The organism is Brenneria sp. g21c3 (assembly GCF_040240345.1).
Lineage (GTDB): Bacteria > Pseudomonadota > Gammaproteobacteria > Enterobacterales > Enterobacteriaceae > Brenneria.
Genome location: NZ_JBEIAB010000008.1, coordinates 1 through 57,671 on the forward strand (window position 1 = coordinate 1; position 57,671 = coordinate 57,671).

General features: G+C 53.9%; 52 protein-coding genes, 1 rRNA gene and 1 pseudogene. 43 read left to right on the forward strand and 11 right to left on the reverse strand.

Annotated features, from left to right (window positions below; translation table 11 throughout):
• The 8 genes from ABRZ28_RS13450 to ABRZ28_RS13485 all read right to left on the reverse strand — a co-directional run.
• Positions 1 to 96 (reverse strand): 16S ribosomal RNA (locus ABRZ28_RS13450); the annotation flags it as partial.
• 434 nt (positions 97 to 530) lie between these two features.
• Complete coding sequence (gene rbsR / locus ABRZ28_RS13455; RefSeq protein ID WP_330520516.1) at positions 531 to 1,526, reverse strand: ribose operon transcriptional repressor RbsR; 996 nt, start codon at positions 1,524 to 1,526, stop codon at positions 531 to 533.
• 3 nt (positions 1,527 to 1,529) lie between these two features.
• Positions 1,530 to 2,456, reverse strand: a complete 927-nt coding sequence (rbsK, locus tag ABRZ28_RS13460; protein ID WP_330520621.1) for a ribokinase — start codon at positions 2,454 to 2,456, stop codon at positions 1,530 to 1,532.
• A gap of 66 nt (positions 2,457 to 2,522) precedes the next feature.
• Positions 2,523 to 3,419: a ribose ABC transporter substrate-binding protein RbsB gene (gene rbsB / locus ABRZ28_RS13465; RefSeq protein ID WP_319606143.1), complete on the reverse strand. Its 897-nt coding sequence runs from the start codon at positions 3,417 to 3,419 to the stop codon at positions 2,523 to 2,525.
• 25 nt (positions 3,420 to 3,444) lie between these two features.
• Positions 3,445 to 4,413 (reverse strand): ribose ABC transporter permease, encoded by a 969-nt coding sequence (gene rbsC / locus ABRZ28_RS13470; protein ID WP_330520517.1) that lies wholly within the window; start codon positions 4,411 to 4,413, stop codon positions 3,445 to 3,447.
• Between the two features lie 7 nt (positions 4,414 to 4,420).
• On the reverse strand, positions 4,421 to 5,926 hold the full coding sequence (rbsA, locus tag ABRZ28_RS13475) for a ribose ABC transporter ATP-binding protein RbsA (protein ID WP_319606145.1): 1,506 nt from the start codon (positions 5,924 to 5,926) through the stop codon (positions 4,421 to 4,423).
• Between the two features lie 7 nt (positions 5,927 to 5,933).
• Positions 5,934 to 6,353, reverse strand: a complete 420-nt coding sequence (gene rbsD / locus ABRZ28_RS13480) for a D-ribose pyranase (protein WP_330520518.1) — start codon at positions 6,351 to 6,353, stop codon at positions 5,934 to 5,936.
• A 242-nt stretch (positions 6,354 to 6,595) separates the two neighbouring features.
• Entirely contained in the window at positions 6,596 to 7,000 is a 405-nt protein-coding gene (locus ABRZ28_RS13485) for a YgiW/YdeI family stress tolerance OB fold protein (protein ID WP_319606147.1), read from the reverse strand.
• 224 nt (positions 7,001 to 7,224) lie between these two features.
• On the opposite strand from ABRZ28_RS13485, the gene qseB reads away from it, so the two are divergent.
• Positions 7,225 to 7,887 carry a quorum sensing response regulator transcription factor QseB gene (qseB, locus tag ABRZ28_RS13490; protein WP_319606148.1) on the forward strand — a complete coding sequence of 221 codons (663 nt, stop codon included), beginning with the start codon at positions 7,225 to 7,227 and terminating at the stop codon, positions 7,885 to 7,887.
• Positions 7,884 to 9,233 carry a quorum sensing histidine kinase QseC gene (gene qseC / locus ABRZ28_RS13495; RefSeq protein WP_330520519.1) on the forward strand — a complete coding sequence of 450 codons (1,350 nt, stop codon included), beginning with the start codon at positions 7,884 to 7,886 and terminating at the stop codon, positions 9,231 to 9,233. Before qseB ends, qseC begins: the two co-directional genes overlap by 4 nt.
• Positions 9,234 to 9,299: 66 nt before the next feature.
• Here the strand turns inward: qseC and kup are convergent, their stop codons facing one another.
• Positions 9,300 to 11,168 (reverse strand): low affinity potassium transporter Kup, encoded by a 1,869-nt coding sequence (gene kup / locus ABRZ28_RS13500; protein ID WP_330520520.1) that lies wholly within the window; start codon positions 11,166 to 11,168, stop codon positions 9,300 to 9,302.
• A gap of 262 nt (positions 11,169 to 11,430) precedes the next feature.
• Between kup and ravA the strand changes: the two genes are divergently transcribed.
• From ravA to glmS, 17 genes are all read left to right on the forward strand, one after another.
• Entirely contained in the window at positions 11,431 to 12,927 is a 1,497-nt protein-coding gene (ravA, locus tag ABRZ28_RS13505) for an ATPase RavA (RefSeq protein WP_330520521.1), read from the forward strand.
• A 6-nt stretch (positions 12,928 to 12,933) separates the two neighbouring features.
• Positions 12,934 to 14,403 (forward strand): ATPase RavA stimulator ViaA, encoded by a 1,470-nt coding sequence (gene viaA / locus ABRZ28_RS13510; RefSeq protein WP_319606152.1) that lies wholly within the window; start codon positions 12,934 to 12,936, stop codon positions 14,401 to 14,403.
• 136 nt (positions 14,404 to 14,539) lie between these two features.
• Positions 14,540 to 15,022: a transcriptional regulator AsnC gene (asnC, locus tag ABRZ28_RS13515; protein WP_319606153.1), complete on the forward strand. Its 483-nt coding sequence runs from the start codon at positions 14,540 to 14,542 to the stop codon at positions 15,020 to 15,022.
• A 90-nt stretch (positions 15,023 to 15,112) separates the two neighbouring features.
• The gene (gene mioC, locus ABRZ28_RS13520) at positions 15,113 to 15,556 is read left to right on the forward strand and encodes an FMN-binding protein MioC (protein WP_319606154.1); all 444 of its coding nucleotides are present in this window, start codon (positions 15,113 to 15,115) and stop codon (positions 15,554 to 15,556) included.
• Between the two features lie 391 nt (positions 15,557 to 15,947).
• Entirely contained in the window at positions 15,948 to 17,837 is a 1,890-nt protein-coding gene (mnmG, locus tag ABRZ28_RS13525; RefSeq protein WP_330520522.1) for a tRNA uridine-5-carboxymethylaminomethyl(34) synthesis enzyme MnmG, read from the forward strand.
• A 156-nt stretch (positions 17,838 to 17,993) separates the two neighbouring features.
• Positions 17,994 to 18,614 carry a 16S rRNA (guanine(527)-N(7))-methyltransferase RsmG gene (gene rsmG / locus ABRZ28_RS13530; RefSeq protein WP_319606156.1) on the forward strand — a complete coding sequence of 207 codons (621 nt, stop codon included), beginning with the start codon at positions 17,994 to 17,996 and terminating at the stop codon, positions 18,612 to 18,614.
• Positions 18,615 to 19,238: 624 nt separating this feature from the next.
• Complete coding sequence (gene atpI, locus ABRZ28_RS13535; RefSeq protein ID WP_319606157.1) at positions 19,239 to 19,622, forward strand: F0F1 ATP synthase subunit I; 384 nt, start codon at positions 19,239 to 19,241, stop codon at positions 19,620 to 19,622.
• Positions 19,623 to 19,645: 23 nt separating this feature from the next.
• Entirely contained in the window at positions 19,646 to 20,449 is an 804-nt protein-coding gene (atpB, locus tag ABRZ28_RS13540) for a F0F1 ATP synthase subunit A (RefSeq protein WP_319606158.1), read from the forward strand.
• 49 nt (positions 20,450 to 20,498) lie between these two features.
• Complete coding sequence (atpE, locus tag ABRZ28_RS13545) at positions 20,499 to 20,738, forward strand: F0F1 ATP synthase subunit C (protein WP_005976545.1); 240 nt, start codon at positions 20,499 to 20,501, stop codon at positions 20,736 to 20,738.
• Positions 20,739 to 20,803: 65 nt separating this feature from the next.
• Positions 20,804 to 21,274 (forward strand): F0F1 ATP synthase subunit B, encoded by a 471-nt coding sequence (gene atpF, locus ABRZ28_RS13550; protein WP_319606159.1) that lies wholly within the window; start codon positions 20,804 to 20,806, stop codon positions 21,272 to 21,274.
• Between the two features lie 14 nt (positions 21,275 to 21,288).
• Positions 21,289 to 21,822, forward strand: coding sequence for a F0F1 ATP synthase subunit delta (gene atpH, locus ABRZ28_RS13555; protein ID WP_319606160.1), 534 nt, complete (start codon positions 21,289 to 21,291; stop codon positions 21,820 to 21,822).
• A 12-nt stretch (positions 21,823 to 21,834) separates the two neighbouring features.
• Positions 21,835 to 23,376, forward strand: coding sequence for a F0F1 ATP synthase subunit alpha (gene atpA / locus ABRZ28_RS13560; protein ID WP_319606161.1), 1,542 nt, complete (start codon positions 21,835 to 21,837; stop codon positions 23,374 to 23,376).
• Between the two features lie 52 nt (positions 23,377 to 23,428).
• A complete protein-coding gene (atpG, locus tag ABRZ28_RS13565; protein ID WP_319606162.1) occupies positions 23,429 to 24,292 on the forward strand; it encodes a F0F1 ATP synthase subunit gamma in 864 nt (287 codons plus the stop codon).
• A gap of 47 nt (positions 24,293 to 24,339) precedes the next feature.
• Complete coding sequence (gene atpD / locus ABRZ28_RS13570; RefSeq protein WP_319606163.1) at positions 24,340 to 25,722, forward strand: F0F1 ATP synthase subunit beta; 1,383 nt, start codon at positions 24,340 to 24,342, stop codon at positions 25,720 to 25,722.
• 28 nt (positions 25,723 to 25,750) lie between these two features.
• Positions 25,751 to 26,164 carry a F0F1 ATP synthase subunit epsilon gene (locus ABRZ28_RS13575; RefSeq protein WP_319606212.1) on the forward strand — a complete coding sequence of 138 codons (414 nt, stop codon included), beginning with the start codon at positions 25,751 to 25,753 and terminating at the stop codon, positions 26,162 to 26,164.
• Positions 26,165 to 26,383: 219 nt separating this feature from the next.
• The gene (gene glmU, locus ABRZ28_RS13580; RefSeq protein ID WP_330520531.1) at positions 26,384 to 27,754 is read left to right on the forward strand and encodes a bifunctional UDP-N-acetylglucosamine diphosphorylase/glucosamine-1-phosphate N-acetyltransferase GlmU; all 1,371 of its coding nucleotides are present in this window, start codon (positions 26,384 to 26,386) and stop codon (positions 27,752 to 27,754) included.
• Positions 27,755 to 27,944: 190 nt separating this feature from the next.
• On the forward strand, positions 27,945 to 29,774 hold the full coding sequence (gene glmS, locus ABRZ28_RS13585; protein ID WP_319606165.1) for a glutamine--fructose-6-phosphate transaminase (isomerizing): 1,830 nt from the start codon (positions 27,945 to 27,947) through the stop codon (positions 29,772 to 29,774).
• 70 nt (positions 29,775 to 29,844) lie between these two features.
• On the opposite strand, the gene ABRZ28_RS13590 is transcribed toward glmS, so the two are convergent.
• Positions 29,845 to 30,552, reverse strand: coding sequence for a DUF3592 domain-containing protein (locus ABRZ28_RS13590; protein WP_330520533.1), 708 nt, complete (start codon positions 30,550 to 30,552; stop codon positions 29,845 to 29,847).
• 243 nt (positions 30,553 to 30,795) lie between these two features.
• On the opposite strand from ABRZ28_RS13590, the gene ABRZ28_RS13595 reads away from it, so the two are divergent.
• From ABRZ28_RS13595 to ABRZ28_RS13615, 5 genes are all read left to right on the forward strand, one after another.
• Entirely contained in the window at positions 30,796 to 32,232 is a 1,437-nt protein-coding gene (locus ABRZ28_RS13595) for a DUF4026 domain-containing protein (RefSeq protein WP_319606167.1), read from the forward strand.
• Positions 32,233 to 32,787: 555 nt separating this feature from the next.
• Complete coding sequence (locus tag ABRZ28_RS13600) at positions 32,788 to 33,495, forward strand: amino acid ABC transporter ATP-binding protein (protein WP_330520535.1); 708 nt, start codon at positions 32,788 to 32,790, stop codon at positions 33,493 to 33,495.
• Positions 33,496 to 33,516: 21 nt separating this feature from the next.
• Positions 33,517 to 34,305: an ABC transporter substrate-binding protein gene (locus ABRZ28_RS13605; protein ID WP_330520536.1), complete on the forward strand. Its 789-nt coding sequence runs from the start codon at positions 33,517 to 33,519 to the stop codon at positions 34,303 to 34,305.
• Positions 34,306 to 34,314: 9 nt separating this feature from the next.
• Entirely contained in the window at positions 34,315 to 34,962 is a 648-nt protein-coding gene (locus tag ABRZ28_RS13610) for an amino acid ABC transporter permease (protein ID WP_330520537.1), read from the forward strand.
• 64 nt (positions 34,963 to 35,026) lie between these two features.
• Positions 35,027 to 35,581: a CD3072 family TudS-related putative desulfidase gene (locus ABRZ28_RS13615; RefSeq protein WP_330520538.1), complete on the forward strand. Its 555-nt coding sequence runs from the start codon at positions 35,027 to 35,029 to the stop codon at positions 35,579 to 35,581.
• Positions 35,582 to 35,666: 85 nt separating this feature from the next.
• On the opposite strand, the gene ABRZ28_RS13620 is transcribed toward ABRZ28_RS13615, so the two are convergent.
• Positions 35,667 to 36,458 carry a MipA/OmpV family protein gene (locus ABRZ28_RS13620; protein WP_330520539.1) on the reverse strand — a complete coding sequence of 264 codons (792 nt, stop codon included), beginning with the start codon at positions 36,456 to 36,458 and terminating at the stop codon, positions 35,667 to 35,669.
• 125 nt (positions 36,459 to 36,583) lie between these two features.
• Here ABRZ28_RS13620 and ABRZ28_RS13625 point away from each other — a divergent pair, with 125 nt between their 5' ends.
• The 19 genes and pseudogenes from ABRZ28_RS13625 to ABRZ28_RS13715 all read left to right on the forward strand — a co-directional run bounded on the left by ABRZ28_RS13625 (position 36,584) and on the right by ABRZ28_RS13715 (position 57,265).
• On the forward strand, positions 36,584 to 37,279 hold the full coding sequence (locus ABRZ28_RS13625; RefSeq protein WP_330520540.1) for a response regulator: 696 nt from the start codon (positions 36,584 to 36,586) through the stop codon (positions 37,277 to 37,279).
• Positions 37,276 to 38,460, forward strand: a complete 1,185-nt coding sequence (locus tag ABRZ28_RS13630; RefSeq protein WP_319606185.1) for a sensor histidine kinase — start codon at positions 37,276 to 37,278, stop codon at positions 38,458 to 38,460. The genes ABRZ28_RS13625 and ABRZ28_RS13630 overlap by 4 nt, the downstream gene beginning before the upstream one ends.
• A 93-nt stretch (positions 38,461 to 38,553) precedes the next feature.
• The gene (locus ABRZ28_RS13635) at positions 38,554 to 39,696 is read left to right on the forward strand and encodes an efflux RND transporter periplasmic adaptor subunit (RefSeq protein WP_319606186.1); all 1,143 of its coding nucleotides are present in this window, start codon (positions 38,554 to 38,556) and stop codon (positions 39,694 to 39,696) included.
• Positions 39,693 to 42,782 (forward strand): efflux RND transporter permease subunit, encoded by a 3,090-nt coding sequence (locus ABRZ28_RS13640; protein ID WP_330520541.1) that lies wholly within the window; start codon positions 39,693 to 39,695, stop codon positions 42,780 to 42,782. Before ABRZ28_RS13635 ends, ABRZ28_RS13640 begins: the two co-directional genes overlap by 4 nt.
• A 202-nt stretch (positions 42,783 to 42,984) precedes the next feature.
• Positions 42,985 to 44,025, forward strand: coding sequence for a phosphate ABC transporter substrate-binding protein PstS (pstS, locus tag ABRZ28_RS13645; protein ID WP_319606188.1), 1,041 nt, complete (start codon positions 42,985 to 42,987; stop codon positions 44,023 to 44,025).
• Positions 44,026 to 44,210: 185 nt separating this feature from the next.
• Positions 44,211 to 45,170: a phosphate ABC transporter permease PstC gene (pstC, locus tag ABRZ28_RS13650; RefSeq protein WP_319606189.1), complete on the forward strand. Its 960-nt coding sequence runs from the start codon at positions 44,211 to 44,213 to the stop codon at positions 45,168 to 45,170.
• Complete coding sequence (pstA, locus tag ABRZ28_RS13655) at positions 45,170 to 46,060, forward strand: phosphate ABC transporter permease PstA (RefSeq protein WP_319606190.1); 891 nt, start codon at positions 45,170 to 45,172, stop codon at positions 46,058 to 46,060. Before pstC ends, pstA begins: the two co-directional genes overlap by 1 nt.
• 51 nt (positions 46,061 to 46,111) lie before the next feature.
• A complete protein-coding gene (gene pstB, locus ABRZ28_RS13660) occupies positions 46,112 to 46,888 on the forward strand; it encodes a phosphate ABC transporter ATP-binding protein PstB (RefSeq protein WP_319606191.1) in 777 nt (258 codons plus the stop codon).
• Positions 46,889 to 46,902: 14 nt separating this feature from the next.
• Positions 46,903 to 47,634, forward strand: coding sequence for a phosphate signaling complex protein PhoU (gene phoU, locus ABRZ28_RS13665; RefSeq protein ID WP_319606192.1), 732 nt, complete (start codon positions 46,903 to 46,905; stop codon positions 47,632 to 47,634).
• Positions 47,635 to 47,895: 261 nt separating this feature from the next.
• A pseudogene (locus tag ABRZ28_RS13670) lies at positions 47,896 to 48,235 on the forward strand (type II toxin-antitoxin system RelE/ParE family toxin).
• Positions 48,232 to 48,570, forward strand: a complete 339-nt coding sequence (locus tag ABRZ28_RS13675) for a helix-turn-helix domain-containing protein (protein ID WP_330520542.1) — start codon at positions 48,232 to 48,234, stop codon at positions 48,568 to 48,570. The pseudogene ABRZ28_RS13670 and the gene ABRZ28_RS13675 overlap by 4 nt, the downstream one beginning before the upstream one ends.
• Positions 48,571 to 48,846: 276 nt before the next feature.
• A complete protein-coding gene (locus ABRZ28_RS13680) occupies positions 48,847 to 50,376 on the forward strand; it encodes an ABC transporter substrate-binding protein (protein WP_330520543.1) in 1,530 nt (509 codons plus the stop codon).
• A 66-nt stretch (positions 50,377 to 50,442) separates the two neighbouring features.
• Positions 50,443 to 51,360 carry an ABC transporter permease gene (locus tag ABRZ28_RS13685; RefSeq protein ID WP_319606194.1) on the forward strand — a complete coding sequence of 306 codons (918 nt, stop codon included), beginning with the start codon at positions 50,443 to 50,445 and terminating at the stop codon, positions 51,358 to 51,360.
• A 9-nt stretch (positions 51,361 to 51,369) separates the two neighbouring features.
• Entirely contained in the window at positions 51,370 to 52,302 is a 933-nt protein-coding gene (locus ABRZ28_RS13690; RefSeq protein ID WP_330520544.1) for an ABC transporter permease, read from the forward strand.
• 10 nt (positions 52,303 to 52,312) lie between these two features.
• Positions 52,313 to 53,308, forward strand: a complete 996-nt coding sequence (locus ABRZ28_RS13695; protein ID WP_330520545.1) for an ABC transporter ATP-binding protein — start codon at positions 52,313 to 52,315, stop codon at positions 53,306 to 53,308.
• A complete protein-coding gene (locus tag ABRZ28_RS13700; protein WP_330520546.1) occupies positions 53,305 to 54,177 on the forward strand; it encodes an ATP-binding cassette domain-containing protein in 873 nt (290 codons plus the stop codon). Before ABRZ28_RS13695 ends, ABRZ28_RS13700 begins: the two co-directional genes overlap by 4 nt.
• Before the next feature lie 88 nt (positions 54,178 to 54,265).
• The gene (locus ABRZ28_RS13705) at positions 54,266 to 55,702 is read left to right on the forward strand and encodes a M20 family metallopeptidase (RefSeq protein WP_330520547.1); all 1,437 of its coding nucleotides are present in this window, start codon (positions 54,266 to 54,268) and stop codon (positions 55,700 to 55,702) included.
• Between the two features lie 22 nt (positions 55,703 to 55,724).
• The gene (locus ABRZ28_RS13710) at positions 55,725 to 56,654 is read left to right on the forward strand and encodes a LysR family transcriptional regulator (RefSeq protein WP_330520548.1); all 930 of its coding nucleotides are present in this window, start codon (positions 55,725 to 55,727) and stop codon (positions 56,652 to 56,654) included.
• Positions 56,655 to 56,917: 263 nt separating this feature from the next.
• Complete coding sequence (locus ABRZ28_RS13715) at positions 56,918 to 57,265, forward strand: DUF805 domain-containing protein (RefSeq protein WP_319606200.1); 348 nt, start codon at positions 56,918 to 56,920, stop codon at positions 57,263 to 57,265.
• Positions 57,266 to 57,671: the final 406 nt, after the last annotated feature.

Below are 57,671 nucleotides of genomic sequence, written 5' to 3' on the forward strand. Positions count from 1 at the left end.
GGCAAAGAAGCAAGCTTCTTCCCGCTGCCGCTCGACTTGCATGTGTTAGGCCTGCCGCCAGCGTTCAATCTGAGCCATGATCAAACTCTTCAATTTAAGATTTGTTTGATTCGCTAAGTTAATAGCTGTGCTCAAAGAATTAGTAACTGTTCATTCGTAATGAATTTACTGCTAGTCACTCTTCAAGACTTTTTTATATCGTCAGCCGATAGGTCTTGTGAGTGCCCACACAGATTGTCTGATTAAATTGTTAAAGAGCAGTGCCACGTTATCCCGTGGCGCGGGCCGCATATATTATGCAATTCCGCTGTGAAGTCAAGTGATTATTGCCTGGCTTCTTACTGTCGTTACAACCGCGTAATCGCCGTTGCCGTGTCAGTGGGAGCGCATTATAGGGACTTCTGCGCAGGCCGCAACTGGTAATTTGCATAAAAATGATTGAGTGCGTTTTTTTTCGGCGATCCGCCGGGAAAGGCAGCGTTATGTGGTATTTTTAAGCGTTAAATAGCTCGAATTATGGGTAAAGGTCGCTATTTAACAGAGTTACGCACTATTAATTCCGGCGTCAGCATCAGAACATTCGGCTCAGTATCGGGATGTTTCAAACGATACAATAATGCATCGACCGCCAGTTCGCCGAGTTCATCTTTAGGCTGATGGATTGTGGTAAGAGGTGGGGACATAAAGCGGGCCAGTTCAATATCATCATAACCGATAACGGCCATATCCTGAGGTACAGAGAGTCCGACCTGATATAGCGCATGATAAACGCCAACCGCCATCGCATCATTACCGGCAAACACCGCGTCGGGTTTCTCTGCCAACGATAATAACCGCTGCATCGCCCGGTAACCGGTTTCAAACTCAAAATCACCGAAAATTTCATATCCATCAGGAATCGGTAACCCAGCCTGTTGCATCGCCTGACGATACCCTTCAAGGCGATTATAGGCGGTGGTTTTATCTTTAGGCCCGGCGATACAGGCTATTTTTCGATAGCCGCGGGAAATAAGGTAGTTCGTTGCAAGCTCACCACCCAGCAGGGAATTATCTTTAATAACGTCAATTCCGACATCAAACGGCGCCCAGTCCATCATGACCATAGGTATAGAAGGATAGCGGCTTATCATATCGGGCAAAGGACGATGGCTTTCGGTACACATCAGCAGCACGCCGTCGACTCGTTTTTGCAGCAATGTTTCCAGACTGCGGCTCATGCGATCGCTGTCACCCTCAGTATTACACAGGATCAGACTGTAGCCGCGTTCATAACAACTTCGTTCAACGCCACGAACCACCTCGGCGTAAAAAGGGTTGCTGCTGGCCGTCAGCAGCATGCCGATCGTTTGAGTCTGGTTTATTTTGAGGCTTCTGGCCAACGCCGAAGGCGCATAGTTAAGCTGTTCCACGGCCGCCATCACTTTGTCGCGAACCGCATCGCTGACGAAGCGATCATTGTTGATGACGTGGGACACCGTAGAAGTGGAAACACCCGCTAAGCGGGCGACGTCTTTCATGGTTGTCAAAACTCACCCCTGCGCTTGCAAGAAAGCATCAATCTCTTCACGCCACGGGACGGAAGGCTGAGCGCCGGGACGAGTCACGGCGATTGCGGCGGCGGCATGCGCGAATTTAATCGCTGCCGGCATCGGCTGCCCTTCCAGCAACGCCGTCGCCAGCGCGCCATTGAACGTATCTCCCGCGGCGATCGTATCCACCGCCTGAACCGGATAGCCGGGAATACGTCGCCCCTCGCCCTTGTCACTCAACCACACGCCACGACGGCCTAATGTAATCAACACGGTTGCAATGCCTTTATCATGCAATACCTGAGCAGCGCGGGCAGCATCCTCTTCCGTGCTGACGCTAACGCCCGTCAGGCGTTGAGCTTCCGTTTCATTCGGCGTAATGATATCGACCAGAGACAGCAATTCATCGGGCAGTTCACAGGCCGGCGCGGGATTAAGAATAACCAGGGTATCATTTTCATGCGCGACTCTGGCGGCCATCGTCACGGTTGCCAACGGCGACTCCAACTGCATAAGCAAGGCGGAAGCATCAATGATTTTTTGCTGATGGCGGCGGAGGTAATCGGGCGTAACGGCCGCGTTCGCGCCGGCGTTTACCGCGATCATATTCTCGGCCTCGTCATTAACAAAAATTAAGGCCACGCCGGTCGTTTGATCGGGAACCGCCTCAACCGCCGCGACATCGATACGGTCTTCGCTTAACTGCCGACGAATTCTGGCGCCGATATCGTCATCGCCAAGGCAGGCGATAAAAGAAATATCCGCGCCGCTACGGCCGGCCGCCACCGCCTGATTCGCCCCTTTACCGCCAAACGCGACGCGATATTGCTTACCGATCACCGTTTCCCCGGGAGAAGGGAATTGCGCCAGATTAAGAATATGATCAGCATTTATACTGCCCAGAACCACCAGCTTACCCGTTTTCATCATGCTGAATCCCGATATGTTTATCATGCGCCGTCGTTAATTCGGCGGCGCTCGCCCCGCAGTTATTTACTTCGATTCTTTTGTTACCAGCGTCAGATCAACCGGAATAACGGCCTGTACTTTTTCGCCTTTCAGCGTTTTATCCGCGGTTTCAACGCCAATCACCCCAATCTGCTCAGGACGTTGCGCAACCGTTGCCGCCAGTTTGCCGGACTCAACGGCTTTCACGCCGTCCTCGGTGCCGTCAAATCCGACCACCAGCACATCGGTTTTACCTGCGGTTTGCAGCGCCCGCAGCGCGCCGAGCGCCATTTCGTCATTCTGAGCAAACACCGCCTGCACATTGGGATGCGCCGTCAACAGGTTCTGCATAACGTTCAACCCCTTAGTGCGATCGAAGTCGGCCGGCTGACTGGCCAGAACGGCGAATTTATTATTTTCGGCCGATTGCATAAAGCCCGCGCCGCGCTCACGCGCCGCGGAGGTGCCGGCAATCCCTTCCAACTGAATGATTTTGGCGCCTTCACCCACTTTTTTCGCAATAAAATCGCCCGCGCTCTTACCGCCAAAGGCGTTATCGGACGCGACGTGACTGACGACCTCGCCGCTGTTGGCCACGCGATCGAGCGTAATGACCGGAATTTTCGCCTGATTGGCCAGTTTAATCGCATTACCTACCGCATCGGAATCCGTCGGATTAATCAATAACACCTTGGCGCCGCGCACCGTCAGATCCTGAACATTAGCCAGCTCTTTCGCCGGATTATTCTGGGAATCCAGCACCACCAGTTGATATCCCAGTTTATCGGCCTCTTTTTGCGCTCCGTCTTTCATTGACACAAAGAACGGATTATTCAATGTCGATACCACCAGAGCAATCGTATCTTTGGCTAATGCATTCGTACTGACCGCCGCACTCAGCGCAACGGCAGAAACCAGAGTCGCCAGTTTTTTCATATTCATAGCTCAATTCCTGTGTGAATAAGGGTTATTTACCGCTTTTGTTATCTACCAAAACCGCCAGTAAAATGACGACAGCCTTGACGATCATCTGGTAGTAAGAGGAAACGCCTAATAAATTCAGTCCGTTGTTAAGAAATCCGAGGATCAGCGCGCCAATCAGCGTGCCGACGATCCGACCTTTACCTCCGGCCAGGCTCGTTCCGCCCAGCACTACCGCGGCGATGGCGTCCAGTTCATAGCCCGTTCCGGCGGTAGGCTGAGCCGACGATAAACGCGCCACTTCGATAATTCCCGCCAGGGCGGACAGCAGCCCGCACAGGGAATAGACGATGATTTTGATTTTATCCACGCTGATGCCCGACAGCCGGGTAGCGGCCTCATTGCCGCCAAGCGCATAGATGTAACGGCCTAACCGGGTGTGATGCAGCATGTACCAGGCCGCGGCAAAAACGATGGCCATAATCCAGATCGGCGTGGGGATACCTAACGGGCGGCCAATGCCAAACCAGCCAAAGGTATCGGCGGCCTCGGAAAAACCGGTATTGATCGGGCTGCCGTTGGTATAAACCATGGTGACGCCGCGCAGCAGCAGCATCATCACCAGCGTGGCGATGAACGCCTGAACCTTTCCTTTCGATACGATGACGCCCGTGCCGGCGCCGATCGCCGCACCTAACGCCAGCGCCCCGACGACCGCGAACAGCGCATTAACCTCAAGACCGACAATCGACGCGGCGACCGCGCCGGTCAACGCCAGTAAAGAGCCGACGGAAAGATCGATGCCTGAGGTGAGAATAACCAGCGTCATTCCCACCGCCATAATGGCATTCACCGAGGTTTGCTGGAGAATATTGAACAAATTGTTCAGGGTGAAAAAATTAGGGCTCATGGCGGAAACCACGGCAATAAGGATCAGCAAAGCAATCAGCGATTTTTGCTCTAACAGCCACTCTTTGCTGAACCAGCGTTTTGCCGTGATGGATTGGGTACTCATATCTGACTTACTCCTGCTCTACGCCGTATCGCTTACCAACGGCCGCGGCCATCAGCGCTTCCTGGGTTGCCTGCTCTGTCGAAAACTCGCCGCTTAAACGACCTTCATGCATGACAATAACGCGGTCGCTCATCCCCAATACTTCGGGCATTTCGGACGACACCAAAATGATGCTCAGTCCTTCTTGTTTGAACTGATTGATTAATTGATAGATCTCTTTCTTCGCCCCCACATCGACCCCGCGCGTCGGCTCATCCAGGATCAACACATTCGGACGAGTCATTAAACCGCGAGCGATGGCGACTTTTTGCTGATTGCCGCCGGACAGCAGCCCGATAGGCTGCTCCATTGACGGCGTTTTAATATTGAATAAACGGATAAAATCGCTGACGGCCAGTTGCTCTTCGGGATGTTTGATTTGTCCGCCGCGACGACTGAAATAACGCAACGCGGTTAACGACATGTTCTCTTTAACCGACATGCCTAATATCAGCCCGTCACGTTTTCGGTCTTCGGAAATATAAACAATGCCGTTCGCCAGGCCATCCTGCGGCGTACGGGCCGCCACTTCCCGGCCATCCAGCTCTACATAGCCGCCGGTGCGCGGCAGCGCGCCATAGAGAAGCTTCATTAATTCGGTGCGCCCGGCGCCCATTAAGCCCGCCACGCCAAGAATTTCGCCTTTGCGCACGCTAAAGCTGACATCATCGACGCCCGGCCCGGAAAGGTTTTTCACCAGCAGGCGAACCGCTCCCGGCGCCTGATTCAGTCGAGGGTATTGTTCTTCAAGCTTGCGTCCCACCATCATTTCGATGAGCCGTTCTTCCTGCAACTCGCCGACCGGACGTTCACCGATAAACTGACCGTCGCGGAATACGGTGACGTCGTCGCATATTTCGAAAATTTCTTTCAGACGATGGGAAATATAAACAATGCCGCGCCCCTGAGCCTGTAGCTCTTTAATTACGCTGAATAACGACGCGGTTTCGGTATCGGTCAGGGCATCGGTAGGCTCATCCATAATGATGACTTTCGATTCAAAGCTCAGCACCTTGGCGATCTCCACCATTTGCTGATCGCCAATGGACAGGTCGCCCACGGCGCGTCGACTGTCGTAACGCAGATTCAGGCGTTTGAGAAGTTTATCCGCTTCCTGGTACATCTTTTTCCAGTCAATGCGGCCAAAGCGGTTGGTAAATTCACGGCCGAGGAAAATGTTTTCCGCGATAGTAAGCTGAGGAATCAGGTTAAGCTCCTGATGAATAATGCCGATCCCGGCTTCCTGCGAAGACCTGGGGCCGTTGAAGTCCACTTCCTTTCCCAGAAAATGTACGCTGCCGGCATCTTTGCTGTAGATGCCGGTCAGCACTTTCATCATGGTGGACTTGCCGGCGCCATTTTCCCCCACCAGCGCCATCACCTTCCCCGGATAGACGTTTAATGCCGCGCCGGAAAGCGCCTTAACGCCGGGAAACGATTTGTTAATGCCTTGAAGTTGCAATAAAGGTTGCATTGAAGCCTCAGAACGTTACGCCGGCGCAAAGGATGACATTGGCATAGGGGGAACATTCCCCGCTGCGAATGACGGCCCGACTTTTTCCGCTTTGGATTTTAAAATCTTCATGGCTGACATAATGCAATTCAATTAAGTTTCCCTGGTGTCGCTCAAGTTGTTTTAACTGTTCAAGTAACGCGTTGTGGAGTCGCGGATTTTTTTCGACTATCTCTTTTGCAAGAATCGCGGCCTCAACCTGCATCTCGCTGGTGACGACCGCCACGACCTGCAAAAACGCGGGAACGTTGTGCGTCAACGCCAGATCGACACGAACTGTCGTATCAGGAATCGGCAAGCCCGCATCACAAATAACAACCCGATCGGTATGTCCCAAACGGGAAATCACGGAAGAAATATCAGCATTCAGCAATACGGCTTTTTTCATTTTTCACTCCACAGCGAAACGTTTCGCTGATGGTTATTTTAGGAAGAGAGCCTCAAGGAAGGCAAAGAGGAAATAACAAAAATGTGATCGTTATCGAAACGTTTCGTTAGCGGAATGGTAAAACGGCGAATGGCGGAGGGTTACATCAAATGAAAAGGCTTGGCTAAATATCACGGAAAACTGGGGATAAGGGAGCCCATCCCCAGTCTTCCGATCCTTAAACGATGGGCATCAGCGTTCGCTTACTGAATTTTCTTTACCTGTTTGACATCCAGCTCGGCCGAATTGAAGCCCTTATCGAGCTCGCCTTGCAGTTCAACCTTGTCCTGCGGCGTGATGGTTTGTCCGTTCCAGTATTTATCATCGATTTCAACCGTGATGGTGCCGGTATCATCGCGGAACAGATAATCCTCATCGCCGACGCGCTGCTCGATGTTGCCTCGCAACGTCACCCAGCTGTCGTCTTTCAGATCTTTCGCTTTCGCGACCGTGGTTACACTGCCGTTAGGGCCTGAAAACCCGCCCTGGGCAGGCTGATGTTGCGCCGTTTTAGCATTCGGATCCAGAAATCCGCCGCCGCTTTGGGCGGCGAAAACCGGCGCGGAACATAACGCAGCGATAGCGAATACAGCGGCTGTCTTTTTCATAGTATCGTTTCCTCATTTCTCGCTTGTCGTCGTGCAGTAAAACTGCGCGTTGTTTGTCTGACGCGACGAGTAAAACAAAATGTTCTTAACAGAATCTTAAGGATAGTTCAGTTTCTCTTATATTTATCAATCCTGTGGATCGCCGCCCGTTTATGGCTTTTTCGGTTGTCAATCCGGCGCGTTAAACCGTATAACATCACCCTATGCAAATAGGGTGGGCGGTGATGAGAATACTGTTGATAGAAGACGATCGTCTGATTGGCGACGGCATCAAGGCCGGACTGATTAAGCTGGGCTTTAGCGTCGACTGGTTTATGCAGGGCAACGCCGGGCGGAGCGCGCTGCAAGCCGCGCCCTATGACGCGGTGATCCTTGATTTGAGTCTGCCGGAAATAGACGGGCTGGATATCCTGCGCCAGTGGCGTCAGTCCGGACACGATGAGCCGGTATTGATCCTCACCGCGCGGGACGCGCTGGAACAGCGCGTTACCGGCCTGCAATCGGGCGCCGACGACTATCTGTGCAAGCCTTTTGCCCTGGCGGAGGTCGCCGCGCGCTTGCAGGCGTTAATCCGCCGCCGGCACGGTCAATTACAGCCCACGCTGACCCACGGCGCGGTATCCCTTGAACCGGGTTCCCGCACCGTTACCTGCAATAATCAACCGGTGGCGCTTAAATCCCGCGAGCTGGCGCTGCTTGAGCTGTTCTTAATGAATCCCCAACGGGTGCTGACTCGTTCGCAGTTGGAAGAAAAGCTCTACGGATGGGACGACGACGTTTCCAGCAACGCCGTGGAAGTGCATATTCATCACCTGCGCAAAAAACTGGGCGGCGAATTTATCCGCACGGTACACGGCGTCGGCTATATTCTGGGGGCGGCGCCATGACGCGCCTTAGCCTGCGTTTACGCCTGATCGCCGGTTTTGTCCTGCTGACGCTGCTTTGCTGGGGCGCCGCCGGGATCCTGTCGTGGCATCAAACCCGCGAGCATATCAACGAGCTGTTCGATACCCAGCAGATGCTGTTCGCCAAGCGGCTGGCTACCATGCATCCGGATGAAATCGTGGTGGATTCTCCCGCCCTGCCGAAAACCAAGAGTCTGGCGCGCGAAAGGCGCGGGGAACAGGAGGACGACGCGCTGGCTTTCGCCATTTTTACCCGCGACGGGCGAATGGCGCTGAATGACGGCGAGAACGGCAAAGATTTTATCTTCGACTACACGCAAAACGGCTTCACCAACGGCAAGCTGCGCGATGATAACGACCGCTGGCGCATGGTATGGCTGGCGACGGCGGATAATCGTTATGTGGTGGTGGTGGGCCAGGAGTGGGAGTACCGTCAGGATATGGCGCTGGGGCTCGTCAAGACCAACCTCCTGCCCTGGCTGTTTGCCCTGCCGGTTATGCTGCTGTTGATGTTCTGGCTGGTTTCCCGCGAACTGTCGCCGCTAAAACGCATCGCCACGCAGCTTCGCCGGCGTCCGCCGGAAGACGACGCCCCGCTGGATACCCATGCCGTTCCGCAGGAAGTGCGCCCGCTGGTGGACGAGCTTAACAGCCTGTTCGTGCGCATCGGCGAGATGCTGCTGCGCGAGCGCCGCTTTACCTCGGACGCGGCGCATGAATTACGCAGCCCGCTGGCCGCGCTGAAGGTGCAGACTGAATTGGCGCAGTTGGCGCACGATGACGAACCCGTGCGCCGCCATGCGCTGAATAATCTGGACGAGGGGATCGATCGCGCCACGCGGCTGGTGGAGCAACTGTTAACGCTGTCGCGGCTTGACTCGGAATCATTCGCCGACGGGCAGCAGCCGGTGGAACTCCAGGCGCTGCTGCAGCAAATGGTTATCGACCATTATCATAAAGCGCAGGCGGCGGGCATTGAACTGAAGCTGGAGGTGCCGAAAGATCCCATCGTCCGCCAGGGTCACCCGCTGCTGTTGACGCTGCTGATTCGCAATCTGCTCGATAACGCCATTCGCTACAGCCACCAGGGCGGAACGGTAACGCTGACGCTCACGGCGCGGTGTATTCAGGTGACCGATGAGGGACCGGGCATCGACGACGCGGTATTGGCGCGGGTCGGCGAGCGCTTTTTTCGCCCTCCGGGACAGGAGAAGTCCGGCAGCGGGTTGGGATTATCCATTGTAAAAAATATCGCCCGTCTGCATGGCATGCAGGTTCATCTGATCAACCGCCCGCAAGGCGGCCTGACGGCGTCGGTGAGCTGGTAAAAGCCGGGCAACACGGGGATGGACGTTCCCGCCCCCGTTTTCCCGACATCGCCGCAATGAATCAGGCTAAATTTCCACCTGAATACCCAGTTCAATCAGCCGGTTAGGCGGAATTTCGAATTGATCGGCCGCTCGCAGCGCATTACGGCTAAGCATCATAAACAGCTTGCCGCGTAATCGCAGATACCAGTGACGTTTCCCCATCGTCAGCGACTCGTTGGACATAAAAAATGAGGTTTCCAGCATTTCGCAGGTTAATCCATCCAGCCAACAGCGATGAAACACCTCTTCCACGTTCGGCGTTTCGCGCCAGCCATAGTTGGCGACAACGCGCCAGAATGTCGGCGAAAGCTGCTCCACCGCAACCCGACGCGCATTCAGCACATAAGGCGCATCTTCGGTTTTCATGGTCAGCAGTACCACCCGCTCATGCAATATCTTGTTATGTTTAAGATTATGCAGCAACGCAAACGGAATGACGTGCGTGGCGCGCGACAGATAAACCGCGGTACCCGGCACTTTCAACGGGGGACTTTTCTCCAGCGAAGCGATCATGGCATCCAGTGAATTGCCATGTTCATTCAGGCGACGCAATAGTCTGAAACGCTCGCTTTTCCAGGTCGTCATGATGATGAACATCACCATCCCCAGCGTCAGCGGCAGCCAGCCGCCGGAGAAAATTTTCATCACGTTGGCCAAAAACATCGGTACATCAATAAGCAGTAATCCAATCAGCAATACCCATACCAGATAGCGATGCCAGTGCCAGTTATGTATTGCCACGGTGCAGGACAGGATACTGGTCAGCACCATGGTGCCGGTTACCGCGATGCCATACGCCGCCGCCAGATTGCTCGAATGCTCGAAGCTGATAATCACGATCACGACGGCAACGTATAACAGCCAGTTAATCGCCGGGATATAAATCTGTCCGGACTCCATGTCGGAAGTATGAACAATGCGCATGGGCGGAAGATACCCCAGGCGCACCGCCTGACGAGTCAGTGAAAATACGCCTGAAATGACCGCCTGAGAGGCGATAATCGTCGCCAGGGTCGCCAGAACCAATAAGGGAATCAAGGCCCAGTTGGGCGCCAACAGAAAGAAGGGGTTTTTTATCGCTTCCGGGTTTTTAAGCAATAAGGCGCCCTGACCGAAATAATTCAGCACCAGCGAGGGAAGGACAACGGTAAACCAGGCCAGACGGATGGGGAATTTACCGAAATGCCCCATGTCCGCATAGAGCGCCTCTACGCCGGTAATGGCCAACACCACCGCCCCCAGTGCAAAAAACGCCACCATTTTATATTCAATAAAGAAGTGAATGGCCCACAGGGGGTTCAGCGCATGCAATACCTGCGGGTTATCCATGATGCTGCGTACGCCCAAAACCGCCAGCGTAAGAAACCAGATCATCATTACCGGCGCAAACAGCTTGCCGACGCTGCCGGTGCCATGCTTTTGAATAATAAAAAGCAAAGTCAGAACAACGATGGATACCGGAACGATATAGTGTTCCATCGACGGCGCGGCGATCTCGATCCCTTCTATTGCGGACATCACCGATATTGCCGGGGTGATCACCACCTCGCCGTAGAAGAAACTGCCGCCAATCAGTCCCATAATCACCAGCACCGAGGTGATTCGATAGGAGGTGTTTCGCCCGGCCAGCGACATCAGGGTGAGTATCCCGCCTTCGCCGGCATTATCGGCTCGCATGACATAGGTCAGATACTTGAGGGAAACAACAATGATCAACAACCAAAATATCAAGGAAAGAAAGCCAAAGACGGCGTCCGGTTCAACACCAAAACCAAACTGCCCGGATAAGCACTCCCTGAGCGTATAAAGAGGACTGGTCCCGATATCGCCATAAACCACCCCTATCGCAGCCAGCGTAACCGCCGGCAGCGAACGTTTATGTTCTGAGCTCATAAAACTTATCTTCTTTTATCAATCCGTTAGCGAATACAGTTTTGCTGCATCAGGCTCGCCCAAAAACGCACAGTATGCACAAATAGCAGCAAAATCCCATTTTTATATTGTTTAAGAAACATCCTGAAAAAGGTCGTTTATTGATTAACCAGCCCAGAGGTGTCAATAATCAGTCTCTTTCCGCTAACAAAATTCTGTGATCTTCCGTTTATTATTAGTATTGTTTTTACGCCAACAAAACCTCGGGAACAATCGATTAATTATGGTTCAATCCGCCACTTTGGCTGAAAGAATTTCACGCCTCAGCAACGCGCTAGAGCATGGCCTGTATGAACGGCAACATGCCATTCGCCTGTGCCTGCTGGCCGCGCTCAGCGGAGAAAGCGTTTTTTTGCTGGGGCCGCCGGGCATCGCCAAAAGCATGATCGCCCGGCGTCTAAAATTCGCCTTTCGCCATGCGAATGCGTTTGAATACCTGATGACGCGTTTTTCCACGCCCGAAGAAGTGTTCGGCCCCTTGTCTATTCAGGCATTGAAAGATGAAGGCCGTTACCAGCGATTAACCGAGGGATACCTGCCGGAAGCAGAGATTGTCTTTCTGGATGAGATCTGGAAAGCGGGTCCCGCCATCTTGAACACCTTGCTGACCGCCATTAACGAGCGTCGTTTCCGTAACGGCAATAGCGAAGACCCGATACCAATGCGTCTGTTGGTTACCGCGTCCAATGAATTACCCGAAGCTGACGGCAGTCTGGAAGCCTTATATGACAGGATGCTTATTCGCCTGTGGCTGGATCGCGTCCAGGAGAAACATAATTTCCGCGCCCTGTTGGTGAATAACGGCGGCGCGCATGAAAACCCGGTCAGCCAATCCGTAAGCGTCACGGATGAAGAATACCAGCAGTGGCAGAAGGAAATTGACCATGTCGCCTTGCCGGAAAACTGCTTTGAACTGATTTATCAATTACGCCAGAAGCTTGATGCCACGGAGCAGGCGCCTTATATCTCTGACCGACGCTGGAAAAAAGCGCTGCGTTTACTCCAGGCCTGCGCGTTTTTCAGCGGTCGGGAAAGCATCGCCCCGGTTGATATTATCCTGCTGAAAGATTGCCTTTGGCACGACAGGGACTCCCTGGTATTGATCGCGCAGCAGCTCGAACAGGTGGTGACCGAGCAAGCCTATCAACAGAAAAGCCTGCTATTTCGTTTACAGCAGCTAAACATGAAACGTCAGCAATATCAGATGCGGCAAAGTGAATTACAGGCGCTGACGCTGGAAAAACACGGTCATATACTGGGCCGGAAATTCCACTACTCTTTGCCGGAAACGCTGACGACGGATGCGATCAGTCTGGTTTTGCAGCGGCCGTTAGTGCTCAACGACATTGACGTCACGCATCTGGTTATTGATAAAAACGCCCTGCAAAGCTGGTTGCAAAAAGGGGGAGAAATACGCGGAAAACTGAACGGCATCGGTTTTACCCGACATCTGGATCTGGTGGTGGACGATCGTTGCCATCTGACCATCCGCGATATCAGTCTGCAATCGTCCATCCTTTCGCTGCCGGAAAAACGCGACAGCGCCTTACCGGCCGAAATCGTTGATGAATATGACAATCTGACGATTCAATTACGCGAACAACGGCGTTTATTTAACCAGCATCAGCCTTGCCTGTTCGTACCCGCGGAGTGGCTGGCGAAAATCGAAGCCAGTTTGCAGCATGTTGCCGAACAAATTCAGCAATCAGTGCAGGACTAAACGCCGATGATCACGCTGGAATCACTGGAGATACTGCTGGCGATAGACGAAAACGAGCTATTGGACGATATGATAGTGACGCTTTTGGCTACCCCGCAGTTGGCGGTTTTTTTTGAAAAATCCCCCAGTCTGAAATCCGCGCTGCTTAACGATATTCCCAACTGGAAAGAAACCTTGAAGCAGCGCCTGCGCACGACCCAGGCGCCGCCGGAACTGGAAACGGAATTCAACTGCTTTCAACGCGCCCAGGCGGCGGATGATCAGGCGTTTCAGACGCGTCTGCCGCGGATCATGGAGATGCTGAGCACCGTTGAATCGCCGTTTCTGACGCAGGCCGATCGGCTGATACACCAACCAGAACTCTCGCCGGGACAAAAAATCAGTCGCGGATTACATACGCTGTTTCTGCAACGCTGGCGGCTGAGCCTGACGCTGCAAACCGTTTCCCTCCACCACCAGATTATGGAGCAGGAGCGGGAGATCCTGCTGGATGAACTACAGCAACGACTGACGCTGAGCGGTAAACTGGAACCCGTCCTGGCGGAGAATGAACATGCGGCAGGACGCTTATGGGATCTCAGCGCCGGGCGGCTGATCCGCACCGATCGGCAAATCCTGCTGGATTTTGCCGCATTTCTGCAACGCCAACCCACATTACAACGTCTGGCCGAACGGTTGGGGCGCAGTCGGGAGACGAAATCGATACTGAGTCAGGATGCGCCAAAGGAAACGTTCAGGGTGATGATCCGCGAACCGGAAACCGTGCCGGAGCAAGTCAGCGGCATACACCAAAGCGACGATATCCTGCGCCTGTTGCCGGTGGAAATGGCGTCAATGAACATCGTTGAACTGGAATACGAGTTCTATCGCCGGCTACTGGAACATCGTCTGTTAACCTACCGCTTGCAGGGCGATAGCTGGCGCGAAAAGCTCAGCGAGCGACCGGTTATTCATCAACAAAACGAGCAACAACCGCGCGGGCCGTTTATTGTTTGCGTGGATACTTCCGGCTCCATGGGCGGGTTTAACGAACGCTGCGCGAAGGCCTTCTGTTTGGCGCTACTGCGCGTCGCGCTGGCTGACGGACGTCGTTGCTACATCATGCTGTTTTCAACCGGTATTGTGCAATATGAGCTGACCGGCGAAAACGGACTCGAACAGGCGGTTCGCTTCCTGAGCCAGACCTTTCGCGGCGGCACCGATTTAAGCGCCTGTTTATCCACGCTGTTGCGCAAGATGGAGGACAAGCAGTGGCGCGATGCCGATGCGGTGGTGATTTCAGACTTCATTGCTCAGCGTCTGCCCGATGAGGTGATCAATAAAGTAAAACTTCGCCAGCGGCTGCTACAGCACCGCTTTCATGCCGTTGCGATGTCCGATCACGGCAAACCCGGCATTATGCGCATTTTCGACCACATCTGGCGTTTTGATACCGGGTTAAAAAGCCGCTTAATACGACGCTGGCGGCGCGGATAACCGTTTCCTTCCCATACCAGGCTGAAAGATGGCGGGGATGGCTGATTCAGCGTATAAATAAAGCGTATCCTTGATTGAAATTCTTCTATATAAATGACCTTTTCAAGGTTAATCCATTACTTTAAAACGATATTAAATGAAAATTTCTGGAGAAAACGTGTCGGACACCTATCAGATCGACAATCTCGATCGCGGCATACTCTCAGCGTTAATGGACAATGCCCGAACGCCTTATGCCGAACTGGCGAAACAGTTTTCCGTCAGTCCGGGGACAATCCACGTCCGGGTGGAAAAAATGAAACAGGCGGGGATCATCAAGGGTACGCGACTGGATATCAGCCCGAAACAGCTGGGCTATGACGTTTGCTGTTTTATCGGCATCATTTTGAAAAGCGCGAAAGACTACCCATCGGCGTTGGAAAGGCTGAATAACCTGGAAGAAGTGGTGGAAGCTTATTACACCACGGGTCATTACAGCGTTTTTATTAAAGTCATGTGTCGTGATATCGACGCCCTGCAACATGTACTTATCAACAAGATCCAAACAATTGATGAAATACAATCCACTGAGACGCTGATCTCCCTGCAAAACCCCATCATGCGGACGATCGCGCCTTAACGCCCTTTTTCTATACCCCTATTATCCACAGGTAGATCCCAGCCAGATCACAGCGTACAATGTCCCGTCTTTTATCAGATGGGATCCGGTATGGCAGACATTACGCTAATCAGCGGCAGTACTTTGGGCAGCGCCGAATATGTGGCGGAACATTTAGCTGAATGCCTGGAAAAGGATGATTTCTCGAGCGAAATACTGCATGGCCCACAGCTGGATGAGCTGCCGGATAGCGGATTATGGCTGGTGGTGACCTCAACCCATGGCGCAGGCGAACTCCCGGACAATCTGCAACCTTTATTTGAGCAGTTGGAGCAGCGTAAACCCGATCTCTCCCAGGTGAGTTTCGGCGCAATCGGCATCGGCAGTAAAGAGTACGATACGTTTTGCGGCGCGATCCTGACCGCGGATCGAATTCTTACCCAACTCGGCGCTAAAAGGATCGGCGATATACTGCGGATCGACATCACTCAGCATGAGATTCCTGAGGATCCCGCCGAAGAATGGTTGGGATCCTGGGTTAATTTACTCAAATAAGGTGAAATAATCAGCAGTTGAATGTGGATAACTATGCTTATTTCAGGTGTAAAAGCGGTAGTTATCCCAATAACAACGGCTGATCGTTTTTTGTCCTGTGCATAACCGGCCATTAAGATCCCAGCTTATACGGTGCAGGATCACCGATCATTCACAGCTAATGATCTTCATTAATTCCTTGATCCTTAATGTGAATAATCACTTATCCACACGAATGGACGATCCTAATAAGAGATCTAATAAAGAGATCTTTAAATAAAAAGATCTTTCTTTAATTAGCGACGATCCAACGCGCTTGGTCGTTTGCTTAAAGTTGAGTAGAATCCACCTCCCCAGAGCTAGTAACGATCGTTCGCAACTATTCATTCGCAACAATGCGAGGAGCAGTACCATGTTTTATCCAGATCCTTTTGACGTCATCGTGATCGGCGGCGGTCATGCAGGTACCGAAGCGGCAATGGCTTCCGCCCGCATGGGACGACAAACCCTTCTGCTGACGCATAATATTGATACGCTGGGACAAATGTCTTGTAATCCGGCGGTCGGCGGTATTGGGAAAGGCCATCTGGTTAAAGAGATCGATGCCATGGGCGGCTTGATGGCGCGCGCCGTCGATCAGGCCGGTATTCAGTTTAGGATACTAAACATCAGTAAAGGTCCCGCCGTGCGCGCCACACGCGCTCAGGCGGATCGCGTTCTTTACCGTCAGGCGATCCGCACGGCGCTGGAGAACCAACCTAACCTGATGATCTTTCAGCAGGCGGTGGACGATCTTATCGTTGAAAACGATCGCGTGGTCGGCGCGGTCACCCAGATGGGGTTGAAGTTCCGCGCCAAAGCCGTCGTCCTGACCGTCGGCACTTTCCTTGACGGCAAGATTCATATCGGGCTGGATAATTACAGCGGCGGACGCGCCGGCGATCCGCCGTCCATTCCGCTGGCTCGGCGTTTGCGTGAATTGCCTCTGCGGGTTAATCGCCTGAAAACCGGCACGCCGCCGCGCATTGACGCCAGAACCATTGATTTCAGCGTACTGCAACAGCAACACGGCGACGATCCCATGCCGGTGTTTTCATTCCTGGGGCAGGCAAGCCAGCATCCGGCGCAGATGCCTTGTTATATCACCCATACCAATGAAAAAACTCATGAGGTGATCCGCAATAATCTGGATCGCAGCCCGATGTATGCCGGGATCATTGAAGGGATCGGCCCGCGTTACTGTCCTTCCATCGAAGATAAAGTCATGCGTTTCGCCGATCGCAATTCTCACCAGATCTTTCTGGAGCCGGAAGGGTTGACCAGCAATGAGATCTATCCCAACGGAATTTCAACCAGCCTGCCGTTCGACGTGCAGTGGCAAATCGTCCGCTCCATGACCGGAATGGAAAATGCGCGCATTGTTCGCCCCGGCTATGCCATCGAGTATGATTTCTTCGATCCGCGTGATTTGAAAACCACGCTGGAGAACAAATTTATCCATGGGTTGTTCTTCGCGGGTCAGATTAACGGCACCACCGGTTATGAGGAAGCGGCGGCGCAGGGGATGCTGGCCGGCTTGAATGCCGCCCGTCTGGCGTTTGATCAGGAAGGATGGTCGCCACGCCGCGATCAGGCCTATCTGGGCGTGCTGGTGGACGACCTTTGTACGCTGGGAACCAAAGAACCCTACCGCATGTTCACTTCCCGCGCCGAATATCGCCTGATGTTGCGCGAAGATAATGCCGACCTGCGTTTAACCGAAATTGGCCGTGAACTGGGCATGGTGGACGATTATCGCTGGGCCCGCTTTAACGAGAAGCTGGAGCGCATTGAAAAAGAGCGTCAACGGTTACGTGATATCCGGATCCATCCGCAATCAGCGCAGCTGGAGCAGGTCAATGCGTTGCTGAAAACGCCGCTTTCACGCGAATCGAACGGCGAGGAACTGCTGCGTCGTCCCGAAGTGGACTATGAGATGCTCACCAAACTGCCGTTGTTCGCCCCGTCGTTGACGGACGAACAAGCGGCCGAACAGGTTGAAATCCAGGTTAAATACGAAGGCTATATCGCCCGTCAGCAGGACGAAATCGAGAAACAACTGCGTAACGAGAACACGCTGCTGCCTGCGGATCTGGATTATCGTCAGGTCAACGGTCTGTCCAATGAAGTGATCGCCAAACTTAACGATCACAAACCCGGTTCGATCGGTCAGGCGTCCCGTATTTCCGGTATTACGCCCGCCGCGATCTCTATTCTGCTGGTGTGGTTGAAAAAACAAGGTCTGCTGCGTCGCAGCGCTTGAGACTAGGTTATCTTCAGGACTGGCGATAAAAGGCTATCGCCCGCGTATGCTTTCCGCTGGCCGTTTGCGCTCCGTTACCCCGCGCGGCGGCCGGCCGCCATCACGTGAGCGTTGTCGCCAGTCTGCTATTCACATAAATAATTCCAGGATCTTATTGTGCATAACATACTCGATCATCTGCTGAACGCTGCCGGTATTGTGGTTTCTGATAAGCAAAAAGACTTATTAATACAGTATGTTGAGATGCTGAATAAGTGGAATAAGGCCTATAACCTGACCTCCGTGCGCGAGCCTGGGCAAATGCTTGTCAGGCACATTATGGACAGTATCGTGGTCGAGCCTCATTTGCAGGGGCAACGTTTTATTGATGTGGGAACCGGGCCAGGATTGCCGGGCATACCGTTGGCGATCGTGCGTCCCGGGGCGCATTTCACCCTGCTCGACAGCCTGGGAAAACGCATTCGCTTTTTACGTCAGGTGCAGCACGAATTACAGCTTGAAAATATTTCGCCGGTACAAAGCCGTGTCGAAGATTTTCCTGCCGATCCGCCCTTTGATGGTATAGTCAGCCGTGCATTCGCTTCTCTACAGGATATGGTCAAGTGGTGTCGCCATCTTCCCGCCAGACCGGACGGTCGTTTTTATGCTCTGAAAGGCGTGTTGCCTGAAGAAGAGCTTGCCGCTTTGCCGGCGGGTATCGCATTAGATCAGGTTATTCGTTTATCGGTGCCTGAATTGGAAGGCGAGCGTCATCTGATTGTACTTAAACAAAATTAATTTTGCGTTTTATCAAAGAATTCATAACTAATTATCCTGCTATCGGTTATTCACATACCTGGTTATGTTATGCGCGCTGTGATGATTAACGATCACCAATATTTCACATATGCCGGTTTTGTTTTTGAAAGATTTATTTTCATGCTTCATCGGTTCAGATGGAAAAGCCGCTGGTTGCAAAAAAACATGCCGATTTTTTTGTTAAATTAGTAAAAGAAAAATATCAAAAATGTCAACAAGTGGTTTGCGCGATGTGTATGGCCGGTTTTTTATAAACCTTTTTTTAACTAATTGAATTTAAAAAACATGAATAGCTTTCTTTGCTAAAGACAGCAAATGATGTTGTTCGCTATAAAATGTTAAAAAACGCTTTTATGTGAGGTTTATCACAGAATGGGCGCCTTTAGAAATTAATTGCAACACATCATCGTGCCTGTGGTTATTAGCGAAAATGAGGTTCTGGAAAGAAATTTAAATAATTGTTCACCTTTTCGCTACTTATCGATTGAATTCGCAGGTATGACCCGTATAATTTGCTCGTTTTTTGCTGCTTGACTCAGGCGTATAAAGGCAGTTTTATACGTCTTCAGCATGCCTCTGAAAGGTACGGAGAAAACAAACGTTATGTCTGTGTCCCTTTACAGTGGAAAAGCGGCTTTGAGGTTGCTGTTATTGCAGTCAGCCGCCTTTATCCTGTTGAGTCTGGCCTTTGCCGCTCACAGTGTTGAATTCGGGGTTTCCGCATTGGGCGGCGGGCTGGCGGCCTGGTTGCCAAACGTCTTGTTTGTGCTGTTTACCTTGCGTCATCAGTCAGCGAAACCGGCAGAGGGACGCGTTGCCTGGTCGTTTGCGATTGGTGAAGCGCTTAAAGTATTGATCACCATCGCTCTATTGGTGGTAGCGTTAGGGGTGTTCAAGGCGGCATTTTTCCCGCTTGGCCTGACTTATTTATCGGTGCTGGTTATGCAGATAGTGGCGCCGGCCATCGTTAACCGTTACCGTAATTAACAACAAAAAGGGTAAGAGACATCATGTCTGCATCAGGAGAAATCTCTACTCCCCAAGAGTATATCGGTCACCACCTGACACATTTGCAGGTGGGAACGGGGTTCTGGTCGATTAACATTGATTCGATGTTTTTCTCTATCGCTCTTGGGGTCCTCTTTCTGGTTGTCTTCCGCCAGGTTGCTAAAAAGGCGACCAGCGGCGTGCCAGGTAAATTGCAAACGGCCGTCGAGCTGATCATCGGCTTTGTCGATAGCAGCGTGCGCGATATGTACCATGGCAAAAGCAAGCTCATTGCTCCCCTGGCGCTGACCATTTTCGTCTGGGTATTCCTGATGAACCTGATGGATCTGCTGCCCATCGACTTTCTGCCGCAGGTGTGGGCCGCTATCTATGGCGCGCTTGGCCACGATCCGGCGCATGCCTATCTGCGCGTGGTGCCGTCTGCGGACGTGAATATCACCCTCTCGATGGCGCTCGGCGTTTTCATTCTTATCTTGTTCTACAGCATCAAAATGAAGGGTGTCGGCGGGTTTGTGAAAGAACTGACCATGCAGCCGTTTAATCATCCAGTCTTTATTCCTGTCAACCTGATTCTTGAAGGTGTCAGCCTGCTGTCTAAACCGGTTTCTCTTGGTTTACGACTGTTTGGCAACATGTATGCGGGTGAGTTGATCTTCATCCTGATTGCCGGCTTGCTGCCGTGGTGGTCACAATGGGTGTTGAATGTGCCTTGGGCCATTTTCCACATTTTGATCATTACGCTTCAGGCTTTTATTTTCATGGTTCTGACGGTTGTTTATCTCTCGATGGCATCTGAAGAGCATTGATTTTCTTACAACACAATAACGTTTTAACTGAAACAAACTGGAGACTGTCATGGAAAACCTGAGTGTGGATCTGCTGTACATGGCTGCCGCGTTGATGATGGGTTTGGCGGCTATCGGTGCTGCGATCGGTATCGGCATTCTGGGTGGTAAATTCTTGGAAGGTGCTGCACGTCAGCCTGACCTGATCCCGCTGCTGCGTACACAGTTCTTTATCGTTATGGGTCTGGTCGACGCCATCCCGATGATTGCTGTTGGTCTGGGGCTGTATGTGATGTTTGCGGTGGCCTAAGCAGAAAATGTGTTCTGCTGGGGTTGAGACATCAAATTTTTTAACTTTGAAAGAGGCATTGTGCTGTGAATATTAATGCAACAATCCTCGGCCAGGCCATTGCGTTCGTCCTGTTTGTCTGGTTCTGCATGAAGTATGTATGGCCGCCGATTATGGCAGCCATCGAGAAGCGTCAGAAAGAAATTGCTGACGGTCTGTCTTCTGCTGAACGTGCCAAGAAAGATTTGAGCCTGGCGCAGGCCAATGTGACGGATCAACTGAAAAAAGCCAAAGCGGAAGCCCAGGTCATCATTGAGCAGGCCAATAAACGGCGCGCTCAAATTCTGGACGAAGCCAAGGTTGAAGCGGAAGCTGAACGTAACAAAATTGTGGCGCAGGCGCAGGCTGAAATTGAAGCTGAACGTAAACGCGCTCGTGAAGAGTTGCGTAAGCAAGTCGCCATATTGGCTATTGCCGGTGCCGAGAAAATTATCGAACGTTCCGTGGATGAAGCTGCTAACAGCGACATCGTTGATAAACTGGTCGCTGAACTGTAAGGAGGGAGGGGCTGATGTCTGAATTTATCACGGTAGCTCGCCCCTACGCCAAAGCAGCTTTTGACTTTGCGGTTGAGAACCAGGCCGTAGATCGCTGGCAGAATATGTTGGCGTTTATGGCTGAAGTCGCGAGCAATGAAGAAATTTCCGAGCTGTTGTCCGGCGCTATCGCACCGACGGAGCTGGCGAAAACCTTCATTGCCGTTTGCGGCGATCAACTCGATGAAGCCGGTCAGAACCTGATTAAGGTCATGGCCGAGAACGGACGTTTACCGGTGCTTCCAGAAGTGCTGGAACAATTTATTCAACTGAGGGCGGAACAGGATTCGATAGTCGATGTCGATGTCGTTTCCGCCAATACGTTGAATGAGCAGCAGTTATCGAAGATCGCTGCTGCGATGGAACAACGTCTGTCACGCAAAGTGAAGCTGAATTGCAAAATTGATAAGTCTGTCATGGCCGGCGTGGTTATCCGCGCGGGCGACATGGTGATAGACGGCAGCATTCGTGGTCGTCTGGAACGTCTGGCAGACGTCTTGCAGTCTTAAGGGGACTGGAGCATGCAACTGAATTCCACCGAAATCAGCGAACTGATCAAGCAGCGCATTGCTCAGTTCAATGTAGTGAGCGAAGCTCACAATGAAGGTACTATTGTTTCCGTCAGCGACGGGATCATCCGTATTCACGGTCTTGCCGATGTCATGCAGGGAGAAATGATTTCTCTGCCGGGCAACCGTTATGCGATTGCACTGAACCTGGAGCGCGACTCCGTTGGTGCGGTGGTTATGGGTCCGTATGCGGATCTGGCCGAAGGCATGAAAGTAAAATGCACCGGCCGTATTCTTGAAGTTCCGGTCGGTCGCGGTTTGCTGGGGCGTGTTGTCAACACCCTGGGCGCGCCGATTGACGGCAAAGGTCCGCTGGATCACGATGGCTTCTCCGCTGTTGAAGCGATTGCGCCCGGCGTTATCGAGCGTCAATCCGTCGATCAACCGGTTCAGACCGGGTATAAATCCGTCGATGCGATGATCCCCATCGGCCGTGGTCAGCGTGAGTTGATCATCGGCGACCGCCAAACCGGTAAAACCGCGTTGGCGATCGACGCCATCATCAACCAGCGCGACTCCGGCATCAAGTGCGTCTATGTCGCTATCGGCCAGAAAGCCTCCACCATCTCCAACGTGGTGCGTAAACTGGAAGAGCACGGCGCGCTGGAAAACACCATTGTGGTGGTCGCTACCGCGTCGGAATCCGCCGCGCTGCAATATCTGGCGCCGTATGCCGGGTGCGCCATGGGTGAATACTTCCGTGACCGCGGCGAAGATGCGCTGATTATTTATGATGACCTGTCTAAACAGGCCGTTGCTTATCGTCAGATTTCTCTGCTGCTTCGCCGTCCGCCAGGTCGTGAAGCTTATCCGGGCGACGTTTTCTACCTCCACTCCCGTCTGCTGGAACGGGCCGCGCGCGTCAACGCCGAATATGTTGAGGCTCTCACCAAGGGTGAAGTTAAAGGCAAAACCGGTTCTCTGACCGCGCTGCCGATCATTGAAACCCAGGCGGGCGACGTTTCCGCGTTCGTTCCGACCAACGTAATTTCGATTACCGACGGTCAGATCTTCCTGGAGTCCAACCTGTTCAACGCCGGTATCCGTCCTGCGGTTAACCCGGGGATTTCCGTCTCCCGCGTCGGCGGCGCCGCACAGACCAAGATCATGAAAAAACTGTCCGGCGGTATTCGTACCGCGCTGGCGCAGTATCGTGAACTGGCGGCGTTCTCGCAGTTTGCATCCGATTTGGATGATGCAACGCGTAAGCAGTTAAGCCACGGTCAGAAAGTGACCGAGTTGCTCAAGCAGAAACAGTATGCGCCGATGTCGGTTGCGCAGCAGTCTCTGGTGCTGTTTGCCGCGGAACGTGGTTATCTGGAAGACGTTGAACTGGCGAAAATCGGCAGCTTTGAAGCGGCGCTTCTGGCCTATGCCGATCGCGAGCATGGCGAACTTCTGCAACAAATCGACCAGTCTGGTGCTTATAACGATGAGATCGAGGGGAAATTGAAAGATATCCTCGATACTTTTAAAGCAACTCAGTCCTGGTAACGCCCGGTGGCCTGCTGCAAAGCAGGCCGCAAGGCTTTGAGGAGAAGCAAAGATGGCCGGCGCAAAAGAGATACGTAGTAAGATCGCAAGCGTCCAGAACACGCAGAAGATCACCAAAGCGATGGAAATGGTCGCCGCTTCCAAAATGCGTAAATCGCAGGATCGTATGGCGGCCAGCCGTCCTTATGCAAAAACCATGCGCAATGTGATTGGTCACCTTGCGTTGGGAAATCTGGAATATAAACACCCTTACCTGGAAGAGCGTGACGTGAAGCGCGTTGGGTATCTGGTGGTGTCTACTGACCGCGGCCTGTGCGGCGGGTTGAATATCAACCTGTTTAAAAAGCTGCTGGCGGAGATGAAATCCTGGAATGAGAAAGGCGTAGATGTTGATTTGGCGCTGATTGGCTCCAAAGCGGTCTCTTTTTTCGGTTCAGTAGGCGGAAATATTGTTGCTCAGGTCACCGGCATGGGGGATAACCCTTCGGTGTCGGAATTGATCGGTCCGGTGAAAGTCATGCTGCAAGCGTATGACGAAGGTCGCCTGGACAAGCTGTATATCGTGGGCAACAAGTTCATCAATACCATGTCCCAGGAACCCCTTGTGCTTCAACTGCTGCCGTTGCCGCCTGCGGATGACGGCGAGTTGAAGAAAAAATCCTGGGATTATCTGTATGAACCCGATCCTAAGTCGCTGCTGGATATCCTGCTGCGCCGTTATGTGGAGTCTCAGGTTTATCAGGGCGTCGTAGAAAACCTGGCCAGTGAGCAAGCCGCTCGAATGGTAGCGATGAAAGCCGCTACCGATAATGGCGGTAGTCTGATCAAAGAGTTGCAGTTGGTATACAACAAGGCTCGTCAGGCCAGCATCACCCAGGAACTCACTGAAATCGTCGGGGGAGCCTCCGCGGTTTAAACCAGGTTTACGAATTACGTATTGTCGAATTACGTAGAGGATTCAAGATGGCTACTGGAAAGATTATCCAGGTAATCGGCGCCGTGGTGGACGTCGAGTTCCCGCAAGATGCCGTACCGAAAGTGTACGATGCGCTTGAGGTAAAGAACGGCGCTGAAAAATTGGTGCTGGAAGTTCAGCAGCAGTTAGGCGGCGGCGTTGTTCGCTGTATCGCAATGGGGTCTTCCGACGGCCTGCGTCGCGGGTTGGATGTCACCAACCTGGAACACCCGATTGAAGTACCGGTTGGTAAAGCAACGCTGGGTCGTATCATGAACGTACTGGGCGACCCGGTTGACATGAAAGGCGATATCGGCGAAGAAGAGCGTTGGGCGATTCACCGCGCGGCGCCAAGCTACGAAGAACTGTCCAACTCACAGGAACTGCTGGAAACCGGCATCAAGGTTATCGACCTGATGTGTCCGTTCGCCAAGGGCGGTAAAGTGGGTCTGTTCGGCGGCGCCGGCGTGGGTAAAACCGTCAACATGATGGAGTTGATCCGTAACATCGCGATCGAACACTCCGGTTATTCCGTGTTTGCCGGCGTGGGCGAACGTACTCGTGAAGGTAACGACTTCTACCACGAAATGACCGAATCCAACGTACTGGATAAAGTTTCGCTGGTGTACGGCCAGATGAACGAACCGCCGGGCAACCGTCTGCGCGTGGCGCTGACCGGCTTGACCATGGCGGAAAAATTCCGTGAAGAAGGTCGCGACGTACTGCTGTTCGTCGATAACATTTATCGTTACACCCTGGCCGGTACGGAAGTCTCCGCGCTGCTGGGACGTATGCCTTCAGCGGTAGGTTATCAGCCGACGCTGGCGGAAGAAATGGGCGTGCTGCAAGAACGTATCACCTCCACCAAAACCGGTTCCATCACCTCCGTGCAGGCGGTTTACGTGCCTGCGGATGACTTGACCGACCCGTCTCCGGCCACCACCTTTGCCCACTTGGATGCCACCGTGGTACTGAGCCGTCAGATCGCGTCTCTGGGGATTTATCCCGCGGTTGACCCGCTGGATTCCACCAGCCGTCAGTTGGACCCGCTGGTTGTCGGTCAGGAGCACTACGACGTTGCGCGCGGCGTGCAGTCTGTTCTGCAACGTTATCAGGAGCTGAAAGATATCATCGCCATCCTGGGTATGGACGAACTGTCTGAAGAAGACAAATTGGTCGTATCCCGTGCGCGTAAGATCCAGCGCTTCCTGTCGCAGCCGTTCTTCGTGGCGGAAGTGTTCACCGGTTCTCCGGGTAAATATGTATCGCTGAAAGATACCATTCGCGGCTTTAAAGGTATCATGGACGGCGAATACGACCACCTGCCGGAGCAGGCGTTCTACATGGTTGGTTCCATTGAAGAAGCAATGGAAAAAGCCAAGAAACTGTAACGCCTTGTAGGAGGGTGATATGGCTGCTATGACTTACCATCTGGATGTCGTTAGTGCGGAACAGGAAATGTTCTCCGGTCTGGTGCAAAAAATCCAGGTAACGGGGAGCGAAGGCGAACTGGGGATTTATCCGGGACACGCGCCTCTGCTCACTGCCATTAAGCCCGGTATGGTTCGTATTGTTAAACAGCACGGTGAAGAAGAGTATATCTACCTTTCCGGCGGCATCCTCGAGGTGCAGCCGAATATGGTAACCGTACTGTCAGATACCGCCATCCGTGGACAGGATCTGGACGAAGCGCGTGCGTTGGAAGCGAAACGCAAAGCCGAAGAGCATATCCGTAGCTCGCATGGCGATGTGGATTACGCTCAGGCTTCCGCCGAGCTGTCGAAAGCGATTGCCAAGCTGCGCGTTATCGAACTGACCAGAAAAGCGATGTAACAGATAAGCGTTTGATAAAAAGCCAGTCGGTTTATACCGGCTGGCTTTTTTTATGGCGGTCTGCCCCCAGCGGGCCGTCGCAAGAGACGTTGAAAATCGCTCCCGGCGATTTTTTATGCCTGAACGTGACTAAAAATAAGGAGTGATTCTGTGTTATAACAGGCTTACTTTTTGTCTATTATTTTGATTGTCCGCCAATCAGTTTTCGTCAGGATGCTTATGTCGAACAGCGCAATGAGCGTGGTTATCCTTGCAGCAGGGAAAGGAACCCGCATGTATTCCGATCTTCCTAAAGTTTTGCACCCGTTAGCGGGCAAACCGATGGTTCAGCATGTTATTGATGCGGCGATGACCATCGGCGCGCAACATGTCCATCTGGTTTATGGGCATGGGGGAGATTTATTAAAGCAAACGCTGTCCGATCAGGCATTGAACTGGGTGTTGCAGGCCGAGCAATTGGGTACGGGTCACGCTATGCAGCAGGCGGCGCCGTATTTTGCCGATGATGAAGATATTCTCATGCTGTACGGCGATGTGCCGTTGATTTCACCGGCCACGCTGCAACGTCTGTTACAGGCTAAACCGCAGGGCGGCATCGGGTTATTAACCGTGAAGCTGGACGATCCGTCTGGTTATGGACGCATTGTGCGCGACAATGGCGCGGTCGTCGGGATTGTCGAACATAAAGACGCCAACGATGAACAGCGGCGAATTAATGAAATCAATACCGGGATTCTGGTTGCCAACGGCAAAGATTTACGGCGCTGGTTAAGCCGGTTGAATAACGATAATACCCAGGGCGAATATTACATCACCGATATCATTGCGATGGCCGCCGCGGAAGGGCGCAGCGTGGTTGCGGTTCACCCGGCGCGTTTAAGCGAAGTGGAAGGGGTGAACAACCGCCTGCAACTTGCGTCTCTGGAGCGGGTTTACCAGCGAGAACAGGCCGATAGGTTATTGCTGGCGGGCGTGATGTTGCTTGATCCCTCGCGTTTTGATCTGCGTGGTGAATTGCGTCACGGGCGGGATGTTACTATTGACGCCAACGTGGTGCTGGAAGGACAGGTTACGCTGGGCGATCGGGTTAAAATCGGCGTGGGCTGCGTGATTAACAACGCGGTTATTGGTGATGATTGTGAAATCAGCCCATACTCGGTGTTGGAAGACGCGGTGCTGGAAGCCAATTGCACCATCGGGCCGTTTGCCCGCCTGCGTCCCGGCGCCGCGCTGGAAGAAGGCGCGCACGTCGGCAACTTCGTTGAGCTGAAAAAAGCCCGCCTGGGCAAAGGTTCGAAGGCCGGTCATCTGAGCTATCTCGGTGATGCGGATATCGGCGCCGGGGTTAACATCGGGGCGGGAACCATTACCTGTAATTATGACGGCGCCAACAAGCATAAAACGATCATCGGCGATGATGTGTTTGTCGGATCGGATACCCAACTGGTGGCGCCGGTTGAAGTGGCGGCAGGCGCGACTATTGCCGCCGGCACGACGGTAATGAAAAACGTCGATGGCGCGCATCTGGTCTACAACCGCAAAGAACAGAACCAGAAAGCGGGCTGGCAGCGGCCGGCGAAGAACAAATAATCGATTTTTAGCCTTCGCCGGCGGCGGAGGCTGTTTTGCCCTGTGTTTTGATGCTCGATCAGAAAAAGCGCAGGGCAAAACATAATAATCCCCACTCTCTACAAGGCTCGGGGAACCCGGAAAAACCGGAACAATCAGGTCAAAGACATCCCAGGTGACACAATATGTCACTTTTAAAGGAATACCATCGATGTGTGGAATTGTAGGCGCTGTTGCGCAACGTGATATCGCAGAAATCTTGTTGGAAGGTTTACGTCGTCTTGAATACCGTGGCTATGACTCGGCGGGTCTGGCCGTGGTGAATAGCGAAGGGCAGGTCGCCCGTTTGCGGCGTTTGGGAAAAGTTCAGATTCTGGCTCAGGCGGCCGAAGAACACGCGCTGAATGGCGGCACCGGGATCGCTCATACCCGTTGGGCGACGCACGGCGAACCTTCGGAGGCCAATGCGCATCCCCATGTTTCTGAAAATATTATCATCGTCCATAACGGTATTATCGAAAACCATGAACCGCTGCGCGAACTGATGATTGAGCGCGGCTACCATTTTGTTTCGGAAACCGATACCGAAGTGGTTGCTCATCTGGTGCATTTCGAACAGAAACAGGGCGGTTCGCTGGTTGACGTGGTTAAACGCGTCATTCCGCAACTGCGCGGCGCTTATGGCATGGTGGTACTGGACAGCCGCGATCCCAGCGTATTGGTGGCCGCGCGTTCAGGCAGCCCCTTGGTTATTGGGCGCGGGATGGGGGAAAACTTCATCGCGTCCGATCAGTTGGCGCTGCTGCCGGTGACCCGCCGCTTTATCTTCCTGGAAGAGGGCGATGTGGCTGAAATCACACGTCGCGACGTGCGCATTTTTGATAAAGCCGGCAACCTTGCCGAACGTGAAGAGATCGAGTCAAAAGTCAATTACGATGCCGGCGACAAAGGCGCTTACCGTCATTACATGCAAAAAGAGATCTACGAACAGCCGATGGCGATCAAGAACACCCTTGAAGGGCGTTTCAGCCATGGCGAGGTCAATCTCTCCGAATTGGGTCCGCAGGCGGATGCTCTGCTGTCGAAAATCGAGCATGTGCAAATCATCGCCTGCGGCACCTCCTACAATTCCGGTATGGTTTCGCGCTATTGGTTTGAAGCATTGGCGGGGATCCCCTGCGATGTGGAGATAGCATCAGAATTCCGCTATCGCAAACCGGCGGTGCGTAAAAACAGCCTGATGATTACCCTGTCGCAGTCGGGAGAAACCGCCGATACGCTGGCGGCGCTGCGTTTATCCAAAGAGCTGGGGTATCTGGGCTCGCTGGCTATTTGTAATGTGGCGGGATCGTCTCTGGTACGTGAATCCGATCTGTCGTTGATGACCAAAGCCGGCGTTGAAATCGGCGTGGCTTCAACCAAAGCGTTTACTACCCAGTTGACCGTGCTGTTGATGCTGGTGGCGCGTATCGGTCGCCTGCGCGGTATGGATGCCCAGGTCGAGCAGGGTATTGTGCATAGCTTACAGGCATTGCCGGCGCGTATTGAGCAAATGCTGTCGCAGGACAAGCTTATCGAATCGCTGGCGGAAGGTTTCTCCGATAAGCATCATGCGCTGTTTCTGGGGCGTGGCGATCAGTATCCCATCGCCATGGAAGGGGCGCTGAAGCTGAAGGAAATCTCTTACATTCATGCTGAAGCTTATGCCGCAGGCGAACTGAAACACGGCCCGTTGGCGTTGATTGACGCCGATATGCCGGTCGTGGTGGTGGCGCCGAACAATGAACTGCTGGAAAAACTGAAATCCAATATTGAAGAGGTGCGCGCCCGCGGCGGTGAGCTGTACGTGTTTGCCGATGAGGATGCCGGGTTTACCAGTAGCGAAAATATGAAAATTATTCCGCTGCCGCATATCGAAGAAGTGATTGCGCCGATTTTCTACACCGTGCCGCTGCAATTGCTGGCTTACCATGTCGCGTTGATCAAAGGCACCGACGTCGATCAGCCGCGTAACCTGGCCAAGTCTGTTACGGTGGAATAAACCGAAACGCTGTCATGTATAACATTAAGTCCGGCAAAGTATTGCCGGACTTTTTTATTGGCTGGATAACTTATTCGGCAGGCAGAAAAGAAATGTCCATGTAGTATTTTTTTTCATTGTTCCTGTCGACGTAAACGGTCACGGTATCGCGGTCAATGTCGCGCTCCGGGTTATAAAAGAGGTTGGCGCTGTAAAAGGTTTTCGTCTGATTGGCGCTGTCGGTAAACTGAGCGACAATCCGGTACGGATGGACGCCGTTCACTTCCAGCATGCTGTTTTGCCGTACTTCGGTTATTTTCGCGGTGACGGGTTTTCCGGTGCGCTTGAGCATTTCGCCCATGGCTTGCTTTCTGCGCATCAGATAAAGCGGCACGCTCCCGACGAGGGTAAAGGTCAGCCCCATGATAGCCATCATAAAGGGGGCGAAATAAAACAGGAACGTCGACTGAGGGTTAATTTTGGCGTTACCGGGGTTGTCCCGATCGTACAGTACGTCAACCACTTCGCCATAGCTATCGGCATAGCTGCTGCTGCCCATATCGGAACGAAAGGTTATCTTTTTTCCGTCGGGGCCAAAGAAACCGACGATAGGGTAATAAGATGTGGATGAAGACGATGATGAAGATGAGGATTTCTTTACGCTGCGATCGAGGTCGACGATCACGCCTTTAGCGCTGACGGCGCTTTGCTTGAAATTGTAATCCTTGATGAAAAGATAACCGCTCCCGCCAAGAATCATGATACCGATCACAAAAAAACACATTAGTACTTTTTTCATATTTAGCCGACGCTCCTTGTTTTAAATTGTCTGTGTTATCAATTGCTCCTGTTCAGGCGGGATTCTGTAGAAAAAAGGCGCTCATTTCAAATTATTTAGCCGCACGACCGGCTTAAGGAGGATAAATTACGTGAATCCGGAGTCTGTTTCCCCATGGCGACAAGACGTGAAACCTTATATTTTATAGTACTATTAACATGTTAGAATGCCCGCTAACTTTCGGTTTTATCAAAACAGATCATCATGAACAATAAACAACACTATTTGGATATTGCCGCAGGAAAAGGGAAGGCCGCGCCTTCTACCATGGTTATTTTTTCTTCTGAAGCGCTGAACTATCCGTTATTGGAAAAGAATTTAGCGGCGCAGCGCTTCTTTACCGACGGAGAGGCGAGCTACGCGGAGGATGAGCGGGACGGCTTTGTTTACACCTGTCGCCACGGCGACGATGTTCTGACGTTTCGTATTCAAATACTGGATCGCTCAGAGGAAGATGAGGTTAAGCCGTATTACTCAACCGATCCTCTCTCACCCGAACGGCTTGCCGAAGTCAACGCTGCGCCGCAGGCCGTGTTGGTGGAGTGCGTATTCGAGCAGCATCCGCTGATCGCCTACCGTTATCAACTGAGGATACTGCACCTGTTGGCGCCGGATTTATTACTTGGTATCGATGTTTCCGCCGCGGACAAAGCCTTTACGCCTGAATGGCTGCGCTTCCAACTGGAAGACGATGTGTTGCCGGATGTAGAGAACCTGTACACGATCCACGCTATTTACGACTCGCAAAACAACCCGCCCACCACCTTTTGGTTCCATACTCACGGGCTTACCCGCTGCGGCATAACCGAAGTGGAGCTGGTTATCCCGCATATGCTGAATTCCTATTACGGTATTCCCGAACTGTTCAGAAACTTCGCCAATAACTGTATCGAAGACCGGCAGATTGCGTTTAACGAACCGATTTTGTGTGGACAAACGCAGGCCGGGTATGAATATGTGGTGGCGCTGCCTTTTGAAGAAGGGCTGCGCCACGTCAATCAATCAATACCGGTTGATCAACTCAGACCGCTTGAAGAGATGCATTACGATCTGACCGATGCGCCGCAAGGCGAATTTCTGGGCGACCGGGCCGACCGGGATGACATTCATCAGACGCCATCCTGTATGCTGTTCCGCGTAACGGAAGAAAATCCGGTGCTGGAGACGTTCTTTAAGGGATTTGAAGAACAGAATGCCATCATGTTCTGGCGGACCAACGCCGAGACGAATGAAATGTCGCGCAAGGCTAAGTTGCGCTGGCACTACTTTGGCCGGATGTTCGAAAACTATGCGGTGTGCGCGGAGCCGAGTAAAAAAGGCTTTTTTGCAAAACTGCTTAAAAAATCAGACGAGCCGCGGCAGGAAAGCGAATGGCGCTTTCTGGTCAAATGCGGGATACCCTATGGCGAACCCGCGGAGGGCGAGCGTGAGCATATGTGGTTTATACCTGAGTCGATGAACGGCGACGCCTTTACCGGCAAATTAATCAACCACCCTTTCTATATTGACGAGATGAAAGAGGGGGGCCTGTACCCGCTCGATTTGGGGTTGATTACCGACTGGGTGATTTATTACCAGGATGAGAAATATACGCCGGATACCATCTATAAACTATTGCATGGCAATGGTCAGACTCATTAAAAGGGCTGACCTAAAGCAAACATCCGTCTTGTGGCGACCTGATTGGCGGGTTTCCATAAGGCGGATTTTTCACCCAGACCTCTCGGCATATGACACTTTATTTATTCGTTCTGGCAATGAACGGTGACCATACCGTCATTAATATCTTTTCCAGAATGATAAAATGTTTCCTTTATGGGGTATTTATTTTAATTGATAATTAAATCTTTGTTGCTAATAATCGCCAACTTCTGAATAGTATAATTACAGATAACTTTATAGATATTATTTATTTGATTAAATAAGGAGGTAGCCATAGCCTACGCGGGTAATAAGTTTTTAAGTTAATTTATATATAACCATATCAGATTGCCGTGAAAAAATTTTATTCGCCAGGGTTATCACTTTTGAAAGTGATGCTTTTATTTATAAAATTAGCGTAATTATTATAAATAATAATTCTAATTTTTTGGGTTTTATTATTTTTACTACCCTTGGCGCATTAAGTGTTCTTTATAAAAGATACTATGGGGTTATATTTTGGAACCATACAACTTCGCACTGCGGGTTGCCCATTTGAATAAACAATACGGCGCCCACGATGTGCTGCATGATGTGTCCCTGAATATCGTCAAAGGGCAAACCGTCTCCATCATCGGTCCAAGCGGAGCGGGGAAAAGTACGCTGGCGCGCTGTGTTTGCGGATTAGAGCACTTCACTTCCGGGCAAATCGTTATCGATAAGGAAGACCTTACCCGTCTTATCGACGCCCCGCGCAAAAGAAGCCGCTATGTCGGTATGATTTTTCAGCAATTCAACCTGTGGCCGCACATGACGGTGCTGGGGAATATCGCTTTTGCGCTTCGCCGATGTCGAAATTTCTCCAGGAGCGCAGCCAACGATTACGCTATGGCGATGTTGGAAAAAGTTCATCTTCAGCATCGCCACGCCTATAAGCCCGGTTCGCTGTCCGGCGGCGAACAGCAACGTGCCGCTATCGCCAGAGCGTTAGCTCTCAATCCCTCGCTGCTGGTATTTGACGAGCCGACCTCGGCGCTCGATCCGGAATTAACCGGAGAAGTGCTCGACGTCATGAAAAGCTTATCCGACGAAGGCGTCAGTATGCTGATCATCACCCACGAAATGCAATTCGCTCGTGAAGTCTCGCATCGGGTCGTTTTTATGGACGGAGGTATTATCGCCGAGCAAGGTTCGCCGGAGGAAATATTCTCCCACCCATCATCCGCCAGAACGCGCGCTTTTTTAAAGCGCGTATTTGTTTGATTATCATCGGGATAAAAAACCATGAAAAACCGTCTATTAACCTCTCTGGGGGTGATGTTTCTGTTGCTTTCCCAGTCGCTGTTCGCCGCTGATACCTCGCTAAGCGATATTGATAAAAAAGGGAAAATCACCATCGGCTTTACCGCCGCTTATCCGCCGTTCGAATCCCGAAATGAAAAAACGGGAGAGTTCGAGGGATTCGACATCGACCTCGGCAAAGCGATTGCCCGCGAACTGGGCGTCAGCGCGGATCTGCGCGACGCGGAATGGCAGGGACTTATTCTGGCGTTGAACAAAGGCGATTTCGATATATTGATCACCGGCATGACCCGAACGCCGAAACGGGAAGAAAGCGTCGACTTCACTGACGCGTACTATCAACTGCGAGACGTCGTGGTCGTGCGGAAGGACAACCAGAGCATCCATACCCCCGGTGATTTGCGAGGAAAAGTCGTCGGCGTTCAACTGGGGTCGGCATCTGAACAGAGAACCGACAAAGCCGATAAAAAGTACGGATTTGGCGAGGTCCGCCGCTATAACTACAATCCGGAAGCCTTCCTCGACCTTGAGCATAAACGCATCGACGCTATTATCGTCGGCTACCCCTATGCGGTGAATGCATTGAAAACCGCGCCCGAACTGCGGGTCGCCGCGCCTATCGACGATGATATCTCGGAGATTGCCATCGTTACGCGCAAAGGCGCCAGCGCGCTGAAGAACAGGCTTAACGAATTGCTGGCTAAGCTGAAAGCCAGCGGCGAACTGAAAGCGCTGGAAGACAAGTGGCTGACGGTCGCCAACCAGGGGTGATACAACATCATGGCTTTCGATTTTTCACTTGTCGCCGATAACTACACCGCGATAGCACAGGGCGTCGGCATCACATTGCTGGTAACGCTTGCGGCGTTCTGCTTCGCGCTGATACTGGGAATTACGGTGGGCGTATTGCGCAGCAACGGGGGGATTGTCGAGGCGATACTGCATATTTATGTCTCTCTGTTCCGTGGTACGCCGTTGCTCATTCAACTGTTCATCGTCTATTACGGATTGCCTTCCATCGGCATTAATCTGGGCCGCTACCCGGCGGCGGTGATTGCTCTGGGGCTCAACGCCGCGGCTTATATTTCCGAAATTATTCGCGGTTCGCTCCAGTCCGTCGGCAAAGGACAGGAGGAAGCGGCCTGGATGCTGGGCATCAACCGCGTCGAAACCATCTTCTTTATCGTATTGCCGCAGGCGCTGCGCGTTTCCCTGCCGGCGCTGGTGAATACCTTCACGCTGATTTTGAAGGATTCATCGTTAATCTCCGTGCTTTCCATCATGGAACTGACGCGCGTCGGACAGCTTATCTACACCCGGACGTATAAGCCCTTTGAAGTCTACGTCATGGTGGCTTTGATCTATTACGTTTTGGTGATGTCCGTGGTGGCGTTGTCAAAGCGGCTCGAAAAAAGAATGCATTTCTGACTATGCAACGGCTATCCGGCGCCTTTGGCGACGCTAATTCGGCAAATGATATGAGAGCGGTATCATGCAAAGAGAAAAAAAGATCGTTATCGTCAGTCACTGCATTTTGAATGTGAATGCGAAAGTTTATGGTATCGCCAAAGCGCCCGGCGCGCTGGCTATCGTCAAGGAGATCATTGACGATGGCGTTGGACTGATTCAGTTGCCCTGTCCGGAAATGCTGTTTTCCGGTTGTAAACGATGGGGGATGAGCCGGGAACAATACGACACGCCGGTTTTCCGACGGCACTGTGCCAGGCTGTTGCGCCCGATTGTCGATCAGGTCGAGGACTATCTTGCTTCCGGCTACGCCATTCTTGGCATTATCGGGTTGGACGGCAGCCCCTCCTGCGGCGTCAGCGTCACCAACTCCGGCTATACAGGCGGTTCTTTCCGTTGTGGCGCGGTATTGCAAAGCTACTCTATTGTCAGCGGCAGCGGCGTTTATATGGAAGTGCTTGAAAAGCTGCTGCTGAAAGCCAAAGTGCCGTTGCCGATGGTCGGCTTGAATGAGTTCGATCCGCAGCAGATTTCATGGCAAAAGGTGAAGTCAGCGCTGCAACAAGCCCGTGAAGCCTGATGAACGTGAGTGCAGCACGTCCTGAAACGAATCCGCGCGTCATGCCCGCCGGCGTATTTTTCGCGGGCGGGGTGCTTTTCCTGTGTCAGAACGTATAGGTAATGGCGGCCGCGCCGGTTACCTGATTACGCCGAAAAACGATCGGGCTGTCTGCGGCGTGATCGCCGAGCCATGTATAGCCCGCGCTAAATGAGGTTCCCCAGTGTTCGGAGAACTGATGGCTCCACGTCAGACTGGTGTCGACGCCGTAAAATCCGCCGGCGGCGTTGAAACGATGATAGCCTGAGCGGGCGCTTTGCCGCTTATTCACGCCGTAAAAGGTATTCATGTAGCGATGGTCGCCGAATAACGCGGCGGTCTGCCATGCCAGCGTATCGCTGTCGTTCTGAATGGGGATTAAGGTGAATGACGTTCGGTACTGCCCCCCCTGGCCGTCGCTGAGCGGCAGCGCGATCTTCCCCTCCACAGAAATCCAGGGCGCTATCGTCCATCCTACGGCGATGGAGGTATTGACGGCGGCGTTAATGTTTCCCATGCCTTTCAATTTGTCGGAGCCCTCCCGCCAGCTGGCGTCTTTGTCTGAGCGGCCGAGGGTATAGCCCAGCGTATGCTCCAGATAAAGCCCGTTATCGCTCATCAGGTCGTACCCGATCCCTTGCTGGGAATCCAGGAAAAAGGCGCCGTGTCGGGCCTGAATCAGCGGCATTACCTGCGTGGTTCGTTTATCCGAACCGCTGTAGCGCGGCGCGTTTTGCGCGCCGATGCCCACCGTTATGGTCGATTGCGGCGAGGTATCATCCTCATCGGCCCTGGCGACGGTTGTTGTACCGGCGGTCATAAAACAAAGCGTATACAACACGATATTATGGGTTTTCATCAAGCCACCTCACGAGTAAATTATTTAGCGGCCATTGTCGGCAATGGCCTGACTGGGGCGGGATTATGAAGCGGCATTATCAATAAATAGTCAGGAATTTATGAAGAAATGGTCAAGGACGTGAAATGCAGACAAGACGCATACTGATAATCGAAGATGATGCGGATGCGGCCGGCGTGCTGGACGCGTATCTGACGCGGGAGAACTACGAGGTGACCGTTGTCGGGGACGGTCTGGCCGGGCTGGAATATGCGCAGCGCCAGAAGCCGGATCTGATCCTGCTGGATGTGATGCTGCCGGGGATGAACGGCACGGAGATCCTGGCGGCCGTGCGCCGGAAAAGCGATACGCCGGTTATCATGGTGACCGCGATGGGCGATGCGCCGGACCGAATCGGCGCTCTGCGTTACGGCGCGGATGACTATGTGGTCAAACCCTATAATCCGGGCGAAGTGGTGGCGCGCGTGCAGGCCGTGCTACGACGCTGCCGTTTGCAGGTTCGGGAAAATGAAGTGCTGCGCTGGGCAAGTCTGGAAGTCGATACTATTTCGCGCACGGCCTGTGTTACGGACGCCGGCGAGACGCCGCGTTATCTTGATTTTACGCCGACGGAGTTTTCCCTGCTGGCCACGGTAATGCGCGCGCCGACGCGGGCCTTTTCCCGCCAACATCTGCTGGAACACTGTTTGCCGGAAAGCGATGCGCTGGAGCGCGTGGTGGATACGCATATGTACAACCTGCGTAAAAAACTGGAAAGCGCGGGTATCAGCAATGTGTTGCTGAATGTGCGCGGCGTGGGATACCGGTTCCGGCAGCCATGAAAAACGTCGAGCATCATTCACTGTGGCGCTGGATATGCGTCCGCATCCTGGCGCTGGCCATCGGCACGGTGATTGTTATCGCGCTGTGCATGTGGTTGCGTTTCGCCATTCAGAATCTCTGGGTGCTTCACCACATGCCGGCCGAGCTGCGGCAAGAATTTGAGGTACTGCGTCAGAACCCGGATCTTAACCTGGCCCGCTTTCACCAGATTGTCGATACCTGGTGGGGGGTAAGCTATTCGGATCCGTCGATCACCTCCGCCGACTGGATTTTAGTCGGCGTGCTGGTGGTGGTCATGATCCCGTTTATTGTGGTTATGGGGCTAAGGACGGCGCGCCCGCTTTCCGTTCAGTTCAGCCGCCTGGCCTCGGCTTCCGAAGCGGTGACCCGGGGCGAGTTCGGCATGCAGGCCGAACTGGTGGAAAAAACGCCGACGGAAATGGCCCGTTTCGCGCGGGACTTCAATGCCATGACACGGCAACTGGCGCGTTATGAGCGCGAGCTACGGGCTTCGCATGTGGCGATGGCGCACGAATTGCGTTCGCCGCTGACCGCGGCGATAGGGCGGTTGCAGGGAATGCTTGACGGCGTATTCAGCGCCGACCCGCAACAGCTCGGGATGGTGATGAAGCAACTGCAAAACCTGAATCGTCTTATTGATGAGCTGCGCCTGCTTTCGCTGGCCGAGGCGGGCAGGCTGGTGCTGGAGCGTCGGGAACTGAACCTGACGGAACTGCTGCGGGAACGCGCCGCCTGGCTTAAACCGCAGACGGAAAAAGCCGGCATGGCGATCCGCATTGTGACTGACGAACCTTGCATGTACCTGGGCGATGCTTTTCGTCTTGGACAGGTTTTTACCGTCCTGATGGAAAACGCGCTGCGTTATGCCGGCGCAGGCAAGCAATTGACGATAGCGATACGGCGCGGGGAAAGCGCTTACGACATCACCTTTCAGGATAATGGCCCCGGCGTGGATGCGGATTTCTTATCCGCCATGTTCGAGCGTTTTAGCCGGGCGGACTCTTCAAGAGCCCGTCATTCCGGCGGCAGCGGCCTCGGCCTGTCGATAGCGCGCGCGATCTGCATGGCCCACGGCGGCGCCATCAGCGCCAGTCTGCCGGCGGAGAAGGGGTTGCTGATTACGCTGCGCCTGCCTAAAGCCTGTCGGGCGGAATGCTAAAATCGCCGCCCTTGATGATATCTTGACGAAACGTACAAGGAATCTCGACATTCCATGCGTTAAATGACGCCATCTTGATTTAGGAAACGCGTCATGTCAGAAAATTACGTCACTCATGCGCGCCACGCGCTGCATCGGCTTATCGTACCTATTCGTCGTTTTACCCTGCCGCCTGTTCTGTCTCTGCTGTGCATCGCGCCGCTGCTGCTTGCCGGCTGCCGCGACGCCGAGCCGCAGCATAACGTAGCGCCCCGTCCGGTACGTTATGTCTCGGCGCCGCAGCCCTCGTCCGGCACGCCGCCGGTTCGCACCGGGGAAATCCGCGCCCATGATGAAATCGCTCTGGGCTTTCGGCTTGATGGCCGCATCCTCACTCGTCAGGTCGACGTGGGCCAACGCGTCGTCAAAGGACAGGCGCTGGCCACGCTGGAGAGCGATACGGCGCGTAATCAGCTCGGCAGCGCGCGGGCTGAACTGGATAGCGCCCGCGCGGCGGAGCGGGTGGCGGCGTTAACCCTTAATCGTATGAAGTCGTTGATGCCGTCCGGCGCCATTGCCCGGGTGCAACTGGATACCGCCACGTCGGACTGGCAGTCGGCCGTCTCCCACCGTCAGAGTAGCGAAGCGGCGCTGAAAAATGCGCAGGATAATCTGACGTGGACCCAGCTCGCCGCGCCGCAGTCCGGGGTGATTACCCAGGTCAGCGCCTCCGCCGGTCAGGTCGTCAGCGCCGGACAAGTCGTTTTTACTCTCGCCGCCAGTGACGGGCGCGACGCCGTATTCGACGTCGCCGATCCGCAAGCGATCGAGAACAACCGAAACGGGCGGTTTACGGTTTCCCTGCTCGCCGAACCGTCAGTGCAGGTAAGCGGCCGACTGCGCGATATCAGTCCGCAGGCCGACGCTCAGACCCGAACCTGGCGGGTGCGCATCGCGCTTGATAACCCGCCGGCGGCGATGGCGCTGGGCGCCAGCGTTGAGGGTGAAATGCCGTTATCCGGGCCGGGAATGATCGCCATCCCCGCATCGGCGCTGACCCAGACCGGCGACAGCGCGGCGGTATTTGTGGTGGACGATAGCCGGCAGATCCATCTGCGTCCGGTGACGCCCGGCAGGTACACCGCCGCGTCGGTCTTTATCGCCCACGGCATTCAGCCGGGGGAGAAGGTGGTGACGGCGGGCGTCAGCAAGCTGCGGGAAGGTGAAACGGTTACTCTCGGGGAGGAGGCGAAATGAAGGCCGCCGATCTGAAATCGTCATTCAACCTCTCCGCATGGGCGCTGAAGAATCAGCAACTGGTGACTTTTTTTATGCTGCTTATCATGGGCGCGGGAATTCTCAGCTATCAGCAGTTGCCGCGTAATGAAGACCCGGCCTTCACCATTAAAACGGCGGTGGTGTCCACGCAGTGGTCCGGCGCGACCATCGACGACACCGTCAATCTGGTGACGGACACGCTGGAAAAGAAACTCCAGGAAACGCCTTACCTCGATTACGTCGAGAGCGAAACCCGCGCCGGTCAGTCGACCATCTTCGTCAATCTCAGGGATGATACGCCGCCGGAAAAGGTGCCGGATATCTGGTATCAGATACGTAAAAAAATGCAGGATATCGTCGTTTCGCTCCCGCAAGGGGTTCAGGGACCCGCGGTGAATGACGAATTTGACGACACTTTCGGCACGATTTACGGTTTTACCGCGGAAGGGTTTACCCAGCGCGAACTGCGTGACCGGGTCGACGAGGTCCGGCTTAGCCTGATGATGTTGCCGGATATCGGCAAAATCAGTCTGCTGGGCGAACAGGAAGAACAAATCGTCATCGCTTTTTCTCCACGCAAACTTGCCGGCATGGGGTTGGATCTGCAACAGGTGACCGATGCGCTTAAGGCGCAAAACGAAGTGGTGCCGGCGGGAACGTTGAGAACCGATCGGGAGAATATTGCGTTACGGGTCAGCGGCGCGCTGGGTTCGGTGGAAAGTCTGCGCGCCGTCACATTGCATATTGACGGACACTATATTCCGCTGACCGACATCGCCGCCGTCAGCCTCCAGCGCGCGGAACCGCCGGCGCCGATATTCAAGGTCAATGGTCAACCGGCCATCGGCCTGGCCGTGTCAATGGCGCCCACCGGCAATATGCTGCGCTTTGGCGAGGCGCTTAACGCGCGGATGGCGGAGATACAGGCGCAACTGCCGCACGGTATCGAGGTGACCAATGTCGCCGATCAATCCGCCGTCGTGAAACAGGCGGTGAGCGGCTTTGTCCGGGTATTGATCGAAGCGGTGGTGATTGTGCTGGCGGTGTCGTTCGTGTCGTTGGGGCTGCGGGCCGGTCTGGTGGTGGCGGCCGCGATCCCGCTGGTGCTGGCGATGACTTTCGCCGGCATGATGCTGGCGGGTATTGGTTTGCAGCGTATTTCGCTGGGCGCGTTGATTATCGCGCTCGGGCTGCTGGTGGATGACGCCATGATCACCGTTGAAACCATGGTGGCGCGCCTTGAGGCCGGCGATAATCGCTGGCGCGCCGCCACCTGCGCGTTTGAAACCACGGCTTTCCCGATGCTCACCGGCACGCTGGTCATGATCGCCGGTTTTATTCCGGTTGGTTTCGCCGCCTCCAGCGCCGGCGAGTACTGCTTTTCCCTGTTTGCCGTCGTACTGATGGCCTTGCTCTGTTCATGGGTGGTGGCGATCCTTTTCTCGCCGCTGACCGGAACCTGGCTCTTGCCCGACACGCTCAAATCCCATGCCGGCGAAAAAGGCCGGCAGCCGGGGCGGCTGATGCGTTTTTATCGCCGCCTGTTGGCGTGGGTGCTCGGCCACCGGCTGGCGACGCTCGGTCTGGCGCTGGCGTTCTTTGCGCTGTCGGTCTTCGGCACCACCTTTATGCAGGGCGAATTCTTCCCGTCTTCCGATCGTCCCGAGTTGCTGGTCAGTCTTTCCCTGCCGGCCAATAGCGCGCAGTCGGAAACGCAACGGCGGACATCCCTGCTCGAAAAAACGCTGGCGGGCAATGAAAACATCGATCATTACTCGACCTATGTCGGCACCGGCGCAATACGTTTCTATCTGCCGATGGATGTGTTGTCGGACAATGAAAATATTGCGCAATTAGTGGTGGTGGCGAAAGATCTGGCGGCCCGCGACCGGCTAATACGGCAGTTGAACGAGACCCTGGCCCGGGAGTTCAGCGATATTACCACGCGTGTTTCGCCGCTGGAGTTGGGGCCGCCGGTGGGCTGGCCGGTGAAGTATCGCGTCAGCGGCCCGGATTATCAAAAGGTGCGCGAGTTGGCCCGGAAACTGGCGGGCGTCATCGGGAAAAATCCGGCCGCGCGCGAAGTGAATCTGACGGCCGGCGAGCCGGAGCGGGTCATTACGCTGCGCGTGAATCAGACCGAAGCGCGCGCGGCGGGCGTTTCTTCAACCACGCTGGCGGAAACGCTGAATACCGTCTGGTCCGGCAGCGTGATGACCACCGTGCGCGATCGTAACCGTCTGATTGATGTGGTGCTGCGCGGCAATGACGCCGAGCGGCTGGATACCGGCAGCATCGAGTCTCTGATGCTGACCACGTCAGGCGGGCAGAAAGTGCCGTTAAGCCGCGTCGCTACGCCGGTCTGGCATGTTGACGACCCGGTTGTTTGGCGGCGCCAGCGGCTGCCTTTTATCACCGTTCAAACGGATTTGGCGCCCGGTATGCGCGCCGAAGGCGTATCGCAGGCGCTGCTTCCCGCTGTTGATGCGCTGCGCGCCGAACTGCCGCCGGGTTATGGCATTGAAGAAGGCGGTACGGTAGCGGAATCAGACCGAGGCAATAGTTCCGTCTACACCGTGTTGCCGGTCACGCTTGGCGCGATGCTTATTCTGCTGATGATCCAGTTGCAGACGTTTTCGCGCATGCTGCTGGCATTGCTGATGGCGCCTTTCGGCCTGCCGGGGATCGTCGCGGCCATGCTGCCGACAGGCACGCCAATGGGTTTTGTGGCGTTGCTTGGCATTATTGCGCTGGCCGGGATGATTATTCGTAACGCGGTTATTCTCATCAGCGAAGTCGACAGCAACACGCGTCAGGGGCTGGATCGCGAAGACGCGATCATAAAAGCCGCGCAACACCGCGCCAGACCGATACTGTTGACCGCTTGCGCCGCCATTCTGGGGATGATCCCGATTTCACATCAGGTATTCTGGGGGCCGATGGCCTACGCTATCATCGGCGGGTTAATGTTCGCTACGCTGGTGACGCTGACCGTATTGCCGGCGTCGCTCAGTCTTGTTATGCAGGCCGAAAAAACGGCGCTGCGCAAGCCGGAAATGGCATAGCCTGCTTTCTCCTCCGCTTTGTTTTTTCTTGTGACCGGGCCGTTATTTCAGCGGCCCATCGCTGCGATTTTGGGTTTGTCATAAAACTGTCACATTACATACATTTTACTGTCACTCAACTGTCCTATTTTTCCTCCTGCACACTACACTCTGATTAATTACGGCTCCGGGTCGACATTTTTGCTATCCCACAGGAGGGATTATGAAACTTATGCGTACCACTATCGCCGGTATTGTTGCGGCAACGTTTTCTTTGACGGCGGTTTCCGCTTTCGCCGCCGTCAATCTCACTGGCGCAGGTGCGACATTCCCCGCGCCGGTCTATGCCAAATGGGCTGACTCCTATCAAAAAGAAACCGGTAATAAAGTTAACTATCAGGGCATCGGCTCATCAGGCGGCGTAAAACAGATTCTCGCCAAGACCGTCGATTTCGGCGCGACGGATGCGCCGCTGTCCGACGATAAGCTGGCGCAGGATGGTTTGTTCCAGTTCCCGACGGTTATCGGCGGCGTGGTGCTGGCGGTGAACATTCCCGGCATCAAATCCGGCGATCTGACGCTGGACGGCAAAACGCTGGGCGACATCTACCTGGGCAAAATCAAAAAATGGAACGACCCCGCTATTACCAAGCTGAATCCGAATGCCAAACTGCCGGATCAGGATATCGCAGTGGTGCGTCGCGCGGATGGTTCCGGCACGTCTTTCGTCTTCACCAGCTATCTGGCGAAGGTGAATGCGGAGTGGAAGGAAAAAATCGGCGCCGGCTCCACGGTTAACTGGCCGACCGGTCTGGGCGGCAAGGGCAACGACGGCATCGCCGCGTTCGTTCAGCGTCTGCCCGGCTCCATTGGCTACGTCGAGTACGCGTACGCCAAGCAGAATAATCTGGCTTACACCAAACTGGTTTCCGCAGACGGCAAAGTGGTCAGCCCGACCGGGGAAAGTTTCAGCAATGCGGCCAAAGGCGCGGACTGGAGCCAATCTTTCGCTCAGGATCTGACTAACCAGAAAGGCGATGACGCCTGGCCTATCACCTCAACGACGTTCATTCTGGTGCAAAAAGCGCAGCCGAAAGCCGAACAGGGTACGGAAGTGTTGAAGTTCTTTGACTGGGCTTATCAGAAAGGCGGTTCTCAGGCTACGGCGCTGGATTACGCTATTCTGCCGGATGAAGTCGTTGAGCAGATTCGCGCGGCCTGGAAGACGAATGTGAAAGACAGCAGCGGTAAATCGTTGTATTAAAGATAACGAGAAAAAGCATTGCGTTAAGAAGAAGTGTACTAAAATCGTACTACGTTCCTTGTGTTTGGTAGCAAGGCCATTTCGCTGAGTGCGGCAAGGTATAAAAGGGGAGGAGAGGACATCTCCTCCCCATCCTTGGCTGCCACTTTTGTTATCAAGCATCGTTAAATTAAGAAGAGAGACGCATGGCTGAGTACAAGCCAACTATCAAAGCCCCCGGAAAGCACGGCGATATCATTTTTGGCGCGCTGGTAAAATTGGCCGCGCTGGTGACGCTGATGTTGTTAGGGGGCATTATTGTTTCCCTGATTGTGGCTTCCTGGCCCAGTATCGAGAAATTCGGTTTTTCTTTTCTGTGGACCAAGAACTGGGATGCGCCTGCCGAGCAGTTCGGCGCGCTGGTGCCGATTTACGGCACCATTGTCACCTCGTTGATCGCGCTGATTATCGCCATACCGATCAGTTTTGGTATTGCGCTGTTTTTAACCGAATTGGCGCCGGGATGGCTGAAACGCCCGCTGGGCGTCGCGATTGAGCTGCTGGCCGCCATCCCCAGTATCGTTTACGGTATGTGGGGGTTGTTCGTTTTCGCGCCGTTATTCGCCAAATATTTTCAGCAGCCGGTCGGCAATGTGCTGTCCGGCATTCCGATTGTCGGGTCGCTGTTCTCAGGCCCGGCATTCGGCATCGGCATTCTGGCGGCGGGGGTGATTCTGGCGATCATGATCATTCCTTATATCGCGGCGGTGATGCGCGATGTGTTTGATCAAACGCCGGTGATGATGAAAGAGTCCGCCTACGGCATCGGCTGCACCACCTGGGAGGTTATCTGGCATATCGTTCTGCCGTTCACCAAAAACGGGGTGATAGGCGGCATTATGCTGGGATTGGGGCGCGCGCTGGGCGAAACCATGGCGGTGACCTTTATTATCGGCAATACCTACCAGTTGGACAGCGTATCGCTCTATATGCCCGGCAACAGCATTACCTCGGCGCTGGCGAACGAGTTCGCCGAGGCGGAATCCGGTCTGCACACCGCGGCGCTGATGGAGCTGGGGCTGATCCTGTTTGTTATTACCTTTATTGTTCTGGCGTGCTCAAAATTAATGATTATGCGTCTGGCAAAGAATGAGGGGACGCGCTGATGTCGGCATTAGGTATGGAACAACACGAAAAGTCTCTGCTGCGTTCACGGCAGAAAATGCAGTCGTGGCGGCGGCAGAAAAACCGTATCGCCCTGTGCTTATCGATGGTCACCATGGCGTTCGGCCTGTTCTGGCTGGTGTGGATCCTGTTTTCAACCATCAGCAAAGGGATTGACGGCATGTCGCTGGCGTTATTTACCGAAATGACGCCGCCGCCGAACACGGAAGGGGGCGGTCTGGCGAACGCCATTGTCGGCAGCGGTCTGCTGATCCTGTGGGCGACCGTTTTAGGCACGCCGCTTGGCATCATGGCCGGTATCTATCTGGCTGAGTACGGCCGCAAGTCATGGGTCGCCGAAGTGATTCGCTTTATTAACGATATCCTGTTATCCGCGCCGTCAATCGTGGTGGGGCTTTTTGTCTATACCCTGGTGGTGGCGAAAATGGAGCACTTCTCGGGTTGGGCCGGGGTGATTGCGCTGGCGCTTTTGCAGGTGCCTATTGTGATTCGGACGACGGAAAATATGCTCAAGCTGGTGCCGGACAGCCTGCGCGAAGCGGCGTATGCGTTAGGCACGCCGAAGTGGAAGATGATTTCCGCCATCACGCTGAAAGCCTCGGTTTCCGGCATTATGACCGGGATTTTACTGGCGATAGCGCGTATTGCCGGGGAAACCGCGCCGTTGTTGTTTACGTCGCTGTCCAATCAGTTCTGGAGCACGGATCTTATGCATCCGATCGCCAACCTGCCGGTCACCATCTTCAAGTTCGCCATGAGTCCGTTTGTTGAATGGCAGCAGTTGGCCTGGGCGGGGGTATTGCTGATCACTTTCTGTGTTCTGCTGCTGAATATCCTGGCGCGCGTGATTTTTTCTGCCAAGAAATACTAATAAATTTAAGATGTTGCTTTGCAGCATCCGTATATAAAGAGAGAAGTCTTGATGAGTATGGCTACTGAGACATCCACCAGTAAAATCCAGGTACGTAATCTGAATTTCTATTATGGGAAATTCCATGCGCTGAAAGACATCACGCTGGATATCGCCGCCAACCAGGTTACGGCGTTTATCGGACCGTCGGGCTGCGGTAAATCGACGCTGCTGCGTACCCTGAACAAAATGTATCAGCTCTACCCGGAACAGCATGCCGAAGGCGAGATCCTGCTTGATGGCAATAATATTCTGAATGATAAACAGGATATCTCGCTGCTCAGGGCCAAGGTGGGAATGGTCTTTCAGAAGCCGACGCCGTTTCCGATGTCCATTTACGATAACATCGCGTTCGGCGTGCGGCTGTTTGAGAAGTTATCGCGCGCGCAGATGGATGAACGCGTGGAATGGGCGTTAACCAAAGCGGCGCTGTGGCATGAAACCAAAGATAAGCTGCACCAGAGCGGGTACAGCCTGTCGGGCGGTCAGCAGCAGCGTTTGTGCATCGCGCGCGGCATCGCCATCCGTCCCGACGTGCTGTTGCTCGACGAGCCCTGCTCCGCGCTGGACCCGATCTCCACCGGCAGAATTGAAGAGCTGATTTCCGAGCTGAAAAAAGATTACACCGTGGTTATCGTCACCCACAATATGCAGCAGGCGGCGCGTTGTTCGGACCACACTGCGTTTATGTATCTGGGTGAATTAATCGAATTCAGCGATACCGATACCTTGTTTACTGCGCCGCGGCAGAAACAAACTGAAGATTACATCACCGGCCGTTACGGTTGATTACGGGAAGCATCATGGATAATTTGAATCTGAACAAACACATTTCCGGGCAGTTCAACGCCGAGCTGGAAAACATCCGTACCCAGGTGCTGACCATGGGCGGGCTGGTGGAGCAGCAACTGACCGACGCCATCACCGCGATGCACAATCAGGATGCCGAACTGGCGCAGCGCGTGGTGGAAGCGGACGCCAAGGTCAATATGATGGAAGTGACCATCGATGAAGCCTGCGTGCGCATCATCGCCAAACGCCAGCCCACCGCCAGCGACCTGCGTCTGGTGATGGCGATCATCAAAACGATTTCCGAACTGGAACGTATCGGCGACGTGGCGGACAAAATCTGTCGCACCGCGCTGGAGAAATTCTCTCATCAGCATCAGCCGCTGCTGGTCAGTCTGGAGTCGCTGGGGCGTCACACGGTGCAAATGCTGCACGACGTGCTGGATGCGTTCGCCCGGATGGATCTGGATGAGGCGGTGCGTATCTATCGTGAAGATAAAAAGGTGGATAAAGAGTACGAAGGGATTGTGCGTCAGTTGATGACGCACATGATGGAAGACTCCCGCACCATTCCCAGCGTACTGACGGCGCTGTTCTGCGCCCGCTCCATCGAGCGTATCGGCGATCGTTGCCAAAACATCTGCGAATTTATCTTCTATTTCGTCAAAGGACAGGACTTCCGCCATCTGGGCGGCGACGCGCTGGAAAAACTGCTGGTGGAGAAACAGCAGAAAAAAGACGAATAGTTTGCCGATGAGGAAAACGCGGGGCTGGGTAGGGATGCCGCCCCGTGGTGATTTTGGTGTGTGACTCTCCCTTGTTGCGTTGTTGTATGTCGCTTGCTGTTTCCCCCCGCCCGGTTCCAATATCACCTGTTTTCGTCGCCCACTGTCGCAATATTTATCGATTCCTCTCCCAATATTCCATTTCACCTTTCTTAATACGGTGATGTTTATTGAGTTCCCTCATGTATGTATAAAATTTTATACATACATCATCCCTCATGTATGATTGGAAAAGAAATAGATTGGCGTGGAAGTGCATTGGATGATTTGAAAGCATTTCCGGAAAAAGCCAGGGCATCCGCCGGCCATCAACTGAGGCGTGTGCAATATGGCCTCGAACCACATGATTTTAAACCAATTAATAATTGGGGCGGGAGTCATCGAGATTCGTATTGATGATGATAATGGGACTTATCGGGTGGTTTATGTCGCCAAGTTTCCAGAGAAAATCTATGTGTTACATAGTTTTAAAAAGAAAGCTCGGGCTACTTCCCCAAAAGACGTCAATCTTATAAAGGTACGTTATCAAGCGGTAATCATTGAGCGGAGAAAGAAAAAATGACTCATCATATCGACGTTAAATCTCGTCATATCACGGCGGCGGCTGATAATGTTTTTTCAGATCTCGGCTTTTCCGCAGAGAAAGCGGAAACATTGTTATCAGAGTCCGATAAAGAAATTGAACAGGCTTTGGCTATGAAGAAAGCGCTGATGGTTTCAATCGCTGCCTGGATAAAATCGCAAGGATACCGCCAGTCAGAGGCTGCAAACGTTTTGCATGTTTCCCGTCCTCGCATCTCTGATGTCGTGAATCAAAAAACAGAGAAGTTTACCCTTGATTCTTTGGTTGGAATGGCGGGAAAAATTGGTAAGCGGGTAAAACTGGTGATTGAATAGCTTGCTCGTGTTATTGCTTTTAAATAGTGCAAAAAAAGAGCACCCCGCACTATTAGTGCGCTAATTATCTAGATGAAAGACTTATACTAAAAACGTAACTTAATTTCTCAGCCGCAGTATTCAAAAATAGTGTACGCCACGCCTGCGGTTTCTCCTTTTTAGAAATTACCCGCCTAAAATCTGTAAGGTTATAAATCCGCTATTGGCTTCAGTCTTGCAATGATTACACCGTGAGTATTCAGCATGGTTTATTCATTAATGACATGGAGAGATAGCATGACTCGTTCCCTGGCAAGACGGATACAACAATATGCTTTATCTGCATTACTGATTGGATGCGCTTCCTATAGTTATGCGGGAAAACAGAATGATACGTTGGTTTATGCCTCGGATAACGAGGTGGAAAATATTAGCGCTTATCATAACAACATGCGAGAAGGGGTGATTATTTCCAACCTGGTATGGGACAGGCTGGTCTATCGCGATCCCAAAACCGGTGAATATGAACCCTTGCTGGCGACATCCTGGGAGTGGGATTCGCCGGAAATACTGATTTTGCATTTACGCCAGGGCGTTAAATTCCATAACGGCGATGATTTTACCGCCGCCGACGTGGTTTACACGTTTAACGATATTGCCGGCGCGCCGGATTCCGTGGTTCCACAAAGCGTCGAGTGGATTAAGGAAGCGGTGAAAGTTGATGACTACACCGTTAAATTACAGCTAAAAAAACCTTTCCCGGCGGCGCTGGAATATTTATCCGGCCCGACGCCGATTTATCCGGCCAAATATTATCAACAGGTTAAGCTGGCCGGCTTCAGTAAAGCGCCGATCGGCACCGGACCTTATAAAATCACCGGCGTGACGCCGGGGCAGGGCGTCACCATGGAGAAAAACCCTGATTATTTCAAAGACAGTCCGATAGGGCAGCCGAAAATCGGCAAGCTACAGTTTGTGGTGATCCGCGATCCGGAAACCCGGCTGGCGCAGTTGATGACCGGTCAGGTCGACTGGATCTGGCGAGTCCCTTCCGATCAGTCTGCCTCGCTGGAAGGGATGCCGAATATTTCAGTGAAAAGCGGCGAAACCATGCGCATCGGTTTTCTGGCGTTGAACATCAATGCCGGCGGGCCGGGCGGGGAGCCGTTCAAGGATCTGCGCGTTCGTCAGGCGGTGAACCACGCCATCAACCGTAAGGGCATGGTGGATAATCTGGTGCGCGGCGGCAGTCAGCCGGTCTATTCCGCCTGTTTCTACACCCAGGCCGCCTGTAACACCAGCAAGGTGATTGCCTATGATTACAACCCGGATAAAGCCAAACAGCTGCTGGCGGAAGCCGGTTATCCCAATGGGTTCGATACCGATATCTGGGCCTATCGCGAACGGGATTATGCCGAAGCGATCATCGGCGATTTGCGTAAAGTCGGTATCCGCGCCCGGTTGCACTATGTGCAATATCCGGTGCTGGCCGCCGATTTGATTTCCGGTAAGGCGCCGATGGCGATACGAACCTGGGGCTCTTTCTCCATCAACGATGCTTCCGCCTTCGTTACGCCTTATTTCGGCGGCAAGGGCGACGATATCTGGAAAGATGCGGAAATCACCAACCTGCTGACCAAAGCGGATGAAACCATCGATACCAAACAGCGCAGCGCCATGTATGCGGATTTGCTGGGTCGCATCTCTTCCCAGGCTTATTTAGCCCCCCTGTTTTCCTATTCAACGAACTATGCCTTTACCGCCGATCTGAACTTTGACAGTTGGCCGGATGAATTGCCGCGTTTCGCTATGGCGAGTTGGAAGTAACGGACTGTCGGGAATCGATAGTGATATCGATTCCCGCGGGTCTCTGGCGAGAATGAGGAACCGCGCATGATTATCTATATCTTACATCGACTTTTGGTCGCGCTGGCGGTGCTGTTTACCGTGGCGGTAGTCAGTTTCTCTCTCCTGCACCTTTCCGGCGATCTGGCGGCGGCGATTGCCGGCCCGGAGGCAACGGCCGAGGTGGTTGAACGTATCCGGGTGCAATACGGGCTGGATCAGCCATTGACCACGCAGTTTATGCACTGGATGTGGTCGGCTTTACATCTTGATTTCGGCCGCTCGTTTTATTTCGAAAATACGGTAATGGAATTGGTCGGTCAGAGAATGCCCGTCACCCTGAAACTGGGGGCGGTTTCTCTGTTGCTGGCGCTGGTGGTGGCCATTCCGCTCGGGGTACTGGCGGCGGTGTTCCGCGATACCTGGATCGACAGATGTTCCATTTTTATTGCGGTGATCGGTCAGGCGATGCCGAATTTCTGGTTTGCCCTGCTGCTGATCGTCGTCTTTGCCGTGGGCCTGAAATGGCTGCCGGTGGCCGGGAACGGCAGTTGGCGTAACTTTGTCTTACCGGCCGTCGCGCTGGGTTATTACGCCATGCCGTCGCTGATGCGGCTGACGCGCTCCGGCATGCTGGACGTACTCGGCTCGGACTATATCCGCACCGCGCAAGCCAAGGGGTTAAGCTCTTTCAAGGTGGTCGTCAAACACGGTCTGCGTAACGCTATCATTCCGGTGGTGGCGCTGGCGACGGTCGAACTGGGCTTTATGCTGGGGGGATCGGTGGTGATTGAGTCGGTATTCGCCTTGCAGGGATTGGGGCAACTGGCCTGGGACTCCATCTCCCGCAACGATTTTCCGGTCGTGCAGGCCATTGTGCTGATTATCTCGGTGTTCTATATCGGGCTGACATTTCTGGCGGATATCCTCAATGCGGCGCTCGATCCGCGTCTGCGTACCTCATAGGGAGTTTCCATGAAAACGTCTTCGTCACTCTCTTCCACGCTGATCGCCAGGCCGGCGATGGCTGAAGCGGGACTGATTCCGCAACCGGCCCCCTGGCGGCGCTGGATTCATCGCATCCTCGGTCATCACAGTATGACGTTCGGCCTGATTGTGCTGGCGATGATTGTGCTGGCGGCGCTGCTTGCGCCATTCATCAGCCCGCACGATCCTTACGCGCAGGATGTGAGCCGGCGCCTGATACCGCCGGTATGGCATGAGAAAGGCGGTTGGGAGCACATTCTGGGTACCGACAAGCTGGGGCGCGACTATTTGAGTCGGCTGCTGTACGGCGCCAGGGTGTCGTTGACCATCGGGCTGGTGTCGGTACTGGTGGCCGGATTTATCGGCATTACGCTGGGCGTGCTGGCGGGGTATTTCGGCGGTCGGGTGGATGCGCTGGTCAGCTATATTCTGACGGTTCGCCTGTCTATGCCGATCATTCTGGTGGCGCTGGCGACCGCTTCGCTGGTGGGCGGATCGGTAAAAGTGGTGATCCTGCTGCTCGGGTTGCTGCTGTGGGATCGCTTCCTGATAGTCTCCCGTTCGGTGACCCGGCAATTGCGCGAGGCGGAGTTTATTGCCGCCGCCAAGACGCTGGGCGCCTCCTCGTTGTTTATTATGCTGCGCGAAATCCTGCCCAATCTGCTTGGCCCGCTGACGGTGGTGGCGACGCTGGAAATCGCCCACGCCATTCTGCTGGAAGCCACCCTCTCTTTCCTCGGGCTGGGCGTACAGCCGCCGATGCCGTCGTGGGGGCTGATGGTGGCCGAGGGTAAGGCGTACATGTTCTTTCAACCCTGGGTCATTCTGATCCCCGGCGTGGTGCTGGCTATCCTGGTGCTGGGGATCAATCTGGTGGGAGACGGCCTGCGCGATGTGACCGCGTTGGACGGACGTAACTGAGGAAGTGGCCATGAATAATGACATTTTGCTGGATGTGAAAAATCTGCGCGTCGATCTGCCGACGCCCCGCGGCACGCTGTATGCGGTACGCGGGCTGGATTTCTCGGTACGGCGCGGAGAGATGTTGTGTCTGGTGGGCGAGTCCGGCTGCGGCAAGTCGATGACGTCGCTGGCGCTGATGGATCTGTTGCCGCGCAAGGCGGTGCGCAGCGCGGATCATCTTCTCTTTCAGGGCGTCGAATTGCAGTCGCTGAAAAAACGCGAAATTACCGCGCTGCGCGGCGACAAGATGTCGATGATTTTCCAGGAGCCGATGACCTCGCTGAATCCCTCTTACACATTGGGCAACCAGCTCTGCGAGACGCTTCAGGCCCATCGCAAGGTTTCGCCGGCGCAGGCGCGCGAACGGGCGGTGTATCTGATGGAGCGCGTGGGGATTCCTATGGCGGCCGATCGCCTGAACCAGTATCCGCACCAGTTGTCCGGCGGTCTGCGCCAGCGCATCATGATTGCCATGGCGCTGATGTGCGAACCGGAGCTGATTATCGCCGACGAGCCGACGACGGCGTTGGATGTCACCATTCAGGCGCAGATCCTGCGTATGTTGCGCGAACTGCAACGGGAGTTCGGCATGGCGGTGATTTTCATCACCCACGACCTGGGCGTGGTGGCGCGTATCGCCGACCGGGTGGCGGTGATGTATGCCGGCAAAATTGTCGAAACCGCGCCGGTGATGACGCTGTTTAACCAGCCGCAGCACCCTTATACCCGGGCGCTGCTCGACTGCATCCCGATTCAGGGGAAAACCATTCCGGGTCGGCCGCTGAATGCGATCCCCGGCGTGGTACCCAGCCTGATCGGCGTACAACAGGGCTGCGCGTTCAGTAATCGCTGTTGCCACTGTACGGACGCCTGTAACCAGCAAACGCCTTACGTGGAGGTCGCCGACCAGCACGCGGTGCGCTGTGTACGGGCTTTACCGGCGCGCAATGCGGAGGTCGCATGAATCAAATCGCCAATCATCATAACGCGCCTTCCACGTTGCCGACGCACATTCCGGGCAACGATGATATTGCGCTGGAACTGTGCTCCTTAACGCGGGTTTTTCGCCTTAATCGCGGTTTCTTCTCCCGGCCCGGCGAGATCCGCGCGGTGAACGAGGTTTCCCTGCGTATCCGGCGCGGAGAAACGCTGGGGCTGGTGGGCGAATCGGGCTGCGGAAAAAGCACGCTGGCGAAAATGCTGCTGGGTTTGCTGGCGCCGACTTCCGGCAATGTGCTGATTGAAGGGCGTGAAATCGATTCCGGCAATCGCAAGGACATGGCGGCCCGCATTCAGCCTATCTTTCAGGATCCCTATTCCTCGCTGAATCCGCGCCGTACCGTCGCCGATATCGTGGAGGTGGCGCTGCGTCTGCACGGCATCGGTACGCCGGCGGAGCGCAAAGAACGGGTTAAAGAGATGCTGGATGTGGTCGGCATGCCCGCCCGCACGCACAGTCAATACCCCGGTCAGCTTTCCGGCGGGCAGCGGCAGCGCGTGGCTATCGCCCGCGCGTTGATTATGCGGCCTGACATTCTGATCTGCGATGAACCGACGTCGGCGCTGGATGTTTCCGTTCAGGCGCAAATTCTCAATCTGCTGCTGGCGCTGAAACAGGAATTCGGCCTGACTTACCTGCTGATCAGCCACAACCTGTCGGTCGTGGAGCATCTGGTGGATCATGTGGCGGTGATGCAGAGAGGGTCGATTGTCGAACAGGGTACGCGCGAGCAGATTTTCCACGCGCCGCGGCACCCCTATACCAAATCGCTGCTGGCGTCGGTGCTCACGCCGGAGCCGGGATTGGGCATTCCGCAGATTGAGCCGTATTAACCGCGGCCCGGTATCCCGTTTCTTAAACCATCAACGTTGCGCCTGTTGTTGATTAACGACTCTCAGAGAAAAAGAGGATAGACAGAATATGACGCGTGAAGAGACTATCCAGTCAACCGCCGAGGATTTCAATTCAGGAAATTTCGCGCAGACCCTGACGCGCAGGGTGGCATATCGCACGGAAAGTCAGGATGCCGGCAGCGGCCCTGTTCTGCTGTCCTACCTGACGGATGAAATGATGCCGGCGCTTGAGTCAATGGGGTTTGAGTGTCGACTGGCGGATAACCCCGTCAGCGGCAAAGGGCCGTTCTTGCTGGCGCGCCGTATGGAGTCGGAAGCCGCGCTGACCCTGCTTACCTACGGCCACGGCGATGTGGTGCGCGGCTATGACGACCAGTGGCGGGAGGGGCTGTCGCCGTGGGCGTTGGTGCAGGAGGGCAACCGCTGGTATGGGCGCGGCACCGCGGATAACAAAGGTCAGCACTCGATTAATCTGGCGGCGCTGGCGCAGGTGCTGAAGGCGCGCAACGGCCGTCTCGGCTACAACGTAAAAATCATTCTGGAAATGGGGGAAGAGGATGGTTCGCCGGGATTGAACGAGATTTGCGCGCAATACCGCGACTGGCTGGCCGCCGATCTGTTTATCGCCTCGGACGGGCCGCGAATCTCCGCCGCCCGTCCGACCCTGTTCCTCGGCTCGCGCGGGGTGTTCAATTTTGAGCTGCGGGTGAATCTGCGCGAGGGCGCGCACCATTCGGGCAACTGGGGCGGGTTGCTGAGCAACCCCGGTATCCGCCTGTCGCACGCCCTCGCCAGCATGGTGGACGCTCACGGCCGCATTCTGGTGCCGGGGCTGCGCCCGCCGGCGATCGCCGAGACCCTGCGTCATATGCTTGCGGATATTGAACTGGGCGGCGGGGCGACGGATCCGGCTATCGATCCCCGCTGGGGCGAGCCGGGTCTGACGGCGGCGGAAAAACTGTATGGCTGGAATACGCTGGATGTGCTGGCGTTCGTCACCGGCAATCCGGATAAACCCGCCCACGCCATCCCGCCGCAGGCCAACGCGCATTGTCATATGCGTTATGTGCTGGGCAGCGACGTGGAGAATTTTGCTCAACATATCCGGCGTCATCTGGACGCCAACGGATTTGAAGACGTGGCGATGGCGAATGCCGCCAGCCATTATGCCGCTACCCGTCTCGACCCCAATGATCTCTGGGTGGCGTGGGGAAAGGCGTCGATAACCCGCACATCCGGCATCAACGCCGCGGTGCTGCCGAACTTCGGCGGCGGGTTGCCGAACGCCTGCTTCTCGGAAACGCTGGGTCTGCCGACGCTGTGGGTGCCGCACTCTTATCCGGCCTGTTCACAGCATGCGCCCAATGAGCATATTTTGGCGGACATGACGCTACAGGCGCTCAAAATCATGACCGGGCTGTTCTGGGATCTAGCTGAACAGGGGGCGGATATCGTACGCATGCGTTCACAGCGAAAGAAATCTCAATCGGCGGAAACGATATAAGCGCAACAGTGCAGGAGGGCCGATGCATAGCAACGAAATTCGTTACTTCATGGCGGTGGCCAATACCGGTTCGCTAAGCGCGGCCAGCCAGCAGCTGTTTGTGGCGGTATCCGCCATCAGCAGGCAGATCCAGCGGCTGGAGACGCGTCTCGGCATGCCCTTGTTCGAGCGGCACGCCAGGGGCATGGTGCTGAATGACGCCGGACGCATTCTGGAGAATCATGTGCGGCGCAGCATGGCGGATATGGAGCTGGCGATGGCCGAGATTGAAGGGCTGAAATCGGCGCGCCAGACCACCATCCGGGTGGTGTGTACCGACGGTATCGGGTTCAATCTGCTGCCGACTCTGATGGCGACGTTTCGTCGCCAGTGCGCGCAAGTCAACTTTGTGCTGACGGTGGGCAGCGCCCGCCAGGTTCCCGACCTGATCCGCAACGGCGAATGCGATGTAGCGCTGAAGTTCAGTCTGGCGCCGGAGCACGGCGTTCAGGTCATCGCCTCTTTCCCCGCGCCGTTTCTGGCGGTGATGCAGGCCAATCACCCGCTGGCCTCAAGAGATTTTCAGCTTGATGACCTGAGCACCTATCCGATCGTGCTGCCCGATCAGGCGGCGACGGTGCGGCAGTTGTTTGATTTGTCGTGTCGGATGAACGGCGTTTTCATCGATCCGGTATTTACCTGCAATCATTTTTCGACGCTGTACGCCTTCTTGCTGGATACGCCGGACGCCATCGTCATATGCAGCCATTTTTCCGTGCTGTATAGCGCTAAACGCGATGGTTTACAGGTGAAATCCGTCAATATCGATCAAATCGGCCAGCGGATGTTGCAGATTCAGACCGAGGTCAATAAGCCGCCCACTTCCGTGTTGAATGACTTTTGCGCTTTTCTGCGTCAGGAACTGGAAACGCAGGATGCCCTGTTTCGTCAGAGTTATCGTTTTCAGGGGTGAATAATGTTTTAACCCCCTGAATGTCATCCGGGCGAAATACATGGCGTCGAGAGCATTATTCTGGCGAGACCGAAGGCGGAATAACGTTTCTTTCCGGCGCGGATGATACAATATTATTCATAGATAATAACATTGGCTTATAAAAGCGAACAGAATATTAACCATGAATATATTAAGCTTCACGGAATATATTATTTGAGATATCATTATGTTGGGTGCTGTAATACTGACTATATATTTTATTTCATGGAGGAATATTCCTTATGCAATGGTACTTAAACGTATTAAAAAATTATGTTGGCTTCTCCGGAAGGGCAAGGCGTAAAGAATATTGGATGTTTTATCTCTTTAACATCATCGTTTCTTTTGTTATCGCTATTATCGATTCGGCGCTTGGACTGAATGCAATTCTTCTGCTGATTTATTCATTAGCCATTCTTCTGCCAGGGTTGGCGGTTACCGTTCGTCGTCTTCATGATATCGGCAAATCGGGATGGTGGATCCTGATAAGTATGATCCCTGTCGTCGGCGGCATCGTACTACTGATCTTTACCTGCCAGGACAGTCAGCCCGCGGAAAATCAATTCGGAGCTAATCCGAAACTCGCTTAATCCTATTCATCATCTTTGGTACGGTATACGGCACCCTGAAAAGAAGAAATCCAGACCCTTGACAAACCTGTCGTCGATTCCCGGATTTTGTCAGTAAACTCAAATCTGAGCCTGGTTTCTTCTTTATCAGTTGCAAATGTTTTTCTCCCCAGCTTCTCAATCAACTGAATCAAAAACGCTATCCGCGGCAAACGACCTGTCCGAAAAACATCCGCATTCCCCGCCGGACAGAAACGGTGGTTAATTTTATTTCTTATTTGTTTGGTTTTTTGAAATTTATTTCATTGTTTTTGGTTTTTTTTACGTTTCAATTGATAAAAATTGGTTAATTTAGAAATTTAAACTCGGCTGTTTTCAGGTAATGTTATGAGCATGGGTTGACGGTGATTCTGAGCGGAATATTGAC

Coding starts and splice junctions, on each gene's coding strand:
- rbsK (WP_330520621.1), bottom strand. CDS start 2,456: ATGAAAACGGGTAAGCTGGTGGTTCTGGGCAGTATAAATGCTGATCAT.
- rbsB (WP_319606143.1), bottom strand. CDS start 3,419: ATGAATATGAAAAAACTGGCGACTCTGGTTTCTGCCGTTGCGCTGAGT.
- rbsC (WP_330520517.1), bottom strand. CDS start 4,413: ATGAGTACCCAATCCATCACGGCAAAACGCTGGTTCAGCAAAGAGTGG.
- rbsA (WP_319606145.1), bottom strand. CDS start 5,926: ATGCAACCTTTATTGCAACTTCAAGGCATTAACAAATCGTTTCCCGGC.
- rbsD (WP_330520518.1), bottom strand. CDS start 6,353: ATGAAAAAAGCCGTATTGCTGAATGCTGATATTTCTTCCGTGATTTCC.
- ABRZ28_RS13485 (WP_319606147.1), bottom strand. CDS start 7,000: ATGAAAAAGACAGCCGCTGTATTCGCTATCGCTGCGTTATGTTCCGCG.
- qseB (WP_319606148.1), top strand. CDS start 7,225: ATGAGAATACTGTTGATAGAAGACGATCGTCTGATTGGCGACGGCATC.
- qseC (WP_330520519.1), top strand. CDS start 7,884: ATGACGCGCCTTAGCCTGCGTTTACGCCTGATCGCCGGTTTTGTCCTG.
- kup (WP_330520520.1), bottom strand. CDS start 11,168: ATGAGCTCAGAACATAAACGTTCGCTGCCGGCGGTTACGCTGGCTGCG.
- ravA (WP_330520521.1), top strand. CDS start 11,431: ATGGTTCAATCCGCCACTTTGGCTGAAAGAATTTCACGCCTCAGCAAC.
- viaA (WP_319606152.1), top strand. CDS start 12,934: ATGATCACGCTGGAATCACTGGAGATACTGCTGGCGATAGACGAAAAC.
- asnC (WP_319606153.1), top strand. CDS start 14,540: ATGAAAATTTCTGGAGAAAACGTGTCGGACACCTATCAGATCGACAAT.
- mioC (WP_319606154.1), top strand. CDS start 15,113: ATGGCAGACATTACGCTAATCAGCGGCAGTACTTTGGGCAGCGCCGAA.
- mnmG (WP_330520522.1), top strand. CDS start 15,948: ATGTTTTATCCAGATCCTTTTGACGTCATCGTGATCGGCGGCGGTCAT.
- atpI (WP_319606157.1), top strand. CDS start 19,239: ATGTCTGTGTCCCTTTACAGTGGAAAAGCGGCTTTGAGGTTGCTGTTA.
- atpB (WP_319606158.1), top strand. CDS start 19,646: ATGTCTGCATCAGGAGAAATCTCTACTCCCCAAGAGTATATCGGTCAC.
- atpE (WP_005976545.1), top strand. CDS start 20,499: ATGGAAAACCTGAGTGTGGATCTGCTGTACATGGCTGCCGCGTTGATG.
- atpH (WP_319606160.1), top strand. CDS start 21,289: ATGTCTGAATTTATCACGGTAGCTCGCCCCTACGCCAAAGCAGCTTTT.
- atpA (WP_319606161.1), top strand. CDS start 21,835: ATGCAACTGAATTCCACCGAAATCAGCGAACTGATCAAGCAGCGCATT.
- atpG (WP_319606162.1), top strand. CDS start 23,429: ATGGCCGGCGCAAAAGAGATACGTAGTAAGATCGCAAGCGTCCAGAAC.
- atpD (WP_319606163.1), top strand. CDS start 24,340: ATGGCTACTGGAAAGATTATCCAGGTAATCGGCGCCGTGGTGGACGTC.
- ABRZ28_RS13575 (WP_319606212.1), top strand. CDS start 25,751: ATGACTTACCATCTGGATGTCGTTAGTGCGGAACAGGAAATGTTCTCC.
- glmU (WP_330520531.1), top strand. CDS start 26,384: ATGTCGAACAGCGCAATGAGCGTGGTTATCCTTGCAGCAGGGAAAGGA.
- glmS (WP_319606165.1), top strand. CDS start 27,945: ATGTGTGGAATTGTAGGCGCTGTTGCGCAACGTGATATCGCAGAAATC.
- ABRZ28_RS13590 (WP_330520533.1), bottom strand. CDS start 30,552: ATGAAAAAAGTACTAATGTGTTTTTTTGTGATCGGTATCATGATTCTT.
- ABRZ28_RS13595 (WP_319606167.1), top strand. CDS start 30,796: ATGAACAATAAACAACACTATTTGGATATTGCCGCAGGAAAAGGGAAG.
- ABRZ28_RS13605 (WP_330520536.1), top strand. CDS start 33,517: ATGAAAAACCGTCTATTAACCTCTCTGGGGGTGATGTTTCTGTTGCTT.
- ABRZ28_RS13610 (WP_330520537.1), top strand. CDS start 34,315: ATGGCTTTCGATTTTTCACTTGTCGCCGATAACTACACCGCGATAGCA.
- ABRZ28_RS13615 (WP_330520538.1), top strand. CDS start 35,027: ATGCAAAGAGAAAAAAAGATCGTTATCGTCAGTCACTGCATTTTGAAT.
- ABRZ28_RS13620 (WP_330520539.1), bottom strand. CDS start 36,458: ATGAAAACCCATAATATCGTGTTGTATACGCTTTGTTTTATGACCGCC.
- ABRZ28_RS13625 (WP_330520540.1), top strand. CDS start 36,584: ATGCAGACAAGACGCATACTGATAATCGAAGATGATGCGGATGCGGCC.
- ABRZ28_RS13630 (WP_319606185.1), top strand. CDS start 37,276: ATGAAAAACGTCGAGCATCATTCACTGTGGCGCTGGATATGCGTCCGC.
- ABRZ28_RS13635 (WP_319606186.1), top strand. CDS start 38,554: ATGTCAGAAAATTACGTCACTCATGCGCGCCACGCGCTGCATCGGCTT.
- ABRZ28_RS13640 (WP_330520541.1), top strand. CDS start 39,693: ATGAAGGCCGCCGATCTGAAATCGTCATTCAACCTCTCCGCATGGGCG.
- pstS (WP_319606188.1), top strand. CDS start 42,985: ATGAAACTTATGCGTACCACTATCGCCGGTATTGTTGCGGCAACGTTT.
- pstC (WP_319606189.1), top strand. CDS start 44,211: ATGGCTGAGTACAAGCCAACTATCAAAGCCCCCGGAAAGCACGGCGAT.
- pstA (WP_319606190.1), top strand. CDS start 45,170: ATGTCGGCATTAGGTATGGAACAACACGAAAAGTCTCTGCTGCGTTCA.
- pstB (WP_319606191.1), top strand. CDS start 46,112: ATGAGTATGGCTACTGAGACATCCACCAGTAAAATCCAGGTACGTAAT.
- phoU (WP_319606192.1), top strand. CDS start 46,903: ATGGATAATTTGAATCTGAACAAACACATTTCCGGGCAGTTCAACGCC.
- ABRZ28_RS13675 (WP_330520542.1), top strand. CDS start 48,232: ATGACTCATCATATCGACGTTAAATCTCGTCATATCACGGCGGCGGCT.
- ABRZ28_RS13680 (WP_330520543.1), top strand. CDS start 48,847: ATGACTCGTTCCCTGGCAAGACGGATACAACAATATGCTTTATCTGCA.
- ABRZ28_RS13685 (WP_319606194.1), top strand. CDS start 50,443: ATGATTATCTATATCTTACATCGACTTTTGGTCGCGCTGGCGGTGCTG.
- ABRZ28_RS13690 (WP_330520544.1), top strand. CDS start 51,370: ATGAAAACGTCTTCGTCACTCTCTTCCACGCTGATCGCCAGGCCGGCG.
- ABRZ28_RS13695 (WP_330520545.1), top strand. CDS start 52,313: ATGAATAATGACATTTTGCTGGATGTGAAAAATCTGCGCGTCGATCTG.
- ABRZ28_RS13700 (WP_330520546.1), top strand. CDS start 53,305: ATGAATCAAATCGCCAATCATCATAACGCGCCTTCCACGTTGCCGACG.
- ABRZ28_RS13705 (WP_330520547.1), top strand. CDS start 54,266: ATGACGCGTGAAGAGACTATCCAGTCAACCGCCGAGGATTTCAATTCA.
- ABRZ28_RS13710 (WP_330520548.1), top strand. CDS start 55,725: ATGCATAGCAACGAAATTCGTTACTTCATGGCGGTGGCCAATACCGGT.
- ABRZ28_RS13715 (WP_319606200.1), top strand. CDS start 56,918: ATGCAATGGTACTTAAACGTATTAAAAAATTATGTTGGCTTCTCCGGA.